Annotated in this window: 47 protein-coding genes, 4 tRNA genes and 1 pseudogene; 10 read left to right on the forward strand and 42 right to left on the reverse strand. The window is 50.1% G+C overall.

Features of this window, described 5'->3' with window-relative positions; translation table 11 throughout:
- The first annotated feature begins 96 nt into the window (after positions 1 to 96).
- Genes KKH67_15040 through KKH67_15055 form a run of 4 tightly spaced genes read left to right on the forward strand, consistent with a single transcriptional unit; the run spans position 97 to position 1349 of the window.
- Positions 97 to 783: a hypothetical protein gene (locus KKH67_15040; GenBank protein MBU1320498.1), complete on the forward strand. Its 687-nt coding sequence runs from the start codon at positions 97 to 99 to the stop codon at positions 781 to 783.
- Complete coding sequence (locus KKH67_15045) at positions 776 to 943, forward strand: hypothetical protein (protein ID MBU1320499.1); 168 nt, start codon at positions 776 to 778, stop codon at positions 941 to 943. The genes KKH67_15040 and KKH67_15045 overlap by 8 nt, the downstream gene beginning before the upstream one ends.
- Positions 944 to 957: 14 nt before the next feature.
- On the forward strand, positions 958 to 1104 hold the full coding sequence (locus KKH67_15050) for a hypothetical protein (protein ID MBU1320500.1): 147 nt from the start codon (positions 958 to 960) through the stop codon (positions 1102 to 1104).
- Positions 1101 to 1349, forward strand: coding sequence for a tetratricopeptide repeat protein (locus KKH67_15055; GenBank protein ID MBU1320501.1), 249 nt, complete (start codon positions 1101 to 1103; stop codon positions 1347 to 1349). The genes KKH67_15050 and KKH67_15055 overlap by 4 nt, the downstream gene beginning before the upstream one ends.
- A gap of 235 nt (positions 1350 to 1584) precedes the next feature.
- Here KKH67_15055 and KKH67_15060 read toward each other — a convergent pair.
- The 3 genes from KKH67_15060 to KKH67_15070 all read right to left on the reverse strand — a co-directional run bounded on the left by KKH67_15060 (position 1585) and on the right by KKH67_15070 (position 2025).
- Positions 1585 to 1662: transfer RNA gene (locus tag KKH67_15060), tRNA-Asp, on the reverse strand.
- Between the two features lie 32 nt (positions 1663 to 1694).
- Positions 1695 to 1769, reverse strand: a tRNA-Val gene (locus KKH67_15065).
- A gap of 7 nt (positions 1770 to 1776) precedes the next feature.
- The gene (locus KKH67_15070) at positions 1777 to 2025 is read right to left on the reverse strand and encodes a DUF3098 domain-containing protein (GenBank protein ID MBU1320502.1); all 249 of its coding nucleotides are present in this window, start codon (positions 2023 to 2025) and stop codon (positions 1777 to 1779) included.
- A gap of 178 nt (positions 2026 to 2203) precedes the next feature.
- Here KKH67_15070 and KKH67_15075 point away from each other — a divergent pair, with 178 nt between their 5' ends.
- On the forward strand, positions 2204 to 3100 hold the full coding sequence (locus tag KKH67_15075) for a sulfite exporter TauE/SafE family protein (GenBank protein ID MBU1320503.1): 897 nt from the start codon (positions 2204 to 2206) through the stop codon (positions 3098 to 3100).
- 31 nt (positions 3101 to 3131) lie between these two features.
- On the opposite strand, the gene KKH67_15080 is transcribed toward KKH67_15075, so the two are convergent.
- From KKH67_15080 to KKH67_15150, 15 genes and pseudogenes are all read right to left on the reverse strand, one after another.
- Positions 3132 to 3578, reverse strand: coding sequence for a DUF420 domain-containing protein (locus KKH67_15080; GenBank protein MBU1320504.1), 447 nt, complete (start codon positions 3576 to 3578; stop codon positions 3132 to 3134).
- Positions 3578 to 4177 carry an SCO family protein gene (locus KKH67_15085; protein ID MBU1320505.1) on the reverse strand — a complete coding sequence of 200 codons (600 nt, stop codon included), beginning with the start codon at positions 4175 to 4177 and terminating at the stop codon, positions 3578 to 3580. The genes KKH67_15080 and KKH67_15085 overlap by 1 nt, the downstream gene beginning before the upstream one ends.
- A 9-nt stretch (positions 4178 to 4186) precedes the next feature.
- Positions 4187 to 5107 (reverse strand): COX15/CtaA family protein, encoded by a 921-nt coding sequence (locus KKH67_15090; GenBank protein ID MBU1320506.1) that lies wholly within the window; start codon positions 5105 to 5107, stop codon positions 4187 to 4189.
- A 250-nt stretch (positions 5108 to 5357) separates the two neighbouring features.
- Positions 5358 to 5771 carry a cytochrome C oxidase subunit IV family protein gene (locus KKH67_15095; GenBank protein ID MBU1320507.1) on the reverse strand — a complete coding sequence of 138 codons (414 nt, stop codon included), beginning with the start codon at positions 5769 to 5771 and terminating at the stop codon, positions 5358 to 5360.
- A 6-nt stretch (positions 5772 to 5777) separates the two neighbouring features.
- On the reverse strand, positions 5778 to 6425 hold the full coding sequence (locus tag KKH67_15100; protein MBU1320508.1) for a cytochrome c oxidase subunit 3 family protein: 648 nt from the start codon (positions 6423 to 6425) through the stop codon (positions 5778 to 5780).
- A 14-nt stretch (positions 6426 to 6439) separates the two neighbouring features.
- Complete coding sequence (gene ctaD / locus KKH67_15105; GenBank protein MBU1320509.1) at positions 6440 to 8053, reverse strand: cytochrome c oxidase subunit I; 1614 nt, start codon at positions 8051 to 8053, stop codon at positions 6440 to 6442.
- A 15-nt stretch (positions 8054 to 8068) separates the two neighbouring features.
- Positions 8069 to 9013: a cytochrome c oxidase subunit II gene (gene coxB, locus KKH67_15110; GenBank protein MBU1320510.1), complete on the reverse strand. Its 945-nt coding sequence runs from the start codon at positions 9011 to 9013 to the stop codon at positions 8069 to 8071.
- A 6-nt stretch (positions 9014 to 9019) separates the two neighbouring features.
- Positions 9020 to 9892: an SCO family protein gene (locus KKH67_15115; protein ID MBU1320511.1), complete on the reverse strand. Its 873-nt coding sequence runs from the start codon at positions 9890 to 9892 to the stop codon at positions 9020 to 9022.
- The gene (locus KKH67_15120) at positions 9867 to 10202 is read right to left on the reverse strand and encodes a hypothetical protein (GenBank protein MBU1320512.1); all 336 of its coding nucleotides are present in this window, start codon (positions 10200 to 10202) and stop codon (positions 9867 to 9869) included. The genes KKH67_15115 and KKH67_15120 overlap by 26 nt, the downstream gene beginning before the upstream one ends.
- 8 nt (positions 10203 to 10210) lie before the next feature.
- Positions 10211 to 11395 (reverse strand): hypothetical protein, encoded by a 1185-nt coding sequence (locus KKH67_15125; protein MBU1320513.1) that lies wholly within the window; start codon positions 11393 to 11395, stop codon positions 10211 to 10213.
- Positions 11396 to 11408: 13 nt separating this feature from the next.
- Positions 11409 to 12032: a cytochrome c gene (locus KKH67_15130; protein ID MBU1320514.1), complete on the reverse strand. Its 624-nt coding sequence runs from the start codon at positions 12030 to 12032 to the stop codon at positions 11409 to 11411.
- 2 nt (positions 12033 to 12034) lie between these two features.
- On the reverse strand, positions 12035 to 12577 hold the full coding sequence (locus KKH67_15135; protein MBU1320515.1) for a DUF3341 domain-containing protein: 543 nt from the start codon (positions 12575 to 12577) through the stop codon (positions 12035 to 12037).
- On the reverse strand, positions 12577 to 13980 hold the full coding sequence (gene nrfD / locus KKH67_15140) for a polysulfide reductase NrfD (protein ID MBU1320516.1): 1404 nt from the start codon (positions 13978 to 13980) through the stop codon (positions 12577 to 12579). The genes KKH67_15135 and nrfD overlap by 1 nt, the downstream gene beginning before the upstream one ends.
- A gap of 5 nt (positions 13981 to 13985) precedes the next feature.
- Positions 13986 to 16976: a TAT-variant-translocated molybdopterin oxidoreductase gene (locus KKH67_15145; protein ID MBU1320517.1), complete on the reverse strand. Its 2991-nt coding sequence runs from the start codon at positions 16974 to 16976 to the stop codon at positions 13986 to 13988.
- Positions 16973 to 17620: pseudogene (locus tag KKH67_15150) on the reverse strand (cytochrome c3 family protein). Before KKH67_15150 ends, KKH67_15145 begins: the two are co-directional and overlap by 4 nt.
- Before the next feature lie 374 nt (positions 17621 to 17994).
- Here KKH67_15150 and KKH67_15155 point away from each other — a divergent pair.
- Positions 17995 to 18573, forward strand: coding sequence for a SocA family protein (locus KKH67_15155; GenBank protein MBU1320518.1), 579 nt, complete (start codon positions 17995 to 17997; stop codon positions 18571 to 18573).
- A 544-nt stretch (positions 18574 to 19117) separates the two neighbouring features.
- Here KKH67_15155 and KKH67_15160 read toward each other — a convergent pair.
- From KKH67_15160 to KKH67_15170, 3 genes are all read right to left on the reverse strand, one after another.
- Positions 19118 to 19188: transfer RNA gene (locus KKH67_15160), tRNA-Ser, on the reverse strand.
- A 5-nt stretch (positions 19189 to 19193) separates the two neighbouring features.
- Positions 19194 to 19263, reverse strand: a tRNA-Gln gene (locus KKH67_15165).
- Positions 19264 to 19515: 252 nt separating this feature from the next.
- On the reverse strand, positions 19516 to 19908 hold the full coding sequence (locus tag KKH67_15170; GenBank protein ID MBU1320519.1) for a hypothetical protein: 393 nt from the start codon (positions 19906 to 19908) through the stop codon (positions 19516 to 19518).
- A gap of 545 nt (positions 19909 to 20453) precedes the next feature.
- Between KKH67_15170 and KKH67_15175 the strand changes: the two genes are divergently transcribed.
- The gene (locus tag KKH67_15175) at positions 20454 to 21608 is read left to right on the forward strand and encodes a hypothetical protein (protein MBU1320520.1); all 1155 of its coding nucleotides are present in this window, start codon (positions 20454 to 20456) and stop codon (positions 21606 to 21608) included.
- Between the two features lie 116 nt (positions 21609 to 21724).
- Here KKH67_15175 and phoU read toward each other — a convergent pair whose 3' ends face one another.
- From phoU to KKH67_15275, 20 genes are all read right to left on the reverse strand, one after another.
- Positions 21725 to 22387 carry a phosphate signaling complex protein PhoU gene (phoU, locus tag KKH67_15180; GenBank protein MBU1320521.1) on the reverse strand — a complete coding sequence of 221 codons (663 nt, stop codon included), beginning with the start codon at positions 22385 to 22387 and terminating at the stop codon, positions 21725 to 21727.
- Between the two features lie 17 nt (positions 22388 to 22404).
- A complete protein-coding gene (gene pstB / locus KKH67_15185) occupies positions 22405 to 23196 on the reverse strand; it encodes a phosphate ABC transporter ATP-binding protein (protein MBU1320522.1) in 792 nt (263 codons plus the stop codon).
- Between the two features lie 25 nt (positions 23197 to 23221).
- On the reverse strand, positions 23222 to 24190 hold the full coding sequence (gene pstA, locus KKH67_15190) for a phosphate ABC transporter permease PstA (protein MBU1320523.1): 969 nt from the start codon (positions 24188 to 24190) through the stop codon (positions 23222 to 23224).
- On the reverse strand, positions 24187 to 25194 hold the full coding sequence (pstC, locus tag KKH67_15195; GenBank protein ID MBU1320524.1) for a phosphate ABC transporter permease subunit PstC: 1008 nt from the start codon (positions 25192 to 25194) through the stop codon (positions 24187 to 24189). Before pstC ends, pstA begins: the two co-directional genes overlap by 4 nt.
- 14 nt (positions 25195 to 25208) lie before the next feature.
- Positions 25209 to 26060: a phosphate ABC transporter substrate-binding protein gene (locus tag KKH67_15200; protein ID MBU1320525.1), complete on the reverse strand. Its 852-nt coding sequence runs from the start codon at positions 26058 to 26060 to the stop codon at positions 25209 to 25211.
- Between the two features lie 102 nt (positions 26061 to 26162).
- Positions 26163 to 27248, reverse strand: a complete 1086-nt coding sequence (locus KKH67_15205; protein MBU1320526.1) for a putative porin — start codon at positions 27246 to 27248, stop codon at positions 26163 to 26165.
- Between the two features lie 216 nt (positions 27249 to 27464).
- Positions 27465 to 29240, reverse strand: coding sequence for a PAS domain-containing protein (locus KKH67_15210; GenBank protein MBU1320527.1), 1776 nt, complete (start codon positions 29238 to 29240; stop codon positions 27465 to 27467).
- Between the two features lie 2 nt (positions 29241 to 29242).
- Entirely contained in the window at positions 29243 to 29929 is a 687-nt protein-coding gene (locus KKH67_15215) for a response regulator transcription factor (GenBank protein MBU1320528.1), read from the reverse strand.
- 136 nt (positions 29930 to 30065) lie between these two features.
- The gene (locus tag KKH67_15220; GenBank protein MBU1320529.1) at positions 30066 to 33056 is read right to left on the reverse strand and encodes a protein kinase; all 2991 of its coding nucleotides are present in this window, start codon (positions 33054 to 33056) and stop codon (positions 30066 to 30068) included.
- Entirely contained in the window at positions 33053 to 34753 is a 1701-nt protein-coding gene (locus KKH67_15225; protein MBU1320530.1) for a SpoIIE family protein phosphatase, read from the reverse strand. Before KKH67_15225 ends, KKH67_15220 begins: the two co-directional genes overlap by 4 nt.
- Positions 34754 to 35114: 361 nt before the next feature.
- Positions 35115 to 35261, reverse strand: a complete 147-nt coding sequence (locus tag KKH67_15230) for a hypothetical protein (GenBank protein ID MBU1320531.1) — start codon at positions 35259 to 35261, stop codon at positions 35115 to 35117.
- A 137-nt stretch (positions 35262 to 35398) separates the two neighbouring features.
- On the reverse strand, positions 35399 to 35596 hold the full coding sequence (locus KKH67_15235) for a helix-turn-helix domain-containing protein (GenBank protein MBU1320532.1): 198 nt from the start codon (positions 35594 to 35596) through the stop codon (positions 35399 to 35401).
- 25 nt (positions 35597 to 35621) lie between these two features.
- Positions 35622 to 35819, reverse strand: coding sequence for a hypothetical protein (locus tag KKH67_15240; protein MBU1320533.1), 198 nt, complete (start codon positions 35817 to 35819; stop codon positions 35622 to 35624).
- A 1-nt stretch (position 35820) separates the two neighbouring features.
- The gene (locus tag KKH67_15245) at positions 35821 to 36783 is read right to left on the reverse strand and encodes a serine dehydrogenasease (protein MBU1320534.1); all 963 of its coding nucleotides are present in this window, start codon (positions 36781 to 36783) and stop codon (positions 35821 to 35823) included.
- 130 nt (positions 36784 to 36913) lie between these two features.
- On the reverse strand, positions 36914 to 38191 hold the full coding sequence (locus KKH67_15250; GenBank protein MBU1320535.1) for a hypothetical protein: 1278 nt from the start codon (positions 38189 to 38191) through the stop codon (positions 36914 to 36916).
- Complete coding sequence (locus tag KKH67_15255) at positions 38188 to 38886, reverse strand: ABC transporter ATP-binding protein (GenBank protein ID MBU1320536.1); 699 nt, start codon at positions 38884 to 38886, stop codon at positions 38188 to 38190. Before KKH67_15255 ends, KKH67_15250 begins: the two co-directional genes overlap by 4 nt.
- Positions 38887 to 38899: 13 nt before the next feature.
- On the reverse strand, positions 38900 to 40126 hold the full coding sequence (locus tag KKH67_15260) for an ABC transporter permease (protein ID MBU1320537.1): 1227 nt from the start codon (positions 40124 to 40126) through the stop codon (positions 38900 to 38902).
- 10 nt (positions 40127 to 40136) lie between these two features.
- The gene (locus KKH67_15265; GenBank protein ID MBU1320538.1) at positions 40137 to 41351 is read right to left on the reverse strand and encodes an FtsX-like permease family protein; all 1215 of its coding nucleotides are present in this window, start codon (positions 41349 to 41351) and stop codon (positions 40137 to 40139) included.
- Positions 41352 to 41365: 14 nt separating this feature from the next.
- Complete coding sequence (locus tag KKH67_15270; GenBank protein ID MBU1320539.1) at positions 41366 to 42136, reverse strand: outer membrane lipoprotein-sorting protein; 771 nt, start codon at positions 42134 to 42136, stop codon at positions 41366 to 41368.
- A 50-nt stretch (positions 42137 to 42186) separates the two neighbouring features.
- Positions 42187 to 42945 (reverse strand): hypothetical protein, encoded by a 759-nt coding sequence (locus KKH67_15275; protein ID MBU1320540.1) that lies wholly within the window; start codon positions 42943 to 42945, stop codon positions 42187 to 42189.
- Positions 42946 to 43008: 63 nt separating this feature from the next.
- Here KKH67_15275 and KKH67_15280 point away from each other — a divergent pair, with 63 nt between their 5' ends.
- The gene (locus KKH67_15280; protein MBU1320541.1) at positions 43009 to 43173 is read left to right on the forward strand and encodes a hypothetical protein; all 165 of its coding nucleotides are present in this window, start codon (positions 43009 to 43011) and stop codon (positions 43171 to 43173) included.
- 183 nt (positions 43174 to 43356) lie between these two features.
- Here the strand turns inward: KKH67_15280 and KKH67_15285 are convergent, their stop codons facing one another.
- A complete protein-coding gene (locus tag KKH67_15285) occupies positions 43357 to 44331 on the reverse strand; it encodes an AAC(3) family N-acetyltransferase (protein ID MBU1320542.1) in 975 nt (324 codons plus the stop codon).
- Positions 44332 to 44949: 618 nt separating this feature from the next.
- On the opposite strand from KKH67_15285, the gene KKH67_15290 reads away from it, so the two are divergent.
- Positions 44950 to 47844: a TonB-dependent receptor gene (locus KKH67_15290; GenBank protein MBU1320543.1), complete on the forward strand. Its 2895-nt coding sequence runs from the start codon at positions 44950 to 44952 to the stop codon at positions 47842 to 47844.
- 27 nt (positions 47845 to 47871) lie between these two features.
- On the forward strand, positions 47872 to 50778 hold a 2907-nt coding region (locus KKH67_15295), incomplete at its 3' end, for a hypothetical protein (GenBank protein ID MBU1320544.1).

A 50778-nucleotide genomic window follows, 5' to 3' on the forward strand; every position in this document is an offset into this window, starting at 1 on the left:
AAATAGAGGCAAAGGTAGATTGGCGCTTCACCAATGAAGATGCCAGGATTAAACTAAAGAGATTGTATCCTACATTATGTGGTTGACGGGACACTAGTGAAGAAGCTCTCAGATACTGAGGTAGAGGGAGGACGCAAAGAGATGTCGGACCGACTATTCTTTCCTGAATTATTCAATTGCCCTCACTGTAATGAACCTCTGGAATTGACACTCGAGGCCAGAGAGTGTTCATCATTTCAATGCCCATATTGTGACAAATTGGTGTTGAGCAAAGAAAAGCCGGTAGTGTCAACCGATATGGCCGATCAAGATGCCATGAACGAAAGAAGCGAGCCAGTATCGTCAAAAGAAAAGTGTGAACAAGATCCTATTTCAATTGAAGACGTTAAGCCTTCTTCAAGTGTTCCGAAACTGATAGACGCTCTGACGGTACCCATTCTTACGATAGGAACTTTCCACGGACTTCAAGCTTACCTCAACTCGGATTCGGGCTCACTGCAGATCGAACTGGGACTTGGAATGTTCCTCAAGTTGCTGTTCATCTATGCGACATTCTATGGAGTTATCATGAGGCCCATACTGAAAGCTATTTTTCGGAAACAGGCTGACACTCCTGAGGTACACGCCAATGAGAAGAAGACGGCCCCAATTCAAAAACCGACGAGTGGAACCCTGGCATGGCGATGTGCTTGTGGCGAAGTTAACCTAAAGTCGGCTGGCAGCTGTCGGAAGTGTGGAGAGCTCAAACCTCATCCAGTCGTTCAAAGCGAGGAGGATGTATGATTTTCACGAAGAGCATAGTTGCGTGTATCGCGACTACATGATGGGGGCGTATGCGCTAATTGAGTCGACGCTTGGTGAGGGCCAAGCCAGTGCACTCTCCCTATGCTGGGATGGCATCGGTGGTTGGAATGGTGCGACCGGCGGAATCCAATTCGATTGAAGGAGGACGGTTTTATGGGCTTGTTTCGGAAGCTGTTCGGAGGACGTGACGCGGGCGGAGGTAAGTCGTGGGAAGAACTTAATACTGAAGGTGCCAGAGCAATCCAGGATGGACGTGATTCTGACGCAATCAGACTACTAAATTCCGCGATTAGGTCGTGAGAACGGCAGGTGAGACACCGCAACTTGCGTCTTCACTTACAAACCTGGCGGTCGCGCTGGACCGAAAGGGCGACTATGGCAAAGCCGAGACCTCGTTCAAGGAAGCTCTTCGGATTGTAGAAGCGACTCGCGGCAAGGAGCATCCGCGCACTGGTAGTGTTCTGAATCTCATGTCTCAATTCTATTTTCCACGGGGAAATGCCGAGCTTGCGAAGGAACTGATTGACCGTGCATGTGCGATCTAAGAGCGTCGACGGTAGTGGCAGAATAGTTGAGATCTTCTGAATCGCTCACAGCATAAATCGAAAACGCAAAGTCTGGACGTCTTGGTTCTGTACGTCTTCAGACAAAGTGGACAGGTTGTGAATGGAAGTTGAGCCACGTTCTGGACTTGCTTGACATTTTTTTAATAAGGACGCCCTTGGCTATCGGCAAGAATTCAAATGCATAAGCCGCTGCAACGCAGCGGCTTAAAGTCAATGGCGGGGTTGACGAGACTCGAACTCGCGACCTCCTGCGTGACAGGCAGGCGTTCTAACCAAACTGAACTACAACCCCGGCTAGATCCGTCGAATATGTCTATATCCATTTGGGCGATACTGGAATCGAACCAGTGACCTCCTGCTTGTAAGGCAGGCGCTCTAAACCAACTGAGCTAACCGCCCGATATCATCAATCGGCTACCTTTCGCTTGTCCTTCCAAATTATCGCCGCAGGGATAATAACACAGTATCCCAGCACAAGCAATATCGGCGCAAGAGTGTCGGAACCTAAGGACAATGTTACAAATCCAAGAATCACTGCAAGAAGTCCCAGGGCGAACAGCATCATATTCGGCTTACCGAATGGCAGACTGTATGACTGTCTGCTCGGCTTATTGGCTGGTGCCGCCGGAGCGGCCTTTTTTCCCTTCTGCGCCATAATGACGCAATAGAATAACAATTTCCCCCGAATTGTCAAGCGGAAACAATCCACGAAAACGGCTAATTGACAGATTCCATGCCCCCATTTTACAGGTTGACAACGGGGACATTCTCTCGATATTGTCCAGCATGGCAATTCATGGATTCCACATCCGACATACTGACGAGACCGTATGATAGAATTCCCGATCAGCGGTGTCGAGACATACTGGTGGCTACCGGTAGTTGTCGCTTTTGTGATTTCCTGTTTTACTTCGATGGGAGGGCTTTCCGGCGCGTTTCTGCTTCTTCCATTTCAGATGAGCATCCTCGGATTCACCGGTCCTGCGGTCAGTCCGACCAACCTCGTCTATAACATTGTGTCGATCCCGAGCGGTGTTTATCGATACTATCGCGAGAAACGTATGGTCTGGCCGCTCACATGGACAATTGTCCTGGGAACAATTCCGGGAGTGTTCCTCGGAGTCATCATACGAGTCGAGTATCTTCCGGACCCGACCGCATTCAAGCTCTTTGTGGGGCTGGTGCTGCTATATCTCGGAATCAGACTCTGTCTGGATATCCTGAAGAAATCCAAGTCCTCATCGAACAATAGTGCCTCCGGCGAAAGGTTCGAGGTATCGCCGCTGGAATTCAACATCCGACGAATCGGCTACGAATTCGAGGGGGAGCAGTATTATGCATCTTCGATCGGGCTGTTTGCGCTGAGTTTCGTTGTCGGGATAGTCGGAGGCACGTATGGCATCGGCGGCGGTGCGATAATCGCACCGTTTCTTGTTGTCGTGTTCGGTCTGCCGGTTTATACAGTCGCCGGGGCCGCTCTCATGGCGACGTTCGTGACATCGATTGCGGGAGTGTTTTTCTATTCGGTGATTGCTCAATTCTATGCCAATACCGGTCTTGCGATCGCACCCGACTGGCAGCTTGGCGCGCTATTCGGGATTGGCGGATTTGCCGGCATGTATGTCGGCGCACGGTTGCAGAGATATATGCCTGCGCGCGTGATCAAAGTGCTGATCGCAGCCTGTTTGTTGTTTGTGGCCGGGAAGTATGTAATCGGATATTTCCTGTAGGGCAGGATTCCCCGAAGCCTGCCGCGCAGAATCAGATGGCAGGCTTGAGAACAATCCTGCCCTTGTAAAGTCTATACAACATCAGATAGATTGTGACGCCGCTGACGGAGACGAACATCCAGACCGGCCAGAGATATCTTGTGATTCTCTTGTGCTTGTCAAACCTGCCACGTAATGCGAATACCACCGCTGCTATGATGAACGGAACCATGAGGGCGGCAAGGATGACATGCGGGATCAGGATCGTGAAATAGACCGGGCGCGTCCAATCGTGATATGAATACGGCACCGAACCGACCTGCTGGTGATAGATCAGATATGAAATCAAGAAGAGGGCAGAGGTGATCAGCGCAGCTATCATGAATTTCTTGTGGATGTCCGGTTTCTGCTGCTTGATTCTGATAAAACCTAACAGAAGCAGAATCGCACTGATACTGTTCAGGATCGCATTGAGTGTCGGGAGGTCTGCGACTCCCATCACATCTCCTGTGCAAGTTGCTTGATATGCATTTTCAGCAGTTCCATGCCGGCATTATCTTCGGGCTGATAGTAGCCTCGTATCATACCATCAGCATCAACCAAAACAAACCGAGTGCTGTGTTCGCCCGGTAGATCTCCTGCAAGCAGAAATCCCTTCTCGTAAAGATCATTCACTTTGTCCATCTCTGCGCGCAGAAACACCCAGCCGTTGTCAGTGACTCCGAATTTCTCAGCGTATGCCTGCAAAGTTTCGAGCGTGTCACGCAACGGGTCGACCGATATCGATATAAAGCGAATCTTCTCCGAGCTTCCGTAGAAGTGATACAAATCGGACATCACGGCGCTCATCATGGGGCAGGGTCCGGGGCAGTTTGTGAATATGAAATCGACAACGTTGATCCTGCCTTTCATCTTGTCCAACCCAAACGGCACACCGCTCCGCTCGGTGAATTCAAAATCGGGGAGTTCAGCCATCACCGGAATCGCTTTTCTCGATGAGTCCGCTTGATTGACGATGAATGCCGCGGCTGCAGTGAGAACGATCACGACAACCGTGAAAATGAGTATATCCCGCATGAATTCTTTGGCACTGTTCATGATATCCTCCTATGCCCTCTTCAGCTCCGAATAGGCGAGAAGCAGCATTCCGACGAGCAGGCTCGCCGCCCAGAGATGAAAAACCTGCATCAGCGCCGGAACTCCGACCAGCATTAGCGATAGCCCGATCATGATTTGAACGATGGAGAGGATCATCATTCCCCGGATTGTCTTGCTGATGATCGGCGACGGGTTCTTGCTGCCGCGCAGGATTCGAGAGCCGACAAGCCATACCAGAGCCATTGTGAGAAGTCCGACCGCTGTGTGCATCAGGGTGATTCCCTCAACTCTCTGCAATATCTCCGCCGCGTTCAGCAGTGGGAAATTCTCCTCGATGACCTCGATTGCAGATCTCACCTGAGTACCGACTATTATCTGAGTTATTGTGACCAGCCAGACGATACCGATCCAGATGTGGGATTTAGCGGGGTACGAAGCGCCTTTCGATGCGTCAGGATTTTCGACATAGAACGCTTGCTGTGTGACATAGATCATAAGACTGACGATTATGAAAGCAAGTCCCATATGCACCGACACGATAATGGGCTGCAGATCTGATGCAACGACCTCACCGCCTTGCCAGCCCTGGAATGCCACCAGTAATGCGGCGATAATAGATGGATAGACTATTTTCGGGACTTTTCTATAGTGGATGACGGCCATGATAGCTGTCGCAAGTATGAGAAATCCGACTGCGACTCCGCAGAGTCTGTTGAAATACTCGATCCAGGCGAGAGTGAAATTGAAAAGGCTCGGATCAATATCATGCGGCAGCTCCATCGCACTCACGGGCGGTATCCATTTGCCGAAACATTTCGGCCAATCGGGACATCCGAGTCCCGCGCCGGAAACTCTCACAAGGCTGCCTATGAATATGAGTAGATATGTGGCGGCGGTGGTTATGAAAGAGAGTCGTAAGAAACCCTTCATGATACTCTCCGAATCTGTTTTGTGTGCTATCGGGTTTGTGAGGATGCCTTTGACGCAATCATTGCGAGCGAAGCGTGGCAATCTTCACGTCTTACAATAGCGTTGATTGATGCAGAGATCGCCACGTCGCTCTGCTCCTCGCGATGACGGTTTCTGCGATACTTGTGGCTCTTTCAGCAAACCCGTTCGTCTGTGATCCTGAATGTGAACCTAATTGCATAGGAGGCTACTTTCCACTAAAATAATCATCTTACTGTGATGAGTCTGGCTGTATGCTGTCGTGTGGGACGGAATGCATACCTCTGGATGAGTCATCATACATTGCGGCGTTCTCACGTATCGGTTTAGCTTCGATCTGATAGATTTGATCTCGCTCCATCGTGTCGAACATCGTGAACACAATAAAGATCGCCAGGAAGAGAATGGCACCGAGGAAGACAATCAAGTAGAGTTTGCTGTCGTACTTGAGGTGCATGAAGAAGAGCGCAACAAGCGTAGCCTTAATAGACGCTATCAGCAGCGCAACGACAAGATTCCAACCACCGAAGTGTATGAACGATATTGCTACCGTGACAAATGTGAGGACTATCAAGACCGCGCCGACAGCAAGATATAGTCTCAGTGGCAAGACATGATTCGCGTGTTCAGCTTTGGAAGCGCTCATTCGTGCCTATCCAATCAGGTAAAACAGTGGAAACAGGAAAATCCAAATCAGATCGACCAGATGCCAATACAATCCGCCCATCTCGACCGGAGTATAATAATCTGATGAATATTTCCCCTTAATCGTATTTCTAAGCATCCAGCTCAGGTATCCGATACCGCCAATAACATGCAGCCCGTGCAGACCGGTCATCATGAAATATATGCTGAAGAAGACATGAGGGTTCGTGCCCTCTACACCCTGAAATGTATAGTATTTGCCCGGAAGCTGTCCGAGATGAATTTTGTGGCTGTACTCGAAATACTTCACGACCAGAAACACCAACGCGAGTACGATAGTGATGGTCAGTAGCCTCGCGGCGTTCTTCTTGTCGTTTAACTGAAGAGAGCGAATTGCCAAAGCGACCGTGAGAGAGCTGGATATAAGCACAATTGTGTTGAGTGTCCCGAGCTTGACATCGAGAAACAGGTGAGCATTGTGGAACATGTCGGGGTTCCATGTCCGGTATATGGAGTAAGCCACAAATAGTCCGCCAAAGAGCAATATTTCTGTCAGCAGAAAGAGCCACATTCCGAGTTTAGCAGACTCTCTCTGCTGGCCAGCATCGCTGAAATGATGTGCCAAATGCGTGTTGTCTGTGTGCGATTCACTCATAAGCTACTGAGATTTCAATCTCTTTGGACATCAATCTTGTCATAGTCGTACGGGCCATGGATTATCTTCGGTGTCTCTGCGAAGTTGTACGGCGGGGGAGGAGACGGCGTTGTCCATTCGAGTGTTAGAGCTCCCCACGGGTTCGGACCGGAGCGTTTGCCTCTGTACAGGGAATGAATCAAGTACGCCAGCATGACGATGAAACCAAGGCCGAGTATCCAGGAACCGACGGTCGAGAAAGCATGCAGCTGCTGGAATTGATCGCGATAATCGAAATAGCGGCCAGGCATTCCTCTTGTTCCAAGAATGAACTGAACGAAGAAAGTCGCATTGAAACCGATGAATATCAGGGCGCATGCCAGCTTGCTCCAGAAGACACTGTACTTCCTCCCGAACATCTTCGGCCACCAGTAATGCAGCCCTGCAATGAACGCCATGACTGTACCGCCCATCATAACGTAATGAAAATGTGCGACTACGAAATACGTGTCATGCAGATGGATGTCGACTGATAGCGCGCCGAGGAAGATTCCGGTCAGTCCGCCAATCGTGAACAGCACGAGGAACGAGAGAGCGTACAGCATGGGTGTATCGAGACTGATCGAGCCTTTGTACATAGTCATCACCCAGTTGAACACTTTGATACCTGATGGGATACCTACCAGAAATGTCAGGAACGAGAATATCATCGCTGCGATTTCAGACTGACCGCTGGTGAACATGTGGTGTCCCCAGACGAGGAAGCTTACAAGCGCGATGCCCAAGCTCGAATAGGCGATTGCCTTGTATCCGAAGATTTTCTTATGCGAGAACACAGATATCAATTCGGAAATTATCCCCATCCCCGGCAAGATCATAATGTAGACCGCTGGATGAGAGTAGAACCAGAAGAAATGCTGAAACAGCACCGGATCGCCCCCCATCGCAGGATCGAATATACCGATTCCAAAGAGTCGTTCGAGCATCAATAGGGCAAGAGTGATTCCGAGAACCGGCGTGGCAAGTACCTGTATGATTGCCGTTGCGTAGAGTCCCCACACAAAGAGCGGAAGCTTGAACCAGGTCTGGCCGGGAGCTCTTAACCTGTGTATTGTAACGATGAAGTTGATCCCGGTGAATATGGATGAGAATCCGAGTATAAATGCTCCGAGAGTCATCGAAATCACAGACGTGTTTGTCTGCGTGCTGTAAGGCGTGTAGAAAGTCCATCCGGTATCTGCTGCGCCGGAGATGAGTGAGTAGAGTGCAAAGCAGGCGCCTATGACATAGATATACCAGCTTGCGAGATTCAGGCGGGGGAATGCAACGTCTTTCGCGCCAAGCATCAGAGGCAACACGAAATTGCCGAGAGCCGCCGGAATACCGGGTATTATGAAGAGGAAGATCATTATCGCGCCATGAAGCGTGAACATCTGGTTATATGTGTCGGGCCCCATGATGTCGGGTCCAGGTCTGAAAAGCTCCAGGCGAATCAGCATCGCAAAAAACCCGCCCAGGAAGGCTGCGGTTGTGATGCCGACCAGATAGAGCACTCCTATACGCTTGTGATCGAGTGTAAGAAGCCACGACTTCAAACCTTTTGGGTGTCTGAGAAAGCTCAGATCGAGAGCTGAATCTGTACTGCTCATGGATTCTCCCACCTGTTATTTCAAAGACTTGATATACGCGATGAGCGCGTCGATCTGCTTATCCTTCAGCAAGCCTTGATACGTCGGCATGATCGGCTGGAAGCCTTTGACGACCTTTGCCTGCGGCTCCAGAATCGATTCCCGCACATAATTCTCATCGACTACGATTTTCTTGCCATCGGCCATTTCTGTCTCGTGTCCGAAGATTGCCTTGAAACTCGGCCCTATCTTGGGCATGCCGTCTGTCGAGTGGCAAGTGTAACATGCCTTGGACTTGTACAACTGCTCACCGAACTCGATTGGCGTCGACCCCTCGCCGGAGCCTGATCCGGCATCGAGCCACTCTGCAAAATCCCGATCGCTGACTACCTTAACAGTCCCGATCATCTCTGAGTGCGATCTTCCGCAATACTCGGCGCAATAAAGATCATATACACCGACGTTCTTAGCCTCGAACCATGTTATAGTGTATCTATTCGGAAGCACGTCCATCTTGATCCTGAACGATGGCACGAAGAAGCTGTGGATCACGTCCCGCGATGATAGCAACAATTTGATCGGTTTGTCGACCGGCACAACAAGCTCATTGACACTTGTGGCCCCCTCGGCGTAATCAAACGACCAGAACCATTTCTGGCCGGTGACTTTCACCTCAATAGCGTCTTTAGGTACAATGTGCATTTTCATGTACGATTTGAATCCCCAGCCGAAGATAATCAGAATGAGAATCAGTGGGATTACTGTCCAGGCCACTTCGAGAGCTGTATTGTGGGACACTCCGGAAGTCATCTCGGCAGCACCTTCGCGACGGCGGTATCTGTAGATGAAGAAGGCTGTCGCAGCCACGATGAGCACGAAGAAGAATATTGACATGTACAGGATGAAATAGAACAGAGAGTCAACTTCACCTGAAATAGTCGATTGCCCGGGGGGCATGAAGATTGTGCCGGTTGTATCCATACTGTATCAGGGCCTCAGAGTTGAACTTCCTGCCGGTACGCGTGTTCGCGCTCGCTTGCGTCTTTCCTTCATCCAGAGCGCTCCGATCAGCAAACCAAGCAAGATCAGTGTCAAGGCACCGCCGAGGCGCATAACATTCCCCGCGAAGACGACATAACCTTTCGCGTTTGGATCATAATGGTAGCAATAAAGAAGGAGCTTATCGAGAGTCGATCCGATCTTGCCTTCGGAAGCTTCAAGAAACGCGAGCCTTAAATCACGCTCCTCGAAATTTATACCATACAGGTAACGCGATATCTTGCCGTCCGGGGTCAGGACATATGCGACCGCCGGATGCGCGAACTGCTGATTCTCTTCATCGAAGAAATATTTGAATCCTACAGCATCAGCTAATGCCTTTGAATGCGATTCCTCGCCCACGAAAAATGTCCAGCCATTCTCTGCACCGGGACGGTTCAGGGCTTTTAGATAGTTTGCTTTCTTTGCAGCAGCGAGATCGTATGTCTCCCGTGGATCAAAGCTGACCGCAAGCACGCGGTACTCATTGCCCGGAAGCCACGCAAGTTGAGCAATTCCTTCATTCAGACCGTTAAGAATGAGGTTGCAGAGCATCGGGCACGAATAATAAACAAGAACCAACAAAACCGGCTTGCCATCATTGAAATACTGCGCGAGGGCTACTGTGTCTCCGATGTCGTTGACAAAAGTCAGATCGAGAGGAATGTACTCGCCGAGTTTTTCTTCGACATCGATATTGCGCAGATCATCAGGATTCTCCTGAATCACTTGCGCCGAGACGGTCGACGACATCATCAGGAAAAACAAAAAGAATGCAACTTTCACTATCATATCTCTATTTGCCTTTAGAGAAAGCTTCATTTGCCTCGATCTCCATCGCCCTGTCTATCGGGACTCGGAAGATGCCCTTGTCGGCATTAATTACTCCGTATGAATTCAGAATCTCATCCTCATGTGCCCTGACCTCGCGCAGTTTGGATGATTCAGGGCTCAGAACAGTCTCATAGATGAGAGTCTCCTTTGTATACAGGAAGTACTCGCTCAAGAAGACCACTATTGCGACGATAATGACAATCCCCACGATCGAAACACCGAATATGAATTTGAGATTGGCATCGCTCTTCTCGTAGCCTGAGCTGTCTTGATTCGTGTTGTGATTACTGTCTGTCATGATTCAATCTACATGTTCGTAAACTTGATTGAAGCCCCGAGTCTCGGATCGGTGACCGGCACTACCGCGTTCGATGTGAATGTGCGCCAGAATACCGAGATGAAGAGTCCCGTCACGGCAAGCAGGCTCGCCGCATCCATCCATGATAGCTGCACGTTGTCGTGCGACAGATTCGGCAACACCAGCCAGTAGACATCGATCCAGTGCATAGCAAGCAGCCAAAGCGCCATTATTGTCATCATTCCAAGACTTCGTTTGGCTCCTCTGGTAATCATTATGAAGAATGGCACGGTGAAGTGTCCTATCGGAATGAGGAGACTTATGATTTTCCAGGAGCCGACCCATCTATGATGATACCAGATCGTTTCTTCTGGGATATTCGCGTACCAGATCAGAAGATACTGCGAAAATGCGATGTACGCCCAGAAGATCATGAATGCGAACATCAATTTACCGAGATCGTGGTAGTGCTCAGTCGTAACCTCATTTTTCAGGATGCCATGTTTTCTCAGATAGATAAATGCAAGCGTAATAAACGCGACTACTCCCAGCAGTCCTCCGGAAAATACATATACACCGAATATTGTCGAATACCAGTGTGCATCAAGCGACATCAGCCAGTCGAAGCCTGCAAATGTCACCGTAATCGCAAACAAAATCATACCTGCCGCGCCGATCTTGCGAATCTTCCTGACACGCTTCTCATCAAAACCGGCGTCCTGTGCAATCGATGCTCTGTGAAGCATCCATGCCAGCAGGGACCAGACGGCGAAGTAGATCACGCTGCGTACAATGAAGAAGCCTGTGTTGAGATAAGCCGATTTGCTCTGAAGAAGTTTATCCGCAGCGACTGCATCGGCATGACTCCAATGATAGAGATCGTGAATTCCGAAAATCACCGGTATGAAAAGAATCGCCATCAGCGGAATTGTCATCATGATGCTTTCGACAAGCCGCCTGATGATGATGCTCCAGACCGCATTTACGAGATGCTGCAGCATGACAAAGAATAGACTGCAAAGAATGATTGTTATCCAGAATGAATATGCTGTCAGGTACGAGTGGAAGAACTGTTTCGAATCGATGAAATAGGCGGCAACGCAGAGCGCAGCTCCCAGTACGCCGACTATGAGCGAAATTCTTCCCACGCTGCCCGGGGACTTGAATCGATATGTCTCTTTGTCGAATTCCATAATGTCGCAGATCTCACTTCAAATTCGTGCGCTGCTCCTGCGGAACATCCTCGATCGTAGCATTCTGGCTTCGCTGGAGCGCTCTCAGATATGCAATTATCGCCCACCGGTCCCTGACCGGTATCTGTTGACGATATGACGGCATATTTCTGATGCCGTTCGTCACCACATCGAAAACATAGCCATCCGGAATGTCGCGGAGCCTGTCTGAATGAAATGTCGGAGGCGGTACGTAGCCTCTTGACAGCATGATTCCCTGACCATCGCCGGTTCGTCCATGACAGGGTGAGCAATAGATGTCAAATCTCTCCTGACCCCGTTTCAGGAGTTGCATATCCGTCAGTACAGGTGATATCTTGACCGTGTCGCCCGATTCATCAATGCCCGTGTAATAGCCGGCATCCTCACGCAGATCCCCGCGTGCAACAGTGCCAGGGATGGGTTGCCGCATGGCCGAGCCATCTTCAAAGAACTTGTTCTCTTCCTGAGCCTTATACTTTGGCTGACTGTCCATGTCGGGCACCAGGTGAATCGGCGGCTTTTCTGACGGTCTATCTCTGAAACACCCGGAAGCGACCGTAATTAGTGCAGCCATTACCACTACTACTGCCAGCCTAATACATCTATTACGTTTCATCGTCAATCTTCCAATACCTCGATGTTCGTTCCGCCCGATGACTCGAGCAATGAGACAATCATGTCCTGATCGAACAACTTATCTGTAGAGTCTATGCATACGAAAAACCCATCGTCCGTGACCTTGGCAAACCGCTCCGAATTGAAAGCCGGGTGGTTCAGCATTGGCAGTCGACTCAACGCGAGCATTCCAACTACTGCGGATATCGCTCCGAGCAGCACTGCCATGCCGAATGTCACCGGCACGAATGCCGGATAACTGAAGAACGGCTTGCCGGCGATCACAAGCGGGTAATTGACAGCGCTTGTCCACCACTGCAGAAGGATTCCGCCGAGCGCACCACAGATTGCGAGTGAGCCGACTATCCATCCAAGAGGCGAGCGCTTTGCGCCCATCGCCGAGTCCATCCCATGAATAGGGAAGGGTGAATGGCAATCGAATCGCTTATAGCCGGAATCTCTGAGTTTCCTGGCTATGTCTATGAGTGCCGCCGGATTCTCGAATTCGGCCAATATACCTGCGGTTTTCTTCACTGCACTGTTCATCATGCTCTGCCTTCTTTCGCGGCAGGGCTGTGACTATCGTAATGATGAGGATCAGCCTGAGGCAGTACGCCTTTCACTTCCGCCATAGCAATCATAGGCAGTACCCTGATGAACAAAAGGAATAGTGTCAGAAACAGACCGAATGATCCAATGAATATTCCGATGTCGAATATCGTCGGGGAGAAATAATCCCAGCTCGATGGAAGGAAATCATTTGCCAATGAGCTGACGACAATTACGAATCTCTCGAACCACATGCCGATATTTACAAAGATCGAGCAGATGAATAGTATCACCGTGCTTTGGCGGACTTTCTTGAACCAGAATAGCTGCGGCACGATCACATTGCATGAAATCATGATCCAGTAACCCCATGCGTACGGTCCGAATGCTCGATTCATGAAAGCGAACTGCTCATATACGTTACCGCTATACCACGCGATGAAAAACTCGCAACTGTATGCATATCCGACCATCATGGCAGTGACCAGCATGATCTTTGCCATTTTGTCGAGATGGCTCATTGTTATGAAGTCCTTGAGTCCGAATAGTCTTCTTGCCGGGATTGCCAGACTCATCACCATCGCGAAGCCGGAGTAAATCGCACCTGCCACGAAGTATGGCGGGAATATCGTCGTATGCCAGCCGGGCAGAATGCTTGTAGCGAAGTCTGTGCTGACTACGCTGTGCACCGACAACACTAACGGCGTGGAGAGTCCTGCAAGGAGAAGGTATGAGAGTTCGTAATGTTTCCACTGGCGATTGCCACCACGCCAGCCAAGCGAAAAGATTCCAAATATGAGTTTGCGCAATTTCTTCTTGGCGCGGTCCCGAAATGATGCAAGGTCAGGCACGAGTCCGACATACCAGAACAGAGCCGAGACTGTGAAGTAAGTGCTAACCGCGAAAACGTCCCAGATGAGCGGGCTGCGGAAATTAGGCCATATCGACATCTGATTCGGAAACGGCATCATCCAGTATGCCACCCATACGCGGCCTACGTGAATGCCGGGGAATATCAGCGCACAGATAACGGCAAAGATCGTCATCGCTTCGGCAAAGCGGTTGATCGAAGTTCTCCAGCGCTGCCTGAAGAGGAACAGTATGGCGGAGATGAGCGTACCCGCGTGACCGATACCGACCCAGAAGACGAAATTGACAATCGCCCAGCCCCATGCAACCGGAACCTGCAATCCCCAGATGCCGATGCCTTCAGAGATCAGATAGCCGATCAGGCCGAAGAAGATGAGCATGACGGATGTCGTCGCGCCGAATACCAGGAACCACCACGGCGGAGTCTTCGCCTCGGCGATTCGGCTGATACGATCGGTCACAGAGTGGAACGTCTGGTTGCCTGCAATCAGAGGTGGTTCCGGCACGCTGTGAAACTCTCTTTCGCTCATAGATGTCATGTGATTTTCTTCTGTGCCTTCTTCAACTCAGGATTCGGATTTCCAAGTTTCGCCAGATACGATGTCCTTGGCCGCGTGTTAAACTCGGCCAGGACTTCGTAATTTCGATCCAGCTTCTTAAGTCTTGCCACTTCGCTTTTGGAATCTCGTATATCACCGAATTTTATTGCATCAGCCGGGCACGCCTGCTGGCAGGCCGTTCTTATCTCGCCGTCACCGACATTGCGGCCATCTTTCTTCGCTTTGAATTTCGCAGAGTTTATCCTTTGAACACAGAACGTGCATTTTTCCATTACTCCGCGCGAACGGACTGTAACATCAGGGTTTTGCGCCATCTTAATAGTATCAGCCAGGTTGTTTGTATAGTTGAAAAAATTGAAACGCCGCACTTTGTAAGGGCAGTTATTCGAACAGTAGCGCGTTCCTATGCAGCGATTATAGACCATCACATTCAGACCTTCACGGTCATGCACAGTTGCGTTGACCGGGCAGACCGTTTCGCACGGTGCCATCTCGCAGTGCTGGCACGCCACCGGCTGGTGAACCATTTCAGGTGACTTGACTTCGCCGGTGTAATATCGATCGACTCTGATCCAGTGCATCTCTCGCCCGTTTCTCACCTGCTCCTTGCCGACCAGCGCGATGTTGTTCTCACTCTGGCAAGCGATGGTGCATGCTCCGCAGCCGATGCATGCATTTAGGTCTATTGTCATGCCCCACTGATAACCTTTGTCGTATTTGTGATCATCCCAGAGTGATTCGAGAGGCGGATGTTCGACCATCTCCCGGGCAAACTCCGGATCAATCCTGTACTCGGTCAGCGTGCTTTCTCGCACTATTGGACGGCCTTCCATGCTGCCGTGATCCTGAGTATTCGCAAGCCCCAGCTTTCTACCTGTCTTGAATATGCTCGCTCCGCCTACGAACCAGAGTCTGTTTCTGGTTCTGAGTCGATAGGCGTTTGATCCAACATTGTTGGCAACTCCACCGGCGGAAGTTCGTCCGAAACCGAGTTCGAGGACGATTGACTTGTCCGCGACTCCCGGCACGATCCAAACGGGAAGATCAACTTGGCGGCCATCGACCGAAAGCGTGATAATATCCTCGTTTGCGACGGCGAATTCGCGCGCGCTCAACTCACTCATGACCGCGGCGTTGTCCCATGAAAGCTTTGTGATCGGATCGGGAAGTTCCTGCAGCCAACCGTTGTTTGCGAACCGGCCATCATGAACCGACGGCGAGATTTTGAATGCAATTTCTATGGTTGAATCAGATTTCGATTTTTCGAATGGCTCTCTACTCAGCAGGCTGGCAACGTTTTGTTTTATGACTCTAGCGTCTAAGTCGTTTGAAGCATCAGTCTTGATTACGCCGTCATGCAGCGCCCTGCGCCACTTCTTCTCGAATCCAGCGCCCGTCCAGATTTCCTGCCAGGTTTGCCGAACGATATCGTAGCCTCTCGCATCGATTCCTGTGGCGAGAAGCATCATCATCTCTGCACTGCTGTGCGCGCCGAATAACGGCTCGATCATGGGCTGAATGAGGCTCCGGGTGCCGTCGATTGCTGTCGCGTCACCCCAGCTTTCGAGATAATGACTCTGCGGAATGTGCCACTCGGACAATTGTGCAGTCTCATCTGCGTGAATGCCGAAATGAATCGTGTGCTGCAACTGTTTGAGAGCACCCGCAAAATCTGCATCTGCCGGAGCATTATATATCGGATTGCAGCCGAGCACCACAAGTGACTTGATTTTGCCGGACCGCATCTTGTCAACCAGATCGCTAAACTGCCTGTTTGATGGTAAGGATGTGTATGTCTGCTGAACCAACTCTATCGCGTTGTCGACATTGCCCAGCACATCGTTTATCAGAAGTATGAGTGCATGTACAGATGCCGGCTGGCGACGTCCGGCGATAACGAGCGATTTACCTCTGGCGGCAATTAAGTCCTTTGCGACAGCAGCAAGCCATTCAGTATCGAAAGCATGCGTTCTGTATGCGCTCAGGGCATCACCTATTTCGATTGCAAGTCCCTGCGATTGCATTTCGAGTGCAAGCGCTGCCGTAAACGCACCTACCTGACTGCTCCTGAGACGCAATCTATGATCGGCCATTGCGCCTGTGAGAGAATAGTCGCTCTCGACGCAATAGAGGCGATTCATGGAATCATTCACCGACTCGACTCTGCGCCCCTCGGCAAATCCGGTTGCATTTCGGATGTTGTCTGTCTCGGTGAGCAGAAAATCAGAATCGAGCGATAGAATTGTCTCAGCATTTTCAAATTTGTAAACGGGGTAGAGGGACTCGCCGGTTGCTACTTTCACACCCTCATGTATATTCTCATCGCTGGCCGGTTCATACGATACCCATTCCGCATTCGGGAACCTATCGGTAAACTGCTTTTTCAGGCGCGCAAGTGTAGGCGAGGCGAACGATTCTGACAGCACGGCGAGGCCGTTGCCACCATTAGCGTCATAAGACAAATGCAGACTGCGCCAGTACGATACGAAATCTTCCCACGATTTCTCGTTACCATTCTGAGTCACTCGCTTCGATCTATCCGGATCATAGAGACCCAGTATAGAAGCCTGCATGATGGCGTTTGACCTTCCCCGAGTCGACGGATGATCGGGATTACCTTCAATCTTGGTTGGACGTCCCTCGTTGCATTCGACCAGTAGTCCATAAGCTGCAGTGCCGAGTGGCATCGTAGTCGCATAAGTATTCGGAACACCGGGGACAATTTCTTCGGGTTGAGTAACATACGGAATAATCTTCTCAACCGGCCTGCGGCAACCTGCAACGCCCGCAAGAGCTATCGACGCACCCATCAGGGTCAGGAACTTGCGGCGAGACAGCCCCGGTATGTTGTCGTCAACAACAGAGGGGAATTCTGCTTCAAGGAATTCCTTGAACTTCGGCGTCTGCGCGAGTTGATCAAGGCTACGCCAATAGTCACGGCCAAATATCTTCAGATCATCTTTCATCTATGACACGCTGAGCAGTCGACCGGTGGATCGATGCCCTTCTCCTGCTTGACTCTCATCGCGAAATCCGCCTGATCCGACGGCGGAGTCCATTTCATATTAGTGATCTCGCTCGCAGGGCGGAGGTGCATATCGGGATTGCGGTGGCATTCGAGGCACCATCCCATACTGAGAGGCTGTTTCTGCTGAACGACTTCCATTGCAGCGACATTTCCGTGGCAGCTCTGGCAGCCGACACCTGCGTTCAGATGAACGCTGTGATCGAAATAGACGTAATCGGGAAGCTTGTGCACTCGAATCCATTCGATCGGTTTGCCGGAAGCCCAGCTTTCGCGGACTGCGAGCAGCTTCTCGTTTTCGGTCCCAATCAGTTTATGGCAATTCATGCACGTCTGGGTCGGTGGAATATTCGCCATCGGCGATTTTTCGACTGTGCTGTGGCAGTAGCGGCAATCGAGACCGAGATCTCCGGCATGCAGTTTATGGCTGTAGTCAATCGGCTGCTTTGGGCGATAGCCGACATCGGTATATTTCGGAGAGAAATAGTACTACACAAACGATACAACGACCACTATCAGGATCGGAACAGCGATGGCCGCGATTGTCGGCAGCTTGTTTGTCCATTTCGGAAACAGTTGAGCCATAGACCTATACCAACATCCCCACTACTATCCTTGTTCCGGTGATCAGCAAATTAGGCTGGCAGTGGTGCGGTGTGGTTGCTGGATTGAGTACACAGTGCATCAGATCTTAACCGACTGAGTCGGCTCGGCTTAGATCACACATTATAACGATAGTCCAGCCGCCCGAGCAGATTTTTGAATGCCGACAATTTCAGTCAATTATAAATGGGTTGCATTGTCAAGTCAAGCCAAAAATGGGTAGTGGGTCAGTTTGATAGCACATAGGCCATATAACCGACATAAGCAACTAAGTGAGGAATTCCGATGTATATATTATAAAGCGAATAGTAAAGAAAGTGCTTGCCAGATTTGAGGAATTAGTTAGGTTTATAGTGATGGAAAATATCTTCAAGAAAAGACGAATCAAACAGAATACGAAGAAGCTCATAGAGCTAATTCTGTATATTTCTCAGTCCTGCGAGAGTTCAAGGCTATTCGGTCTCACGAAGTTGAACAAAATGCTATTTGCAATCGACTTCGATACGCTTGATGAATTAGGCAGTCCCATAACGGGGGCAAGATACAAGAAAGAAGATCACGGCCCAGTCGCATATCCACTCATGCCTATACTCAAGAAACTTCAGGAATCTGGTGATCTGGAGGTCAGGGAAGAAAAGGTTAGCGGTAAGTGGCAGTTTAGACCAGTAGCCTTGCGGTCAGCTGATATGAGCTTGTTCACGGACGCTGAGATTGAGCAAATAAACAAATGGGTGAATAGGATGAAAGGGCTTACAGCCGTTAGCTTGAGTCGGTGGTCGCACAAACTGTCATTGTGGGAAATGGCCGATGATGAAGATTTTATACCTTATGAGCGGATATACTGGAAAATGGACCAGAGCCATCCGATAGATGAACACGATCAATCGGCAGTGGAAGAAATCAATCAATTGCGCAGAGAGGGGCTACTCGACTAACGTTTGCGCTTGACTTTCTTAATGTTAAGTAGTCGCACAATCTCCCCGACTTCGTCATTACTGACTTCAAAGTAGATTCGCAACTCACTAAGGCAATCGCGTGTGTATGGTCTATAGCAGTACACAGTAACGCCATTGATGTCGGTGGAGGCAGACGGACATCGATGAGCATATTCTGCTAAGTTGCTTTCAACGCTATTCATAATTCCCCTAAACTCATCCTCGCTGACTTCCGCGAGATGTTCTGCACAGATTTGCGTTGCCCGTCTTTCATAGTTGCCTGTCCGCAGAACAGACCGAAGTTGTTTATTCAGTCCCATTTGAATCCAATATACGATAGAGTGTTCAATGTCATCAATGTATTATACATTATTTTCTTCCGTTTTTTTAAGAGTCTGACAATATCCTCAAGATTCCACAGCTTAGCAGTAACACGTCTTCTTTCTTCGTCTTGGCATCGCGCTTTGTCAAGCAAGACAGCACGAGCGGGCAAGAAGAATGCAGATTCCTCTTGCTTTTTGACCATATTTGTCGATCTTAAAGAAGCCGGGGCCGGGAGTTGAACCCGAGTCGCTTCCTGTCAAGAGAAGTATTAGACCGCTTAACTACCCCGGCATATATGGAGAGTGACGGACTTGAACCGTCAGCATCGGGTCCAAACCCCAATGCAGTACACCCCGTACACTCCCCTCTTATCTGGCTCTGGCAAGCGCGTACGGCCTGCCAGAGCTTTCTATAATGCCTATACACCACAAGGCTTGATTTTCCTGTGGGATTCGAGTAATGGTGGCGGGCGTGCCAATGTAGAAGGCAGTGCTTCCGCAAGAAAGGAACTTGACAAGAGTTCAACAGTATTATATATAGACAAACGGAAACCGCCTTTCATTTGGATTGGGAGAAGGTTTTTGAGATTTGAGCGGGACGCGCCAACGTTCCGCTCTTCTACTTCTGTTCATCATTCTTTCTCAACAATCTCCAGCGAGAGTATCTTGCTTCACCCGTCTGCTCAAAGATAACGTTCTTTCCGTTATTCAATTCTCTCCGCAACTTGACAGACTTGAGTTCGATTCCATATTTGCTTTTCAACAAATCTCTGATTTCACCATTACTCATCCATCTGCTTTCTTGGTCAAGTAAGGTAGCGATTTTGTCTCTAAGCCCGTTCTGCGTGCGCGGGGCTTCGCTGGACGGCGTGAACGATATCTCCTGTTGTCCTTGTGCTGCCATTGCCTTTCTGATCTTTTGGAGAAGTCTCTGATAATGCTCGTATTTTGCGTTCACAAATGTCAGAAAGTCCTCCAAGTCAGCAGCACTTAGTTCATTCAGATTCGACATTCTATCACCTCCTTCGTTTGATAGTATATACAACCAGTATGTCCATTGTGTTCCATTGATTCGCCATCTTATCAACTTTCTATCGAACAAAGTATCGATAGCGAATATGATAGTCAAGAACTATTTTGAGATAATTTGAGTCGATAATGGAGTATGATAGACGATGATTGTAGCGTGATGATTATTCGTCTTTATGCCACCGCGCGTTAGCGGCTTTTCGTGCGGCTTCTGACCGCTCTTTCTTGGTCAGTTTCTTGGCTCTGGCTTTCCCGCCCTTTAACCCGCCGAGTCTGCCAAGTGCTACGGCTGCGGGATTCTTTGTAGGATCGACTGGAGGGGATTCAGGTTCTTGTGTGTGGGCGTCGTTCGACAATATGCGATCATATTAGTCTAATGGTACATCCGCTCCGCTGCACGCACTTTTGGGATTCAATCCCTGCGGGCTGTCGATAATTTGCCGTACATCCCAAACCCCGTTATCGGCTTTTGCCTTGACATCTGCCTAAAAATTCGTTTATCGATAACAAAACTCCGGGAGGTCATGTATGAGAGACTATTACTACGATTTCAGGGATATATTCAAAGCTCCCCGCATAGCGCTCCATGGTAAGAATATCTATCTGCAGATGAAGAATCTGCTGGTTGGCTATATCGGCTATGGCATCATAGCGTATGTTGCGCTGTTCGTCGATGGCGTCGATCTCGGATTTGCCTGGGATGTTCACTCGTTTTTTCCGGTAGGAACGCTTGGATTGGTGTCGCTTCCGGGGAAACTGATCTGGATTGCAGGTCTCCTGTGGTTCGCAGTGTGCCTTCTGCGCGGTAATCTGGCTGTGTCCAGGACTGCCTACGAAGAAATCCGAGGAAACCTGTTCTACTCCGTCACCGAAGCCAAGTCGTTTATAAAGCAGAAGAAGGGTGTCCTCTATAAGTCGTATCTGGGTGTCATTGGATTCATCGTATTCATGATCATACTCGGCCTTATCGCCGGCTTGATAGGCAAGATACCCTACGCAGGCGAGATCAGCTACGGGCTTTTCTATGCATTCCCGTATTTTATACTATCGCTCTTCACCGTGCTGATTCTCTTTCTCTTCACGACATTCGCACTAACCGGCCCGGCTGTGTTGGGCGTCAAAGGTGAGGATACGCTGACTGCGCTTTTCGATGGTTTCTCGATGGTGACATCGCGGCCGTTGCGTTGGAGCATATTGACCGGAGCATCGCTTGTCATCGCTAAAGTTTGCTCATTCGTGCTATTCTATTTCTCATACCGCGCGTTTCAGTTCACGAATGCTACTACTAGTGTGTTCATGGGAGATAAGGGGAAACTGATATTCGAATCCGCTTTCGACAAACTGCCGGTCAGTTCACCCGTGATCAAATTCCTGAGCTATCTCTATCCCGGCAGCGATTTCGGAATCAATCTGTATCTTCTCGGAGCGTTCAATCAGGCGACCACAACCTTTGCTATCGCGAGCTATCTGATCGTGATCGGTGTCAGCCTGGTGTTTGCGTTCATAATTGCGTATTTCATCAACACAATCGTCGTGGGGCAGGTGATAGCGTTCGTCAATATCCGCCGCCAGACGCATGATGAATGTCTCGCCGAGCTACCGGAAGACGAACTCTGGGACGATTTCTCGATCGAGGAGAAGACAGAAGACACCGCCGGAGAAGAAGCTAAGACTGTAGGTTAAAACCCCCTGAGCGACGCGCGTGGCGCGAAGCGTGGTTTTGACGCTCTGCTGCAGATGTCGAATCCGCAAGGGATTCGACCTACAATCCTGAATGAATGCCGAATTAGGTTATTGCGCTAGAACTGCGCTATCTGGTGGCGGACTATCTCGCCCGATATCATGTAAATCACATCTTCGGCGATGTTCGTGGTGTGGTCGGCGATACGTTCGAGATACCGGGATACTGACAGCAATCTTATCAAACACTCAGCATCGTCGGGATGCTTCCTGATCTCATCCTGAACCTGCCGAAACATGGCTCGATTCATGTCATCAACTTCGTCGTCGGCCTCGAGCACGCTCCGGGCGATATCAGCATCCATGCTGACGAGTGAATCAATGCTCATTCGCAGCATATTCAACACTTTTTTCGACATCTGCGGAAAGTCGAAGAGTGTCTCGGTTGTTCTCTGACTGCAAAGAAAGTCTGCGCTTTGCGCGATATTGACCGAGAAATCGCCGATCCGTTCGAGATCGCTGTTCATCTTCAGAACTGCGACAATGAATCTCAGATCAACCGCTACCGGCTGGTACAGCGCGAGGATCTTTAGGCAGTCTTCCTCGACTTCCACTTCCATGCGATCGATTTCGATGTCGCCGTCGATGACTTTCCTCGCCAGTTCCTGATTTCTCTCGGAAACCGCCTTGACAGAATTGTACACGCTCTCTTCGACGAGTGTACTTATGAACGTGACTTTCTTCTTCAGCGCTTCTATTTCCTTCTGCAACAAAATTACCATCTGCTACTCTCCGATAATTATCCGAATCGCCCTGTGATATAATCTTCGGTCTGCTTTTTCGACGGCTTAGTGAATATCATCTTAGTCGGGCCGAATTCAACAAGAACTCCCTGATAGAAGAACCCGGTATAATCTGAAATTCTCGCAGCCTGCTGCATATTGTGGGTCACGATGACGATTGTGTATTTCTTCTTTAGTTCTCGAATCAGTTCCTCGATTTTAGACGTCGAAATCGGATCGAGGGCCGATGCCGGTTCATCCATCAGTACTACTTCCGGCCTGACCGCCAGCGCCCGCGCGATGCACAGCCTCTGTTGTTGCCCGCCAGAGAGCATGTTCGCGCTGACATCGAGCTTGTCTTTCACCTCATCCCACAAAAAGGCAGACTGCAAGGCGGCCTCGACAGCATCTTCGACAATGTCCTTGTCGGTTACGCCATTTACACGCAGGCCGTAGGCTACGTTAGCAAAAATAGACTTAGGGAATGGATTCGATCGCTGGAAGACCATCCCGACGCGGGTTCGCACAGTCGAAACATCTTTAATGTCATGATATATATCCAGATCATCGAGAAGTATCTTTCCCGACATCTTAGTGCCGGGGATCGTCTCGTTCATGCGGTTGAGTGTTCGCAGGAAAGTCGATTTGCCGCATCCCGACGGTCCAATCAGCGCGGTAACCTGATGTTCCCTGATATCGGTGTTTATGTCAAAGAGCACCTGGTTCGACCCATACGAGAAATTGACATTGCGGGTCTTCATCTTGTTGCCGGTTCCTACCAGCTTCCCGTCCTGATTCACCTGGAACATCGCTCTGGTCGGGCTATTCGCTGTATCATCCTGCATGTGAACGTGCCCTTCTCATTTTCGACCTTATAACAATCGCAATGATGTTGAGGAGAAATGTCAGAACAAGAAGCACCAGCACCGTGCCGTACAGGATCGGTTTAGTCGCTTCAACATCAGGTGATTGCGTCGCCATAACATATATATGATAACCAAGTTCCATGAATTGGTCATTCAATTTCGATGGAAGATACGGTAAATAGTACGCAGCGCCTGTGAACATGATCGGCGCAACTTCGCCTGCACCTCGGCTAACAGCGAGTATTCCGCCGGTGAGTATTCCCGGCAACGCCTGAGGAATAATCACTCTGACAATGGTCTGCAGCTTAGTCGCCCCAAGAGCATAGCTTGCATCTTTCAGCTCGGCAGGAATTGTGCGCAGGGCCTCCTCGGTCGCAATGATCACCACCGGGAGAGTCAGCAGCGAGAGAGTCATCGCAGCCCAAATGATCGCAGGCTGTCCCCAGACTGGCCGTCCACTGTCGAAGAAGACCGAATCAATGCCCGATCCTACGAAGCCGATGAAGAATCCGAGTCCGAATAACCCGAACACTATCGACGGTACACCTGCAAGGTTTGCAATCGCTATTCGAATCAGTCGTGTGATTTTGGAGTCAGGTCTGGTATATTCCTGCAGGTAAATCGCGGTCAGCACTCCTATCGGCACTACGGCGATGACCATCAGAATCACCAAAGCAACAGTCCCGAATACTGCAGGGAATATTCCACCCGCCTCCATCCCATTCTCAGGAGGGCTTGTCAGGAAATCCCAGCTGATAGTGCTGGCACCATGATATATAACGTTACCGATAATCACTGCCAGCATCGCAATTATTATGATAACTGCGAGAAGAGTCAGACCCTTGGACACTGTACCCGAACTGCGTGTGAGAAAGCTTGTAGGCTGTACCTCGTAATCAACAGGCGGGGGGGTGTCAGCGATTCTCGGTTCAATCATGACGACCTGCCCTGCAGCTTCAGCTTCAGCCGAGACAGAAGCAGGTCACCACCAAGATTTATGGCAAATGTGAAAACAAACAGCAGCGATCCTATAAAGAACAGCACATTATAGTGAGCTGATCCGAAGACGACTTCTGCCAGTTCTGCGGCAATTGTAGCTGAAAACGTCCTGATCGAATCGGTGAAACTGGTCGAGATCACAGCCGCGTTCCCAGAAGCCATCAACACTATCATCGTCTCGCCGATAGCTCTTCCGAATCCGAGTACAACCCCTGCTGAGATGCCGGGAAGGGCAGCAGGGAGGACCATTGTGAGTGATACCTGCCATGGATTGGCCCCGAGTGCCAGCGCTCCGTTTCTCAATGGCATCGGGACAGCCGACAATGCATCTTCAGCGACAGTGAATATGATCGGAATCACCGCAAGTCCCAGAGCTATGCCGGCAGTGAGAGCATTTAGCCGAAAAGTCAGCCCAAGGGCTTCCTGAATTACTGTGGCAAGCACAATGAGCGCAAAAAATCCCAACACCACAGATGGAATCCCTGCGAGCAATTCGATTATTGGCTTGATTATCTCGCGGAATCTGCTCGACGCAAATTCAGAAGTGTATATCGCGGCAGCAACGGCAAGTGGGACCGCGAAGAGCATCGCAACGATAGCAGCTTTGAGTGTTCCAAGAGCGAGCGGCAGCAACGAGTACTTCGGAACCTCGGAATTGGGCTGCCACGACCATTTCGGAGGCTTGTCCTTGTAATATTGCTGCTGGAATGTCATCTTATCGATGCTTGCCTCTTGCTGAACCTCCGGATCCGTGAAAATTGGGATTGATTCTTTGAAAATGAATACAAAGATCAGAAGAACCACAATCAGAGCAGAGAGGGCGCTGAGAAAGATTATCTTCTCACCCAGAAACTCCCTGATCTTCGATTTCGGCTTGAATTCGAAGTGGGACACGATTACCTCAGCAAGAGAGGACGGGCACCGTGATGGACAACGCCCGATACTCTTCAAGAATTCTACTCAACCATGTTCGCTTCAGCGAGTTCTTTCGACAGAGGAACATAACCGATGTCCTCGGCGATTTTCTGGCCGGCAGGAGAGAGTGCCCAGTTGACGAGCTTCTTCAATTCGCCAGCCGGCTTCCCGTTGAAAAACCAGTACAGTTCTCTGGAGATCGGATACGATCCATCCGTAACATTTACGATTGTAGGTTCTACAGCCGGCGACTTCTCGTCTTTCTTCACATTGGCGTATTTGACTCCCTTGGCCCAGGCGATTCCGCCGTAGCCGATGCCGTTCTTGTCTCTGGAGACTGCATTGACAACTGCTGCCGTTCCGGGAAGGGTCTGTGTCTCGTCAGCATAGTCTTCTTCCTTTAGCACATGTTCTTTGAAGAAGGCATAGGTGCCGGAGTTGTTTTCGCGGCTGTAGAGAATGATCCTGGCATCAGGACCACCGACAGCTTTCCAGTTTGTGACAACACCGGTATAGATATCTTTCAATTGAGCCAGCGTGAACTGCTTCACCGGGTTCTCTTCATTTAGATAAACAGCGATACCGTCGAGAGCGACAGAAATGCGATATGGCTCAATATTGGCCTTCTCCGCCAGCGTGTACTCTTTTTCTTTCATATCGCGCGAAGCTTCGCATATGTCAGTCGTACCGTTGAGAAGCGCTGCGATCCCCGTGCCTGAACCGCCGCCTGACACCTGAATTACCGAACCTTTGTTCAGTTTCATGTATTCTTCGGCCCATCTCTGGCCCAGCCGAACCAGCGTGTCAGAACCTTTGATGGTGATTGTGTTGCCGGCTATCACTAGTCCGAACAACAGGGCCGATGTCACTGTCATAATTACCAGATTCTTCATCATTACCATTTCCTCCGCTTTATTTACTATATCCTTGCTTGAGAACTAGCACTCTTATTGTTAGGTCTTAGTTAGGATGTAGCTAAATCTATGCTACATTCCTCACTGGAACTTCAATTGCAAATCTACTTGCAGCTTGCTGTAATCTGATTTGGCAGCGTCAAGTCCGACAGTATTTATGAAATAAGTCGCACCGAAAGCCGCATTTTTCATAACCTGCACTGAACCACCGAGTTCGTGCCCCTTCGCGTCAGTTCCTCCACCCCGGAAATCTGAATCGGTAAATGTACCGATCACCGCGTCCTTCTTCAGCTCGCGATAGTTGTACCGGAACGCCCATGATCCGGGATCTTTCAATTTCCCAACATGGCAGCCGATCAGCCAACCGGTCTTGAGGCTGTCCGCCGCCGTGTTCGTTACATAATCACCCATGACGGTCACCGGGATGTCATCAAGCTTGGTTTCTACCTGCGCAAAGAGCTCGATAAGGTCATATCCGTTTGCCAATCTGTCGACTGAATCGACGCTGTTGCCCTTCGGCTCACCATCGAAAAGGGGTTCGAACCCCTTGAGATTCCCGTAGTGGAAGAAACCTCCACCCGTTGCCACATTCGACTTGCCATCATTGAGGGCTAATTCAGCCACGCCTTGTCCGGCGCCGATCCATGAATCACCGTCGGATGAGCGTTCTTCCGCATAGAGCCCTGCCCCGATAAGCGCTATCTTCAGCTTGTCCTCGCTGTACTCATAACTGGCGGTGCCACCCTCCGGATTTAAGTCGGAGTCCCAGATAAGTTCCGATTCACCGGGCAAGAAGAAGGGATTCTTGAATTTACCGGCTGTGACCGTCAGGCCTGGAACTGCCTGATGGGTCATCGTGAAGTAAGCAAGATCCAGTACGATACTCTTGCTGGAAAATCCATCACCGAGAGTCTGATTGGTCGAAACCGGATCACTCGATCCAGTGGCCAGCTGAACGCCGACCTTGATGTTGGGGTTCACCTGCCCACTAATTCCTATGCGACCGCGAATGCGCTGCCTGTTGCGAACGTCCTTGCCCTCTTGGTCGATCATTTCATGGCGGTAACGCAGATCACCTTTCACCTTGACATTTTCCCACCACTCACTCGCCATTCCCGACGAGGTGAGCAGAGCTGAAGCCATCCATGCGATCAGTATAGTTTTCATTCTGTCGCGTCTCCTCTTCATCTGCCTTTCAATTTCACCGGTTCTTAGTTTCTGTCAGCTTATGAACCATCTTTGTGTGGTTCACCGCCAGGATGAAACCGTTCTTATGTTAAGATTCTGTTAAGCTTCAGTTAACTCTTAGTTAATTGTTTGCCCAAAGTTAGGTTACTGCAAACATGAATGTTGCGTTGTGGCCTCGTCTATTCGCGAACCGGATCAGGTCTTCAAGATTGGGAGGTGGATGGTGCAGGTTGTTCCTTCGCCAAGTGTGCTATCTATCTCAACATTACCCCCGTGCGCAATCGCTATATGCTTGACTATCGCCAAACCGAGGCCGGTTCCCCCCTGATCACGACTGCGCGCCTTGTCTACTCGGTAGAATCTCTCGAATACTCGCGAAAGATGCTGCTCCTCAATTCCGATTCCACGATCCATCACCGAGATGTCGATTGAGTCATTCGACATGGCGGCAATCACGTTGACCCCGCTTCCCCGGTCACTATATTTGATGGCGTTGTCTATGAGGTTAATGACAGCCTGCTCGAGCAGGGCATGGTCAGCCTTCACATAGAGATCGGCGCTGCATTCGAGGTCAATTGTGATGTCTTTGGAAGACGCCTGCATTGCACATGCATGGATGGCGGCTGCAAGGATTTCTCTGATGCTTGACTTTGCGAGAGTCAATCCCGATTCTGCGGCTCCCTCCTCAATCCTGGACAGACTTAAAAGGTCCTCGATGATCGTGTTAAGACGATCCGCATGCTTCCTGACGATTTCCAGGAATCGTCTGACCTCATCTTTGTCCTCGGGTGATTGATCCAGAAGCGTCTCCACGAACCCCTTGATCGATGTGATGGGAGTTCTGAGCTCGTGTGAGACATTGGCAACGAAATCTTGACGGATGTTCTCAAGCCGCCTTATCCGGCTAACGTCGTTGAGGACTATCAGTGCGCCTTTCCGATCTCCTCGCGCATCGCGCAGTGCAGTGCCGCGGACCTGAAGGTGTTTCTCGCCACCGATTCTGAGGACGATGTCGCCTTCGACGGGCTCTCCAGCCAGGACACTCTCGACCATCTGCTGTAGATCTGCGTTTCGCACGATTTCATGGAATGAACGACCACGGGCCTTCTCATTGGTCACCCCGATGAGATATTCTGCGGCATGATTCATTTCGAGCAGACGTTCCGCAGAATCGAACGCAATGACTCCTTCAGACATGCTCGATAATATTGCCTCCTGCTCATTCCTCTGTCGAGTCACCGTTTGAATACGGTCGTGGAGATCAGCGGCCATCTCATTCATAGCTTCCGCGAGAGCATGTACCTCATTGGATCCATCGACTCTCAGTTTTCTCTGAAGCTCACCTTTGGCGAAGTAATTCGCGCCGACCGTCAACCTCTCGATGGGGCTGCTGATTCTTCTGGAGATAATCAGGCTGACGACTATGATCAGCGCGGCAATGACTACGCAGCCGAATGCGATCTTTCTTCTGATACCGCCAAGTGTCCTTTCGACTGACGTGATCGGAATGGAAGTCCTCACGATTCCGATGATCTCGCCGTCACTGACGAGAGGAATAGCAACGTACATCAAAGTCTCGCCAATTGTCCTGCTGAACCGAATAGATGATCCGACTGATCCTCCCAGTGCATGTTTGATTTCCGGACGGTTGGAGTGATCGTCCATCAGAGAAGGATCTTCTTCAGAGTCTCCCAAAACTTCACCGGATGGCAGGATAACGGTGATTCTCGTTTCGGAGGCAGCGCCGAGAAGATCGCACACACTGTCCACATCAGAAGCTCGATTCTCCAGGACAGCAGTAAGAACCTGACTCTGAACCAGAGAAGCCCTGGCCTCAAGGTTGTTTGCAACATCATCTAACTGGAATTCACGTAGTTCGTTTGTAGAATACCATGCTACAGCGACAACCGATGCGAGCGTGATCAGGAGAAACGCGGGAAAGAGCTGCCAGAACATTCGCCGTCTTGCCATGTTTATCCTTTGAATCGGTAACCTACTCCACGGACTGTTTCCACGAGATGACCTTTCGAGCCGAGCTTCCTGCGCAGTCCGTGTATCTGTACATCAACGGACCTGTCAGTCACGATGGCTTCATCACCTCGCACGCCATCAACAATCTGATAGCGTGTCAATACCCATCCCGGTCGCTTGGCGAGTAGATGCAATATGCTGAATTCGGTGGGTGTCAGTTCTATCACTTTTTCGCCCACATGAACTTCGTGTCTCCCGGGGTGAATGGTGATTTCTTGCGTATTGATTACCTTTGAATTGTCGACGGCCGGTTCAGACCTTCTCCTGATTACCGCTCTGATTCTGGCAACCACAACACGGATGGAGAAGGGTTTTGTGACATAATCGTCCGCCCCAAGTTCAAGGCCGGTAACGACATCCGACTCCTCTCCCTTTGCGGTGATCATTATGATCGGCACGTCACGAGTGCTGTCACCGTTCCGGAGTCTTCTGCAGACTTCCTGTCCATCCATTCCCGGAAGCATCAGATCAAGGAGTACCAGATCAGGAACGGCAGATGCAGCGAGTTGCAGGCCACTCTCTCCGGTCTCTGCAGCGATTGTGTTGTATCCCTCGCGTCCAAGATTGTACTCGAGAAGTTCCATAATGTCTCTATCATCCTCAATAATGAGAATATTTTCCCGTGGCATCTTCAATCCTCCCACGTAATAGCAGAATCTCCGAAAAAACGCTATAGAATGCAAGTATTCTATTAGGATCGTGTTAGGAATCGGTTAGGCGAGAATTGACGAAGCGTAATGAGTGCGAGGCTCTACTGGTGAGCGTCTAAGTCTGGCCGGTGAGCTTTCTGAGTCTTTGTCTCGTGTCTGCTATCTCTTTTATCTCAATCTCCGGACTTCCCCAATACTTGAGCACCTCTTTGTAGGCGGCAATTGCATCTGCAGTATTTCCCAACCCCTCGTCTGCGACACCGGTATAGTAGAGCGCAAGCAAATATTCGAAGCCATCAGTCGCTTCGTATACGCCGGACAGGATCTCCTGAAGGACTTCCTTCCCTTTCTGATACTGTCCGCTCGCAACCAGAACAATCCCCAGTTCTCTAAGATTGCTGGTACTCTTCTGATTGGATTGATTCATCATATTCTCGAAGCCCTGTATCAAAGCGTTCGTATCCGCAGCGGCTCTCGCATTGAAAATCATCTCGAAATTGTCGGTGATGTCCCACATTTCCGACGGCAGCCTCTTCTTGAATTCCTCAACTGCCGATTTCATTAGCTCACGCGCCTCTTTCTCATATGTCGGATCGATCTCTATCAGCAACATTGGATAATTAAGCGTCGAGAAATTCGATGCCCATTTGGCGGCTATCTTGCCGTAGAAGAGTGCACTGTCAGGCATCTCAAACAGAAGATATCGTGAAGCAATAGTCGCATATCGTCCCCTGACCTGCGTACTATCGCCGGTTGCCTCCGCTGAACGAGCCGCCTCGAACAATTCACTCGTGCCGGTTTGGAACTTCCCTGTCCAGAAAGCGACATTTGCCAATATCCTATGGTATCGGATTCTCAAGAAGATATCGTCAGGATCAACTTCTGTGAGCTTCTCGGCATACTGCCGCGCCATCTCGAAATCACGCTTAAGAACGCTCAATGTCGCGAGTCTACCGATTGCATCCGTGCTCTCCGGGAATTTTTCCAGCATCTCCCGGGTAATCTCCTCAGCTTCATCGTATCTTGCGTTGGCGAGGTACATCGATGACAGGTCATTATATGGCGTCGGTGATTCAGGATTCGCTTCTTTCGCACGAACGGTGTACTCGATGGCTTTCTCGTAATCCTCTCTACTCTGGTATATAGTTGCGTAAAACGAGAGTGCCAGATAGTAGTGCGGATCGAGCATCATAACTGTGTCGAGTTGAGCTAACGCCGCGTCGGAATCTCTCTGGAGAACATTGAGCATCAAAGCATAGTAGCCTCTAGTCTCTTTGTCATCCGGATAATTCTCCAAATACGCCTTTGTTTTGATAAGGGCATCATCGAAGTTCGATCTCAGCCAGATGTCGGTGTAAATGTCAAGCAGACTGCGTTCTTTTACCGGGAGTTTGCTTGCGAAGCGAGATGCCGCATTATAATAGGTGGCCGCCTGTTGATTCCGTCCCTGAAATGTGTAGGACATTCCGAGACGCATGTATGGCAGTGCGAAAGTAGAATCTATCTCAATAGCCTTTTCGAATTCAGCAATTGCCTTATCGAAATCGAGGGCGAAATCCTGCATCCCCAATATATAGTGCTTATATGCTTCCGGTGATGATGAAGTAATGTCAGCAACCTGAGTCTTCTCGGACATCATGTCGCTGATGTTTAGCGACAGCGCAATCTTCTGCGTCAAGCTATCAACCAGCACGATGGGATTTTGGCCTACCACTTTTTCACCGAGTATGATCTTGCCTGACTCGAGATCCTCCAGGCGCGCATCAATTCTCAACATATCGCCGAGTTTGTAAACTGAACCGGAGAGTACTCTTGTGGCACCGAGTGATCTTGCGGCATCTACACACGCCTGATGACTCGGCATACCTCCCTGAGACTTGGCTGCATCGCCAAGGCAGTCCAGGACTCTGCTTTGGCTGATCAGATTTATCGATCTGCTCTCTGCAAGGTCAGTCAATAGTATCTCCGGAAGTCCGGAAGTGAGCCAGTCAAGCTCCGAATCACCCGTCTTGTTCTCGAATCCGAAAATGGCAAGAGCATTCTCCTGAGCCTGCAAGCCTGTTGGCTTATTGGATCCGCTGAAATAGCTCATCGCTGCCGCAATAAGCACCACAAGCACAACAACAACTGATCCGGCCTGAATCCAGCCGCGACGGGCAAACCGTCCCTTAGACGGTTTCGCTGCATCTGTGACAATCGACGATGTATCCGATATTCCACTTTCATATTGTTTGCGGAGGCTGCGCAGATCTATGACAAGATCCCGCGTGTCCTGATAGCGATCGTTTGGACTTTTCTGCAGGCATTTCTCGATGATTCTCTCAAGTTCAGACGGAAGAGACTCGTTTAATTGTCTGACCGGAGCCTGCTTCGATTCGAGGATTTTCGCGAGCACCGAGACCCTGTCCGGGGCATCGAACGGGAATACTCCCGTGAACATCTTGTACATCATCGTCCCGAACGAGAATATATCGGATCGTGAGTCGACCGTCTCGCCCCGCGCCTGCTCCGGCGACATATATGTGATCGTTCCGAGAATTTTGCCTTCCTGGGTTAATTCTTTGGATACTGTATCGGTGTCCGATGATCCTTCTCCAGCAAAGCTGGAGGCAGTTGGTTTGGCGAGGCCAAAATCGAGAATTTTCGGCTCTCCCTCTTCATCGATTCGGATATTGTCGGTCTTGATATCTCGATGCACGATTCCGAGCTTGTGGGCCGCGGCAAGCCCCGATGCAATTTTCTCTCCAACTCGCAAAAGGTCTTTGAGATTGGGATTCTTGTCACGCAGGTAATCAGTAAGAGACTCGCCTCGTATATACTCCATCACGATGAAGCTGAGTTCGCGTCCTGTCTTCTCGTCCTTTTCCGATCCGATATCATAGATGGACATGACATTCGAGTGAGAGACTTTTGCCGCCGTTCGCGCTTCTCTGTTGAGCCGCTCCAGCCTGTCGGGACTGTCGAAATACTCCGGCTGCAGAAGCTTGAGCGCCACATTTCTGCCCAGTTTCTGATCCTCTACAAGATAGACCTCGCCCATCCCGCCTTCGCCGATCTTGCGCAGGACCTTGAAGCGCGAAAACTGCTGACTAGATTCCAGTATCATTCTATGACTCTCTTGATAATCATCATCGTTATATCATCGGATCTCGGAGCATCCCCAATGAATTCCAGTACGTCATGCATTAGACAGTCGACGACTTCAGCAGGCTTCATTCCTCGTGACTCCACGAGGAGCTTTTCCATTCTTTCGTCGCCGTATTGATCTTCCTCTGCATCCGGTTCGTCGCTGCCGGTGGTGGCAGCGCGTTGGGCCTCGGTGACACCATCGGAGAAGATAAAAAGAATATCGTCATCTGACAATTCAATTCGTTCTTCTTTCCATTCACTGAAATCGAACGCCCCGATCATGTGGCCAGTCGGATCAAGGTGCTCGATGCCGCCGTCTTTCCTAACAACGACCGGCGGATTGTGACCGGCGTTTACATATCTGATGATATTGTTGCCCGGTTCGGCCAGTCCGATAAACAACGTAGCGAATTCTCCGGTCCTGCTGAAATGATTTATCTGGAGCGATACTTTCCTAACGGCGCGGCTGAGATCGAATTCGTCTGATTCATAGAGGATCCTGAACGATGCGAGTATGTTCGACATCAGGAGTGCAGCGCCCAGCCCTTTGCCGCTGACATCTGCAACCAGAAAAAGAAGCCTGCTGTCGGGAAGGACTCGCATGTCGTAGAGATCACCGCCGACCGCGCGTGACTGCTCCTGAAATGCGCGCAGAGTGTACCCCGCGAATTCGGGCGGGGTGTCGACCAGAAGTCCTTTCTGAATAGCTGAAGCCCGACGTAGCTCAGCCTCGATCACTTGCTTTTCCTGCCGCTCCGCGAGAAGTTCGTAGTTTAGAAGCCGCGATGCTATAATATTGCCAAATGTGGCGAGCACTCGCAGATGCTCGTCGTTGTAACTCTGTAATGGGCTTGTGGTGTCGACATACAGTATTCCGAGCACCCTGCCTTCATCGAACAGTGGTACAGCAACCGCCGATTTCATCTCCGACATTATGATCGATTTCTGTTCGGCGAATCTCGGATCACTCATAGGATCACCGATCAGGATCGCATTCTTATTTGTGATTATTTCTTTAACAATCGTCCTCGACAATGTGAACTCGCCCGGGTCTCGCCCCCCCGGCAGGATTGTTGCAACAGTATACACCTCTTCCTGATCCTCTGACACGAATAGGATCGCAAGTCTCTGCGCGGGAATAACTTTTGATATCAGTTCGAGCGACCGCTGCAGCATCACTTCCTTCGGTTCCGGCAGAACCAGCATCTTTGCCATATCGAAGAGAGTCGGCAGAAGGTCTGGCAGCTCCGAACTCTTCCTGGGGAGCGGCTTAAGCGCCTCATTTATCGAAAGGAAAACTGAATTCTTGGGATCGAGATCAGAGAGCTTGGTCCTGGTGGGACCGGATGGACGGCTCTCCGGCTCATCAGAGTGTGCGAGGCGAAATTCGGTCTGGCCGAACATGATCGCATCGCCCTCCTTAACCTCTCTGCAGGAATCGAGCCGTTCGCCGTTGACGAGTGTACCGTTGTGACTACCGAGATCTGTGATGTAGTATTTGCTTCCGTCGGCATTTGCCTCAATCTCGGCATGTTTGCGCGAAACGGTCTTTTCCTGAATCGTGAATTCGCACGAGGATTGTCCAGCACCGGTCTCACGACCGATGAGATGTTTCCCGGGTGTAATTTTCCAGGAATAGAATCGTTTACCGTCTGTACCAACCAGTTTCAACATAGAATACTTTGATCCATTCTAACCATTATTTACGTCTCACAGATAACGCAGGTTGCAATCTAGATAGAAACACCCCGATATTGTTCCCATTCCCGGTAAGGCAGACACCACGGTCTACAGTATCCACGGTTGCATACAATAATAGAGTTTGCAGCCATAGTCAAGAAGGGATTGGGGGAGAGTCAGAATGCCCGGCTCAGAAATAAATCCTGAATGACGTGTAGTAGGCGGCTGTCGGCGGCACATGTCCGCATGTGCTCTTAACTCTTGTCCGCAAGACAGCCTGCGGGCATGAGTCCTGAGTTTCGAGGTATCCGCCCGCGCAGAGGGCAATCAGATGGCAAAGTAGGAAGACTGGCTTCTACTTCTTGCTTTTCCCTTTGCGGGGAAGTGGCACTCGTTCGACCACGGTGTGGTCAGGGTCTCTGCGCGCCCGATCAACAGGAATGAATCGACCTGATCGTGCATCGCGTCCACGCTGAACACTCTGACGTTGTTTGCTAGCCATTATTCCTTTCCTTTCTCCAATGAATCTATATTGCACATGGCATAACTTGTCAATCACTTTTGCGCAGAGTTCTTCTCAATCCCTGACCATATGATGATACATGATACTCTATCATCTTAAGGGTCAAAAAAGAGCCATTATCTTCTGCGATCCTTCCATTCCTCAACTTCGCTTTTGCTAAGAAGCGTCAGAGTCTTGAATTTGTAAGTAGTTAGCTTCTCTTGATACAGGTAGTTGCGCAGCGCAGTAGTCTTGACTCCAAGCTCTTGGGATGCCTCATCGACCGTCATAAAGCGGTCAGCATTCACTTTTGTCAAGTATTCTATCTTGCTCACTGGCAGATGCATAAGTGACAGGTTATCACTTATCAAGCCCTTTTTCTTTTTTTCTTATCTGATCAAAAATCGTATGCCTGAAGGGGGGAACGTACTTGTTTCCAACTGGTGGCACACCCATCTTCTCTGCTTGATCGACAAGGGACAATGCCTTCTCAACAAGCTCCTTGTCTATAGCAGGATTCTTCTTGAGAATCTCTTTTCTATCTAACTCGTAGTTCATCTTATTGACCCCACCCGTCGTAACCGTGTCTCGTGTGAATTACCAGACTATGTCTTCTCCTCATCCAGTAATCCTTCAACAATCTAAAGTAAGAGCGCGTTCGTTTATTAAGCTCGGAATCTGCCGAAAAATCCTTAATCCTAAGTTCAACAACCTCTTCGAGGGTCTTCTTGGATATTCCGCGACTGTGGGAATGCCACATTTCTGGGCTGTTTAACCGATCTGCAATATTCTTTGCCGTAAGTTTCTTTCTCTCGTGTGTTACTGTTTCGTTCTTAGTCTCAGTGACAGTCCAGTTCTTAAACTTATACCGGATGAGCCAATCCTCTATTAGGGACGTGGCTAACTGTTTTTCTTGATCGTAATGGTAGAGCGTGCCTGGATCAAACTTGTTAAGCATAAAGGCAAGCTCGGCCGACGACAGCTTCCCATCATTAGACAGACCAACAAACTTCTCAAATTCTTTCAGATAGCCGATAGCTGAAACCATGTTGCCGCCTGGAGAATCAACTTGGGGGTCTATGGGGCCAAGCACAGAATAGTAGTCCATATATATGTCATCACCAGACATTACAAGTACAGTTCCCGCGGACATGGCGAAGTTAGGAACTAAGAAATTAACTGTCTTGTAGTGATGTCGTAATATGCTGGCAATGCGTTCTACTGGTAGCAAGTAACCACCGTTGGTTTCAATAATGAACATTAAGGTCTCTTTCTTGTCCTTGATCCGCTCAATAGCATCTCTAACAAAATCATCAACACTATAAACAAGGCTTCCAGAGAACCCAAGAACATCCGAGTCTATATGTTCTTCCAGTTGCCGAATCCCTTCAGTCAAGAGATTCTCAATCGCGACATTAGAACTTTCAGGGAATTGTTCGGACATGCTTCCACCCGCCATTTTTCTTGCCGTTCTCAGTTCAATAGTACTCATTTCGACACCAATGTCAAGCTCAATATGCATTATGACGTATCACTCAAAGAAATACGAAAGTTATAATCTATCACTTTTGTCACCGTGATAGTAACACCACTGGATCGGTAGAGTTTCCGGTATTCTTAAACTCATTCAATGCCAACCATTTGCAGGCAGCTCAGAAATATATCCTGAATGACGTGTAGTAGATGTCCGGGTAGCTGCCGAATTCAGAACCTATTGATACCGATATGTCGGGGTGGACTTCACTGACCCTCAGCTTTGGCCCTCTGCCAAGGCCGGTGAACGCGCCAGCCGCTATATAGATGTTATTAGAAATGTTATATTCGATGGATGGAGCAACCAGCACCGATGGGTCTGTTGCATTGATGAGCGCCTGACCGCTGAGAGTCACCAGCGGTGTCAGTTGGTATGCAAAGCCGGGGGAAAGGTAGTGGCAGCCAAGTAGATAGACCGCACCATCGGTATAGGCGGTCGTCGAAAACTTTCCGATGTATTTATCCTGATCGGTTGTGCCAGCCTGGTTGAAGTGATATTCGATAAAGCCATAGAGACCGCTCGCGAAACTGTAGTCGAGCCCTGCCGAGCCGCGAAAATACGACTCTCCGGATATAATCCCGGAATCGCCGAGCGCATTCGCGAAAACATAAGCGCCCTCCGCCCAGAATCCCGCTCCTCCGATTGAACGCGCTATGTTGAGTCCTGCCATTAGGTTTTCGCGGAAGCCGACCATCATGATCGATACATCCGTGCGGCCTGCATAGAATTTGCCTCGTGCGAAAAACGCGCTCTGGTCAAATTTGAAATCATCTCCGAAGACATAACCCGCATCGATTTCGCCCATAAATCCGAGCGGATAACGGAGGCGGATGGCGTCGACACCGACACGATCTTCCGTATCCAGCTCGTTATATGTGTATGGTGCGATTACATCGGTCGGATTGACCGCGCGAGCCGATCCCCATGCGATAGCCTGCCTGCCGACATAAAGATCGAACTGCGATGCCCGAATTGTGACAAACATGCGATCGAGGTTTTGCGACAGCGCGAAACTCTCGGCATCGTCGATATTTCTGGGATAGAGTCTATCCTCAAGATCGATTGCGCGGTAACTGAACGGGTTGATCTGCGCTATAGTGATGGCAGATGTGAACAGCCTTTTGTCTTGCACTTTGCCGGAGAGGTCATATTCGGTGTTCAGAGCGAATTTCTCCGATATTCGCCATCGCGCCTTCATCCGAAGGCGATTGCTTACCGACCCGAGCAGCGGTTCATCCGGTCGGAATCCGGGACCGGTGAAAGCTGGGAAATCGAGGATGGTAGAGAAGTTTTTTGCGTATCCATTAATACTCAGATTATCGGTTGCCACCGCATCGACGAACGTCGCGGCCAAGATCGCATTGACGAGAAGTATCGCTTTGAAGCGAATCATCATCGAACATCATCCGTATCGATCAATCCATCTTTCAGCTCGATCAAACGACGCGCCTTATCCATAATCTTCACATCATGTGTCGAGAAGATGAATGTGACTCCGCTTTCTTCATTGAGTCTGCGCATCATGTCGATCAGCGCATTTGCCGATGTCGAGTCGAGATTGGCGGTCGGTTCATCCGCGAGGATCAGTTTCGGTTTGGCAACCATCGCTCGCGCGATGGCGACACGCTGTTGCTGACCGCCGGATAGCTTGCTCGGCAGGCGGCTGCCATAGTCATCCAGCCCGACCTCTCTGAGAATATTCATCACACGCTCGTGGCGTTCATCTTTGGACACACCCTGCAATAACATTATATATTCGATATTCTCCTCGACCGTCAGTACCGGAATCAGATTATAAGCCTGAAATATGAACCCAATATTATCTCTGCGGAAATCGGAGAGCTCTTTGCCGCTCATGACCGACAACAGCTTACCGCCGAGCCAGACTTCGCCGTCACTAACGCTGTCGAGGCCGGAGATCACGTTCAGAAATGTCGTTTTGCCCGATCCTGAAGGTCCCACTATGGCGGTGAATTCACTCTTGGCGATTTTGAGGTCGATCCCCCGCAGCGCCATGACAGGTATCCCGTTTTCGGAGTACTCTTTAGTCACTCCTTCTGTCACAACCACGAAGCCATTGTCAATGCTCATGTCACATATCTCCTCACAAACTCTTCCGCATTGCTTTTGCCGGCATCAGCTTTGCCGCAAATGTAGCAGGGTAGAAGCTGACCAGCGTTGTAAACACGAACACCCAGAATGGGAACTTAATATACTGACTGACTTCCATTACAGGGTAGAGCGGTTCACGGAAAGTGACGCCGGAATACTCAATTCCAGTATAGTCGATTCCGATCTGGCCGCTGATTATACTCACCGCCAACCCCAGGATTATGCCTATGAGGCTGCTGACTACCGCGAGAGCTCCCGCTTCGAATACGATCAGCCGTCCGATAGCAAACGGCCTTGTGCCGACCGCGCGCATCACACCGAATTCATACATGCGCTCGTAGAGCGACATAAAAAGAGTATTGATTATCCCGAGTGCCACGACACCGAACAGAATCAGCCCAACGAGATAAGTACTGAAATCTGCCAACTCGAATGCAGCTGCCATTTGAGGCAGAATATCCGCCCAGCCGAACGCCTCGTTTTCGTCGGTGGATAAGTTGCTCCAGAACGGTATGCTCTTATCCCTGCCGAACTCGCTGCTCGTAAATTTGATCGCGATCTCGTGTATCCCATGATCGAGTCCGAGCATATCTTGTGCCTTGCCCAGGTCGATAAACACCATCCCTTTGTCCATATCGGTGATTCGGAATCGGAATATTCCAGAGATACGGAACATCTCCTGTGCGAGATCACCTGTCTGGGCTTCGGTTGCAGTCATGACCAAGCGATCTCCGAGCCCGACTTCCAGAATCTCTGCGAGTTTTGCACCTATTAAGATATCACGCAGATTCGATCCGTCGATGTATTTCCCCTCGATAATGGCCTCGTCTATCTGAGACAGATCTACTTCGGTTGCCGGATCTATGCCGACCATGCTAATCGCGCTGACATTAGCCGGCGAAGTTATCATCGCGAAGGACATCACGCGCTGTGTGTAACGCTCGACGATGGGTTCTGTATCGAGCTTCGCGAGTGTTCCGTCAAGATTGCCGATTGTTTTTTCTACTTCAAAGGTCTCTCTGAATCCGTCGCGATGAATCTGCGCGTCTCCGAGAAACGAAGCCGTCGCCGAATGAATCAGGTTTTTCTCCATGCCGATCATCAGGGCGTCGACCCAGATGAGCGCTGCCAGTCCGATTCCGATGGCGGTGCCGGTGATGAACGTACGCCTCTTGTTGCGGAACAAATTCCTGATTGCAAGCCTCAAGTACAGTTTCATTTGACGATTCCTAATGAGTTCGCATAGCCTTCACCGGTGCAATGTGGGCAGCCTTAAGTGCCGGAAAGATCGATATCAGCGTTGCAGAAATCACAATGCACAGAGCGGGAATATAGAAACAGCGAGCATTGTTTTCCCCGTACATGGTGGTGAATTCCACGCCGCCGAAAGTGAATGACTGCCCGAGTGAGATGCCGTGTGTCGAGAGGATGTCGTTCGCAATGTAGCTGAGTCCACTGCCTATTATCACGCCGATTATCGACATAAAGAAGACTTCAGCGAGGACGAGCCGGAACACTTGACTCGGCGATGTCCCGACCGCCCGCAGCAGTCCGTATTCTCTTGTTCGTTCGAGGACGGTCATCAGTACCGTGTTGAGCACACCAACCGCCACAACGAGAATTATGACAAACAACATCACCCACATGCCCTGCTGGTCAGCCTGCATAGCCTGATAGAACGTGTTCGCAAATTCCTTCCAGGTTTCGACAGCTAGGTCCTGTCTGTTTATCGCAGCCCTGATCTCCAGCGCCAATTCCGGGATATCACCGAGATCGGTGCCAATAACCGCTATTTCGTGCACTTGGCCATCGAGAACGAGAAGTTCCTGAGCATCACTCACGTGAAGATAGAGTGAAATCTGATCACTCATCTTGTCGCTACTTTCGATGAAACCAGTTGCTATGTACAGATCATTCGCGATTGAACCATCAGCTCCCTGTGACAGAATCACGACCTCGTCGCCAATCTTTGCATAAAGGACTTGCGCCAGCCCTTTACCAAGAAGTATCTCGTGTTGCGGAGTCATGGAAAGAGATTTTCCCTCAATGACTTTCTTATCAAGACGGGTTGCAGTGTTTTCCAGTCTGGGATCCACACCAATGATCTTCACACCGGCGCTTTTATCTCCAACCGATGCGAGCCCTGCTGAGAAGACGCGTGGCGCGCAGGATTGCACACACGGAACGCTCAACACCTGATTCTCTATCTTATCGTAGTCATGTATTGTCTTGTAAAGCGTCGGCTTATCCAAATACCCCTGTGTATGAATCTGGATATGACCGAGCTGATTACGGGTGAAGAGATCGATTATGTTGTTGTAACTTCCGTCAGACCACCCGATCGACACCGCAGAGAGAGTGAATCCCCCGAGCATTGTCAATACCGTGAGTATCGTGCGGCGCTTCTGCCGGAAAATATTGCGGAAGGCGATCTTTATCATCATAAGTTAGTGCCCCGCTACTCCTCGGTGCGAAGAGATCGGAGCGTGAACATCTCTTCCGGGATTTCAGCGTCAAACTCAACAGTCAGATATCGGATAACAGTCTTGTTTCCCTCTTTAGTCATCGGAACCATCTCCATTGTCGATGGAATTATGCGGTCGCCGAACTTCCTGACGTTGGAATAAGTCAGCACTCGCATGAGATTTCCCTTTTCGTCATAGTATTTCTGCCATACCGGAATATGGTCACTTTTTCTGACGGCTATCACGACATTCCCCCAGACTACTGGTAGATCCTCTCTGGGAATGCTGTTTATGAACATCAGACTGGTATCGGAATCCGGAATTTCGATGAGTTCGTATGAGTAATCTTCGAAAAGCGAGAACTCCTTGACGAGATCATCATTGGTGAAATCCGATCCCATCCAGGAACTCATCATCATCGATGGGGGGACTTTCATGACTTTGTTGGTTTTTGGAAGATAATTCCACATCTCATTCTGGATCCTGAGAGTGGCGACGCCCATCTCCTTCTTTGGGGAGGTGATTCTCAGGAGTGTCTTTTTCATGCCTTCTGTCCAGGCTTTCATCGAGAGTGTTCGCTGCCAGTTCGGTGTCACAATCTCCATCTCGATTTCCGAGTAGCTCGACTGCGATCGATAGAGCGCGTCGATTCTGCGAATTATCTCTACCAATTCGGTCTGAGTCAAGCTGTTTTTGGATTGTTGTGCCCATAATGTCGGCACAAGGAGTAGCCAGATTAGAAGCAGAACTTTTAGATTAGCCATTCTCTGATCCTCTGCGTCAAGCAAGTTCAGTGCTGATTAGCGGGTTACGGTTAATCTGACCTTATCTGTTTCAGTGCTTCCGAGAAAGTAATGAAACGGATACGATCTCTATATTTGTTACGCGTCGTTGTTACCAACGATTCCAGAAGTTCAAGCTGCGGAGTGAACATCATCTTCGGATGGTTTATGAGCGAAACGAAGATATTCTCACCATCGCTGTGTCTGGCAACGTAATCATTAAACCCGGTGAGCAGCATTTTCAGATCATATCCCTTCGTGTCGCAAGATAGATTGAACCAGGGATTCGTATATAGGTAGCGTAAGTTGTACTTGATGAGGGTCTTCATATTCGCCAATGTGGATTGACGCTGAGATCGAGAAACTCCGGTGCCCCGCAGCATTTTCACAGATATTGCCCTTCTCCATATGAATTCAAGCCTGTTGAGAATATCCATCTTGAATGTTCCGATTGGAATCTCGAACAGTCCGCTGGTGGACGGAGCTGTCACGCCGGTTTCGGGATTCATGAACCAGTTTGCGGAGGTAGGAGCATTGCTGTAATCGATCTCGATTGTATCCAGTTTGAATCTAACTCCCTTTACCACACTCGAATCGAGCAGTATTCCGCTTTCCAGGAGGGCGCTGATGAGTTCCCGTTCACGAGGCTGCAGGGCGAGGCCCGCAGCACGGAATGCGATACACTTATAGTCCGAGTTCACTGGCTGAATTAGTCGATTGAGATAATCAATTCCGCGCCGAATGACAACGGGAGCTGACAAGTGCGTGTCATCGTACCCAAGCTCGGCCATGTACATTCTGTCAGTCGAGACGCGCCATTCTCCATCACGGAATGAGGAGAACAACCAATGTGGATGAAGGTGCAGCTGGACATCGTGGCCATCCCGAACGGCGTCGCACAGCTGCTGCTCAAAAAGATGTGGATACTTCTCGATCCCGGAATCCCGATGCGCCCATACGGAACAGACATCCGCGAAGAACGTTATCGGGACATCGATCCGCCTGCTCAGGTCAAGTAGTTCGCGTGTTGGCGCAAAAAGCACCTCGTCATCACTCAGAAAATTCCTCCCAAGGAATAACTCATAATCTGCTGTGATGAGGAGGTTTATTATGGGTGACGACACGGTGCAGTCCTTCGAGTTGCAGTACCAATGTGCAGCGTTATCCTCACTACTTTGCTGTCCAGGCTCTTGATCTTCTACCTACCAACTTTCTGTATCTCTGTTCTCGTCAGTGAGTTTGTCTTCGGTCAGGTACATCGTGACATGCTTCGCAGCGAGTCGCTTCAGCTCCTCGTACAGGACATCTGCTTGCATAACCCATGATTCTGCATCGCCGAATTTGAACCGTTCGAGAATGCCTTTGCGTGCGAGATGATACGCCAGTTTTTCGCATATCCATGCGCCTTCAGGATAATCAATCCGTGTCCGTGCAATCCCCGGATCAAACCGGCAGACATCACGTTCGACCATTTCTCCGGACGAATTGATGTACTTCACCGGGAATTTGGGGGTGTGAACTTCAAAAGGAAATCCTTCCCATGTGTCCTCCATGTAGTGCGCCACGCCAAGGCCCTGAGCAATCGAGATTCCGATTCCGACCACTTTGCCCTTCAACTCCACCAATCGACCGACCGGAGAGTCTGCATGACAGACTTCTGGAGCCATTTCGTGGCCGTTCGTCGCGTATTCGGCATGCTTTCCGATCGCGCAGCTTGACGAGAACGGATGTGAGCTGCGCAGCACCCCCGGGTATGCACGGAAGACCTCAGTGATTTTCCCTGTGGCCGACGGGGAAGTTCGAAGATCCAGCATCTTGCCATGCTTCAGGTTCCGCAAGAAAGATCCGGCTGAGTTGTAGCATGGCATGATCAGCGTACCTTCGTCTGTAAGAAGTTCGATAAGGCTTGCGATAACAGTCGCCGCGCATCCTTCCACCCTTCCTATGCTGGAGAGTGAAGAATGTACCATGATGACATCACCGGCTCGAAATCCGGCGCTTCTCAGGTCGGCGGCGAGATCACCGAGCTTCAAGAGAGGACTGTTCTTACGATTGAGTGCCTTACTTCGAGAATGGCGGCATCGCGATAGCGCTCTAAGCGCATCCAATGCTGTTTCAGGAAGGTGTTTCCTGCACCAGATTCTTGCACTGTGGATGAGTGTCCTGACAAATCTCATGTTGCCACGGTGTAGGTCAATCCGTGTCCTCCAGACGGAATTTCAGTTCGAAAATATAATCGGTGTAGCATCTGTTGGCAATTCATATCTCAGAGTGTGTCGTTTCTGCACATTTTTTGGTAGAGAGATTACAGCCTTTGATCGACATAATAGACAGGAGCCAAGATGCTGTGCGCAAATAAGGTAACAGAATTCTAGTGAGAATGCACTAGTGGATCAACAAAAGGCATATTGGACTTGCTTTACCGTCGGCGCGGCTACAAGTGCGAATGAGTCTGTAATCGGCTAATCTGCAATCGCTTAGATGGTTGTAATTGTACCAATTGTTCGACTTTTTGTTGACAAGGATTTTAAAACTTTCGTAATATTCGTGGATAGTAAGGGCTTGAACGGTTCGAGCTGACTTTTGGCTGTGGAGTAGCTTGTTGTGGTCGAAATGCCTCTCATTGTCGGCACTCTGGAAGTCAGTTGAATAGCGTTCAACATTGCTGTGCTATGATTATGCTAACGTGCAAGTTTACAGCGATTATAGGAACTTAACATTTCATGAGGAGGAGGTGTTGTATAGGCACTTTTGCTAATGACCCAGTTAAGAAACTCTTCCAAGGAGGTTTAGACTTGAGCAATACAAAATTGCTTATGGCCCCGTGTATCCTCCTGGCGATCCTGTTGCTCACCTCAGCGGTGGCGATAGCAGGTACTACAGGAAAGATATCGGGGGTGGTGACGGACAAAGAAACGGGTGAGGCTCTGCCGGGTGTGGCCGTCTCAATCACTGGGACGACCATGGGAGCGCTGACCGATGTTGAAGGGAAGTTCAACATCCTAAATGTTCCGGTCGGAACTTACGCTCTCAAAGCGCAGCTGGTTGGGTACGGCTCGGTGGAAGCGACTGATCTCTTTGTACACGTCGACTTGACCACCAGCTACGATTTCCAGTTGACTACACTGGCAGTCGAGAGTGGTAAGGTCATCACGGTGAAGGCCGAGCGTCCCCTCATTCTCCAGGATCAGACTGCTTCTCTTACCGTCGTCACCAAAGATGAAATCCAGCAGATGCCTACTCGCGGGTATCAGGATATTGTCGGACTAAGTTCCGGCGTGGTAGCGTTTAAGGAAAACCGCGGCCTGCGCACACGAGGAAGCGGCAGCCGCGAGGCGACCAACGAACCGTCGATGAACATCCGCGGTGGCCGTGAGTCTGACGTTGCATACTATGTTGACGGATTCTCGCAGCAGGATCCGCTGACCGGTATTTCAACGACTGCGATCAACAACAATGCGATTGAAGAGGTGCAGGTCACGACTGGCGGGTTCAACGCCGAGTATGGCAAGGTCTCGGCCGGCGTTATTAACGTCACCACAAAGGAAGGTCAGAAGGACTATCACGGGAATGTCGAAGGCATAACAGATAATTTCCATGGTGATAGTTTCGACTACAATGTTTACGCAGTCGACTTTTCCGGTCCTTTGACACCGAGTTTTAGCAAGATGTCATTCTACGTCTCGGGCGAGCGCCGCTGGCAGCGCGATCGCAGCCCGAAAGCAACAGCGGATGGAGTACTCCCGCAGAATGAGCGGGATGGTTGGACGTGGCAGGGCAAGCTGCGTTACGATATCCATCCACAGGCGGATCTTCGTATCGGCGTGCTCGGATCGCTGGACAAATGGCAGGAGTACAGACGCTCTTACATGTTTGATCTCAGTCACATGCCGAGATATGAAGACAGAAATAACTCTGCCTACATTAAGCTGACTCATACGATTTCCAAGTCGACGTTCCACACTATATCAGCCAACTTCTTCCAGACCGAGCGCTATCGCGGCGACGGTGAGCACTTCAAAGATCTGATGGACTATGGCAAACCGGAGGGCAACCTCAGATTCGAAGAGACCTCGCTCTTCCGTCCGTGGGATGATCCTGAGACGCCGGAAGATGAGGCGTATATGTTGGATGACTATTTGCATCGCAATTCATCCTACATCGGTCTCAGATGGGATGTCACTTCGCAATTGAATGCCCACAACGAAGTTCAGTTTGGTGCGGAGTATCAGCGCCACACTCTCAGATATTATCGCCACCTATTCCCGCAGAAGATTTTCTACGAATGGGAGTACAACGAAGCCGGAACCGACAGCACACGAGTGCTGAACGGCACCGCCTGGCTCGATGTTGATAACTACGGATACAATACCGACGGTGGCGAGAACAAGCTGGATGATGGCTGGAACGCTGCGAAACATCCGTTCGAGATTGCAGCATATTTCCAGGATAAGTTCGAGTGGGAAGGCTTGATCGTCAATGCGGGAGTTCGCTTAGATTATTTCGATGCGAATACTAAGAGGCTGAGAAACGAGTTCTATCCTCTCAATCCCGATCGGACTGACACTCTTGAAAATCCCACTGATGAGCAGGTAGTCCAGGGTCAGCAATTGACAGAAGCCGATCTCGAGGACTCGAAGGCTGAAACTCAGTTCTCTCCTCGTATTGGTATTGCCTATCCGGTATCGGATAGGACGCATTTCCGTCTATCATACGGGAAGTTCTTCCAGCGTCCTGAGCTTCAATATCTGTACGTCTCCTACGATTACCTTGAGTACATGACCAAGGTAGCTCCGTACTACTACCCTGTTGGAAATCCGAACCTTGAGCCGGAAGAGACGACAGCGTACGAAATCGGTGTCACACATCGCATGGGTGAAAACACACGGCTTGACATCACTGCCTACTACAAAGATGTGAAGAATCTGACAGAAGTCCTCAGGCTCCCGTCTCAGCCGAAAGGCTACCCGACGTATCGTAACCGTGACTTCGGCACGATCAAGGGTGTGGAGATGAACCTGAAGATGCGCAGAACCAGGAACGTGTCTCTTGATCTGAGCTACACATTCTCGATGGCGAACGGTACCGGTTCGTTTGCGTCCTCGCAGCGGAACATTGCCTGGACCGACACCGAGCGCCCGATCAGAGTATCGCCGCTCGATTTCGATCAAAGACACAAGTTCACTGGCATCGTTGACGTCCGTGCGGGCAAGGGTGAAGGTCCGAAACTCGGCAACATCTTCCCGCTCGAGAACACCGGTCTCAACGTGATCTTCAACTTCGCATCCGGTACGCCCTATACACCGGCGCAGGTTTACAATGAAGTGACGTTAGCTTCGGTTTCATCGACTCCGGCATCATCGATCAACTCCAGGTATGGGCCGTGGACTTATCGCGTGGACCTGAAGTTGAGCCGAGGATTCATGCTCTATGACTTGAATTTCGACGCATACTTCTGGGTGCTGAACGTCCTCGATCGTGATAATGCTCTTACCGTGTACGAAGGTACCGGTAAGCCTAACACTACAGGATGGCTCAGCACGCCGGCAGGGGAAGAGTTTGTAGAGACTTACAGCGAACCTAACGACTTCGGATACACTGGCGAGCAGCTCTATGAGCTCGCGCAAAATTCGCCGTTGAACTACGACATCCCGAGACTCATCCGCTTCGGATTGCGGTTGAGCTTCTAATTCGGGAGCTTCACATAGGAGGAAGTAATGTTTCTTAAGCGTTTGATTGTCTTCCTGGTGATCGTGTCAATGATGACGGCGGTCGCCTGGGGACTAAATTCAAAAACCGGCAAACAGTCAGGCCCTGGGATGTCGTTGATTCTGGATACCAAAACGTTCCTCTGGATCAACAGCATCTTCTGCGTTGTCTACAACAACGGCAACTTCGGGTATGACGATGCAGGCGAATTCGGAAAGACCGACGGATGGTACTATCCGTTTGGATCTGAAAAGGATGACAAGACTGTCATCTACGCGGCCGGTATCTGGGTCGGTGCGAAGGTGGGTAGTGAAACTCGCGTCGCAATCGGCGAATATGCATCAGAATTCGTCCCCGGTCCGATGATGGATGGTACATTCCAGCAGGATCAGGCCAGTTTCCGAGTCTACAAGATAGGTGACGGATCCAATCGTGATTTGTCGCCGTATGATGACTCAAGAGACCGCGCAGAGTGGCCGGTTGACGATGGTGCTCCGGTGGATGAAAACGGCGATCCGGCATTGCTGGGAAATCAGATGTGCTGGTCAGTATACAACGATGCTAGTGAGGAAGGTCACTCCAACATGCAGACCAATCCTCTCGGTGTCGAGATTCAGCAGTCAACTTTCGGATTTGCTGCAAAAGGCCCCCTTGACAACGTGATGTTCATGAAGTACACTATCATAAACAAGGGTGGCAACAGACTCGACTCCACCTTCATTTCGCTCTGGGCTGATCCGGACGTCGGCGATGCCAGCGATGATTTCGTTGGCTGTGATACCGCACTCTCACTTGGTTATGCGTACAATGACGGTTCGGACACCGATTACGGATCTTCGCCGCCAGCGGTCGGTTTCGACTTTTTCCAGGGGCCGTTGATTCCTTCAGAGGGTGACACGGCATACCTGCCAACGGGGCCGGTTCCGAACTTCAAACAGCTCGGGATGACATCGTTCAATAAGTACATCAACGGTACAGACCCGCTGAACTACACGGAAGTGTACAACTACATGAAAGGTCTTTTCCGTGATGGATCCCCGGTAATCGATCCGAATACCAATCAGGTAACCCTGTTCCAGCTTCCGGGCGACCCAGTGACCGGTGAGGGCTGGATCGATGAGGCGTCGGCTGACCGCCGTTGGATGATGACGACCGGTCCGTTCACGATGGAACCGGGCGATACCCAGGTCGTCGTTGCTGCGGCGCTCGCCGCGCAGGGCACCGGCGCGTTGGACGGTGTAACAATGCTGAAGGAAATCGATATAGCGGCTCAGGTTGTATATGACCTGAACTTCAAGATTCCTCAGCCGCCTCCGAATCCTATCGTATATGCCCGTGGACTGGAAAATGCGGTCGAGCTCGTGTGGATTGATAATGCCGAAGGTCCGGACAACTATCTTGAAGATTTCCGGAACGAGTTGAATCAGCTATACGTCTTCGAAGGCTACAATGTCTACATGGGCGATTCTCCGACAGGTCCGTGGACCAAGATCGCGACCTATGACTACGATGCGGATCAGCTCGAAGGAGCGTACGCGGAAGCGGCTGGCGACTATGTCGACTGCGAGTACGACAGTGTGAGCGGCGAGTGGGATTGCTCCGGAGGCACCATTCCTCGTATCTGGGATTATGCTCTCTTGTATGAAGATAAGGCGAAAGAGCGGATCATCAGTCAGGAAGGCACCAATAGTGGAACAGTGTACGAGTATTACACCGACCGCGATCCGAGAGACGGCTCCACGATAATTCCGTATCGTCCACACTACTTCGCAGTTACTTCGTATAGTGTGAACATTCAGCAGGTAGCATTCGAGGACTCTGTGTTCTTCGGCCCCAACTATGCCGGGATGCTCTCCTACAATCTCGAATCTAAGATTCGAGGTGTCACGGTGATTCCATCGGGATCGGGTGCAACTCTGGCGAGAGATGCTACCAGGATATCGGGCGCGTCTGACGGATATGTCGAGGTCGAATACCTGATACAGGAAGATCTGACCGGTCATGACTATGAAGTCACTTTCAATGCAGATCTTTCGTGGAACCTGACCGATCTGACGACTAGTGAAATGCTACTAGAGAGTCAGACCAACCAATCTGGCGACTACACTTATCCGATTGTCGACGGATTTATGGTCAGACCGATAGGCCCGTCCCCCGGCTTCAAGCAGATTGATGAGGTCTATGCCATCGAAGAGAGCGAATGGGGACTCGATGGCGATCAGGCTTACATGGGCGGCCGGAATGCCGGCAACAACGCCAACTTCCGCGATTTCTACGTCAAATTCCTTGCTGCCCCGGATGACACCGTTCCCGGACCAGTCATCAACTATGATGGTGACGATTATACGACCATCAGATATCTTGATGAGAACGGTGATACGATTTGGGGATACTTCATCGGCGGAAGTGCTGCGGAAGAGGATCTGTACAAAGTCTCGATTCCTTTCGCGATCTATGATCTTGGAGATGACTTCGAGAGTCCTGACGACGATGTTCGCCTCTGGCCGCTGTTCTACGACTTCTACGGAGATTTCCGTTGGTACAGTGACGACTATTTCATGTTCCTGACGAAGGACATTGGCGGTACTGACGCCAATATCTACGGTAATGACTTCTTCTCTTACTCGTACCATGACGGCGATGGACAGTACTGGGGATATAATACAGCCGATCCGATTTCGCGTCATGACTGGGATTACAGAATCTACGGATGGGCTCCGTACACTGTCATTGAGGGCTGGACAAAGGGAGACTCGGTGCTCTTCATTACCAGAAAGGCGAACACTCCCGCCGATGTGTTCAGATTCTCTGCTCCGAAGATCGGTGAGGATGATGGAACGGTCATCGCCAGAACAATGGAAAATATCAAGACCGTCCCGAATCCATACTACAACTTCTCGCCATACTATGAGCTT

The organism is Candidatus Zixiibacteriota bacterium (assembly GCA_018820315.1).
In the GTDB taxonomy this organism is placed as follows: domain Bacteria; phylum Zixibacteria; class MSB-5A5; order JAABVY01; family JAHJOQ01; genus JAHJOQ01.

Coding starts and splice junctions, on each gene's coding strand:
- KKH67_15045 (MBU1320499.1), top strand. CDS start 776: ATGTATGATTTTCACGAAGAGCATAGTTGCGTGTATCGCGACTACATG.
- KKH67_15050 (MBU1320500.1), top strand. CDS start 958: ATGGGCTTGTTTCGGAAGCTGTTCGGAGGACGTGACGCGGGCGGAGGT.
- KKH67_15070 (MBU1320502.1), bottom strand. CDS start 2,025: ATGGCGCAGAAGGGAAAAAAGGCCGCTCCGGCGGCACCAGCCAATAAG.
- KKH67_15080 (MBU1320504.1), bottom strand. CDS start 3,578: ATGGGAGTCGCAGACCTCCCGACACTCAATGCGATCCTGAACAGTATC.
- KKH67_15085 (MBU1320505.1), bottom strand. CDS start 4,177: ATGAACAGTGCCAAAGAATTCATGCGGGATATACTCATTTTCACGGTT.
- KKH67_15090 (MBU1320506.1), bottom strand. CDS start 5,107: ATGAAGGGTTTCTTACGACTCTCTTTCATAACCACCGCCGCCACATAT.
- KKH67_15095 (MBU1320507.1), bottom strand. CDS start 5,771: ATGAGCGCTTCCAAAGCTGAACACGCGAATCATGTCTTGCCACTGAGA.
- KKH67_15100 (MBU1320508.1), bottom strand. CDS start 6,425: ATGAGTGAATCGCACACAGACAACACGCATTTGGCACATCATTTCAGC.
- ctaD (MBU1320509.1), bottom strand. CDS start 8,053: ATGAGCAGTACAGATTCAGCTCTCGATCTGAGCTTTCTCAGACACCCA.
- coxB (MBU1320510.1), bottom strand. CDS start 9,013: ATGGATACAACCGGCACAATCTTCATGCCCCCCGGGCAATCGACTATT.
- KKH67_15115 (MBU1320511.1), bottom strand. CDS start 9,892: ATGAAGCTTTCTCTAAAGGCAAATAGAGATATGATAGTGAAAGTTGCA.
- KKH67_15120 (MBU1320512.1), bottom strand. CDS start 10,202: ATGACAGACAGTAATCACAACACGAATCAAGACAGCTCAGGCTACGAG.
- KKH67_15125 (MBU1320513.1), bottom strand. CDS start 11,395: ATGGAATTCGACAAAGAGACATATCGATTCAAGTCCCCGGGCAGCGTG.
- KKH67_15130 (MBU1320514.1), bottom strand. CDS start 12,032: ATGAAACGTAATAGATGTATTAGGCTGGCAGTAGTAGTGGTAATGGCT.
- KKH67_15135 (MBU1320515.1), bottom strand. CDS start 12,577: ATGAACAGTGCAGTGAAGAAAACCGCAGGTATATTGGCCGAATTCGAG.
- nrfD (MBU1320516.1), bottom strand. CDS start 13,980: ATGAGCGAAAGAGAGTTTCACAGCGTGCCGGAACCACCTCTGATTGCA.
- KKH67_15145 (MBU1320517.1), bottom strand. CDS start 16,976: ATGAAAGATGATCTGAAGATATTTGGCCGTGACTATTGGCGTAGCCTT.
- KKH67_15155 (MBU1320518.1), top strand. CDS start 17,995: ATGGAAAATATCTTCAAGAAAAGACGAATCAAACAGAATACGAAGAAG.
- KKH67_15170 (MBU1320519.1), bottom strand. CDS start 19,908: ATGTCGAATCTGAATGAACTAAGTGCTGCTGACTTGGAGGACTTTCTG.
- KKH67_15175 (MBU1320520.1), top strand. CDS start 20,454: ATGAGAGACTATTACTACGATTTCAGGGATATATTCAAAGCTCCCCGC.
- phoU (MBU1320521.1), bottom strand. CDS start 22,387: ATGGTAATTTTGTTGCAGAAGGAAATAGAAGCGCTGAAGAAGAAAGTC.
- pstB (MBU1320522.1), bottom strand. CDS start 23,196: ATGTTCCAGGTGAATCAGGACGGGAAGCTGGTAGGAACCGGCAACAAG.
- pstA (MBU1320523.1), bottom strand. CDS start 24,190: ATGATTGAACCGAGAATCGCTGACACCCCCCCGCCTGTTGATTACGAG.
- KKH67_15200 (MBU1320525.1), bottom strand. CDS start 26,060: ATGAAGAATCTGGTAATTATGACAGTGACATCGGCCCTGTTGTTCGGA.
- KKH67_15205 (MBU1320526.1), bottom strand. CDS start 27,248: ATGAAAACTATACTGATCGCATGGATGGCTTCAGCTCTGCTCACCTCG.
- KKH67_15210 (MBU1320527.1), bottom strand. CDS start 29,240: ATGGCAAGACGGCGAATGTTCTGGCAGCTCTTTCCCGCGTTTCTCCTG.
- KKH67_15215 (MBU1320528.1), bottom strand. CDS start 29,929: ATGCCACGGGAAAATATTCTCATTATTGAGGATGATAGAGACATTATG.
- KKH67_15220 (MBU1320529.1), bottom strand. CDS start 33,056: ATGATACTGGAATCTAGTCAGCAGTTTTCGCGCTTCAAGGTCCTGCGC.
- KKH67_15225 (MBU1320530.1), bottom strand. CDS start 34,753: ATGTTGAAACTGGTTGGTACAGACGGTAAACGATTCTATTCCTGGAAA.
- KKH67_15230 (MBU1320531.1), bottom strand. CDS start 35,261: ATGGCTAGCAAACAACGTCAGAGTGTTCAGCGTGGACGCGATGCACGA.
- KKH67_15240 (MBU1320533.1), bottom strand. CDS start 35,819: ATGAACTACGAGTTAGATAGAAAAGAGATTCTCAAGAAGAATCCTGCT.
- KKH67_15245 (MBU1320534.1), bottom strand. CDS start 36,783: ATGCATATTGAGCTTGACATTGGTGTCGAAATGAGTACTATTGAACTG.
- KKH67_15250 (MBU1320535.1), bottom strand. CDS start 38,191: ATGATGATTCGCTTCAAAGCGATACTTCTCGTCAATGCGATCTTGGCC.
- KKH67_15255 (MBU1320536.1), bottom strand. CDS start 38,886: ATGAGCATTGACAATGGCTTCGTGGTTGTGACAGAAGGAGTGACTAAA.
- KKH67_15260 (MBU1320537.1), bottom strand. CDS start 40,126: ATGAAACTGTACTTGAGGCTTGCAATCAGGAATTTGTTCCGCAACAAG.
- KKH67_15265 (MBU1320538.1), bottom strand. CDS start 41,351: ATGATGATAAAGATCGCCTTCCGCAATATTTTCCGGCAGAAGCGCCGC.
- KKH67_15270 (MBU1320539.1), bottom strand. CDS start 42,136: ATGGCTAATCTAAAAGTTCTGCTTCTAATCTGGCTACTCCTTGTGCCG.
- KKH67_15275 (MBU1320540.1), bottom strand. CDS start 42,945: ATGGCCGAGCTTGGGTACGATGACACGCACTTGTCAGCTCCCGTTGTC.
- KKH67_15280 (MBU1320541.1), top strand. CDS start 43,009: ATGAAGGTGCAGCTGGACATCGTGGCCATCCCGAACGGCGTCGCACAG.
- KKH67_15285 (MBU1320542.1), bottom strand. CDS start 44,331: ATGAGATTTGTCAGGACACTCATCCACAGTGCAAGAATCTGGTGCAGG.